This window comes from Mycobacterium sp., assembly GCF_032159775.1.
In the GTDB taxonomy this organism is placed as follows: domain Bacteria; phylum Actinomycetota; class Actinomycetes; order Mycobacteriales; family Mycobacteriaceae; genus Mycobacterium.
In genome coordinates, this window is the sequence record NZ_JAVHWK010000113.1 from 1 (window position 1) to 47,120 (window position 47,120).

The window sequence follows — 47,120 nt, forward strand, 5'->3', positions numbered from 1 at the left end:
CCTACCAGGTGCTGGCACGCAACGGCCTTTACGGCGACTACTTCGGCTTCTACCTCTGCGATGCGATTCTCAAGGTCAACGGTAAGGGCGGTCAGCCTGTGTTCGTCAAGCTCGCCGGTCAAGACTCTGGACGGTGCACACCGAAATGACCGGACTCACAACCACTCTCAGGGACAAGCTGAAGAGGCCCAGACTCAAGCCGCTGGCGGAGCGCAACAGAGTCGTGGTCGGTCTGGTCGGCATTCTTATTGTGACTGTCTCGGTGATCGCCGTCTTCTCCTACGACAAGATTCCGTTCGTCAACGGCAAATCCAATTACTCCGCATACTTCGCAGAGGCCGGGGGCATCAAACCCGAAAGCGACGTGCGGGTGTCGGGCATGTCTGTCGGCAGGGTCTCCAGCATCCACCTTGAAGGCACGAAGGTGCTGGTGAAGTTTACAGTCGACCGTGACGTCGAACTGGGTGACCGGACCGAGGCCGCCATCAAGACCGAAACAGTGCTTGGCACCAAGTTTCTCGAAATCACGCCGCGCGGCGACGGCATCCTCAGCGGCACGATTCCGATCGATAGGACCAAGTCTCCCTACGACCTTCCGGACGCGTTGGGCGACCTGACCACCACCATCAGCACCCTGGACACCACGCAGCTGTCCTCGGCGCTGACGACTTTGGCGAACACCTTCAAAGACACCCCGCCCGACCTGAAGATCGCGCTGGAGGGCGTGGCACGGTTCTCCGACACTCTCAACAACCGCGACGCGAAGCTGCGCAACCTGCTGGCCAACGCGAACAAGGTCACCGCGGTGCTGGCGAAGCGTAGTGATCAGATCGCAAGCCTTGTCGTCAACACCAACGCGCTGTTGTCCGAGCTTCTGTCGCAACGCAATTCCGTCGATGCTCTGTTCAACAACCTCACCGCGGTGTCACACCAGATATCGGGACTCGTCAACGACAATCGCACACAGCTCAAACCTGCCGTCGACAAACTCAACGGCGTGCTCGCCATCCTGGACAACCGCAAGAAGGAATTGCAGCGCACTCTGTATCTGCTTCGGCGGTACGCGATGTCGTTCGGCGAGGTGCTGGGCGCGGGGCCCTTCTTCAAGGCCTCACTGGTCAACCTCGCACCTGGTCAGTTCGCCCAACCGTTCATCGACTCCGCATTCTCCGATCTCGGTCTTGACCCCAATGTGCTGTTGCCCTCGCAACTGGTCGACCCAGGGGTCGGCCAGCCCGGCACCCCGGCACTGCCGGTGCCGTATCCGCGCACCGGGCAGGGTGGAGAGGCGAATTTGACTCTGCCCGATGCCATTACAGGTAACCCTGGCGATCAGGGGTGCGGCCCCCCTGGTGTGCCGCTTCCCGGCCCCACTGGCTGCTATCCGTATCGCGAGCCCCTTCCTGCGCCCCCACCGGGTGGGCCTCCGCCCGGTCCGCCCGCCTTGGCGCCTGCGCCCGGCGAGCTGCCGCCACCGACCGTCGGGCCACCCGTGCCTGAGCCTGCGGGCGGGGGACAATGATGTCCGTCCGCACAGCGCGAATCGCCATCGCGACAACGCTGGTCGCCATTCTTGCGGTCGCGATCACCGTGGTCGCCACGCCGGTGGGAGCCCTCAGAAGGAATACTTTCGTCGCGTACTTCGCCAACACCAACGGTCTCTATACCGGCGACGAGGTTCGTATCCTGGGTGTCGCCGTCGGAACCGTTGACGAGATCGACCCGCAGCCTAACGCGGCGAAGGTCACCTTCTCGGTCGACAGGGAATACCCAGTGCCCGCCGATGTACAGGCGGCGATCCTGTCGCCGTCGCTCGTCAGCGCGCGGGCGATCCAGCTGGTGCCTGCGTACTCCAGCGGCCCCAAACTGGCCGACGGCGCCACGATTCCGAAGGAACGCACCGCGGTTCCTGTCGAGTGGGACGATCTGCGCCAGCAGCTGGAGAAGCTCACCGACTCGCTGCAGCCCACCACGCCCGGCGGACCAAGCCCGGTAGGCGAGTTCATCAACAGTGCCGCGGACAACCTGCGCGGCGAGGGGGACACCGCGCGGGACACGGTCATCAAGCTATCCAAGGCGGTTTCGGCACTCGGTGACCACAGCACCGACATCTTCAGCACGGTGCGCAACCTGCAGTTGCTGGTATCGGCGCTGTCCTCCAGCAGCGATCTCCTCGCCGCCTTCAACACAAATCTGGCCGACATCACCACCGTGCTGTCCAATACACCCAACGAGGTGGCCAATGCGACACAGGGCCTCGACGGCGCGGTGAATGACCTGCGCGGCTTCGTCGCCGAGAACCGAGAAGGCCTCGGCGTCACCTTCGATCACCTGAACGCGATCACCACTGCTCTCAACGACAGCCGCGGTGACGTCAAGCAGGTGCTACATATCGCACCGACGGTGTTCCAGAACTTCATGAACATCTACCAACCCGCGCAGAGCGCGGTCACCGGCATTCTGGCCCCTGTCAACTTCGCCAACACCGTCCAATTCATCTGTAGCGCAATCCAAGCCGCGTCGCGTGAGAACTGGGAGCAATCGTCGAAGTTGTGTGTCCAGTATCTTGCGCCGATCATCAAGAACCGGCAATACAACTTCCCGCCGCTGGGTATCAACCCATTCGCGGGAGCGTCGGCGCGGCCCAACGAGATCACCTACAGCGAAGACCGGCTCAATCCGCACCTGCCGCCGCAGACACCGCCCGATGTCCCTGCGGCCCTGAATAATCCGGGGGAGCCACGGGCGGCAGAAGCGGCGATCGGGGATCTGCCGCCGGAGGCGACGTCCACCGACGCCAGCCAGGGACTCCAAGGCCTGATGGTGCCAGGAGGCACGCGGTGAGGCGTGTGCTGGCCGTTGCGCTCATCGCCGTGTGTGTGCCTGCGATCCCGGGATGTGAGTGGCGCGGCCTCAACTCGCTGAGCTTGCCGGGAACCCAGGGCGACGGCGACGGTTCGTACACGATCCAGGCGCAGTTGCCCGACGTGGTTGTCATTCAACAGAACACCCGGGTGCGTGTCGCCGACGTCAACGTCGGCAACGTCACCAAGATCGAAGTGCAGGACTGGCACGCGCTGGTGACGATGCGCATCGACGGCGGTGTCCGGCTACCGGCCAACAGCACCGCCAAGGTCGGGACGACGAGCCTGCTGGGCGGTATGCACATCGAATTGGCACCCCCGGCCAACGAGGCGCCACAGGGAGAGCTCAAGAACGGTTCGGTGATCCCGCTCTCCTCGGCCAGCACCTATCCGACCACCGAGCAGACGCTGGCATCGGTGTCGATCCTGCTGAACGGCGGCGGACTGGGCCAGCTGCAGGAGATCAACCAGGCCTTCGCCAAGGCGATGCAGGGCCGGGAAGCCGACCTCCGCAGCCTGCTGACCCAACTGGATGCCTTCATCGCGCAGCTGAACAGCCAGACCGACGACATCATCACGGCCACTGAGAATCTCAACTCATTGGTCGGTCAGGTCGCGGCGAACGACAAGACCGTCGACAGGGCGCTCACGACCGTCCCGCAGGCGCTGGCCGTGCTGGCGGACTCACGGCAGAAGATCGCGAACGCCGTCGACGCACTGGGCAAGTTCAGCGCGATCGCCATCGACACCGTCAACCAGACCAAGGAATCGTTCGTGGCGAACCTGCGCAACATGGCGCCGGTGTTGCGGGAATTGGCCAACGCCGGACCCGCGCTCACCAAGGGGCTGGACTTCCTGTCCACCTACCCATGGGTCAAGAGCACCGTCCCCAACTGGTTCCGCGGGGACTTCGCGAACATCACCCTCGTCATCGACCTCACCCTCAGTAGGTTGGACGCCGGGCTGTTCACCGGAACGCGATGGGAAGGCAACCTCACCGAACTCGAGATGCAGTGGGGGCGCACCATCGGCCAGATGCCCAGCCCGTACACCGGAGGCAACCCGCTGATCGCCCCCTACCGGTGGGGAGCCTACTGAGATGTTGCGGCTGCCCCGTTCGGTGTGGATCCAACTGGCGATCCTTGCAGTGGTCACGGTGATCGCCTGCAGTGTCATGGCTTTCGGGTTCGTCAACGTGCCGGCGCTGCTTGGTTTCGGGCGCTACCACGTCATGCTCGAGCTTCCGTCGTCCGGAGGTCTCTATCCGACGTCCGTGGTCACCTATCGCGGCTCGGAGATCGGCAGGGTCTCCTCCATCGACGTCACCCGCGACGGCGTCCGTGCGGTCCTTAAGTTGCAGTCGTCGACGAAGGTGCCCTCCGATGTATCGGCCGCGGTGCACAGCCGGTCGGCTGTGGGAGAGCAGTTCGTGGAACTGACTCCGCAAGGGGGACAGGGCGACACGTCGCGGACGCTGGCCGACGGCGACGTCATCCCCGTCGGCAGGACCCAGGTTCCGCCCGACATCGGTGGCCTGCTGGACGCCACCAATCGGGCGCTGCAGGCGATTCCGCAGGACAATCTCCGCACCGTCGTCGACGAAGCGGACAAGGCCGTCGCCGGCCTGGGTCCGGAACTGTCCCGCATCGTCGACGGATCGACATCGCTGGCGCGGGAGGCGGCCAAGAACCAGGACTCGATCACCGCGTTGATCGACCAGTCCCCGCCGGTGCTGAATTCTCAAGTGCAGACGGCAGATTCGATTGCGACCTGGGCCGACCGGATGGCGTCGATCACCGGACAGCTGAAGGCGCAGGACGCGGCGTTCGCCGACCTGCTCAACATCGGCGGGCCTGCGCTCGAGGAAGGCAGAGCGTTGTTCGACCGCGTGGCCCCGGCCCTTCCCGTGCTGCTGGCCAACCTGGTGAGCCTGGGCGAGATAGCGGTGACCTACCGCTCCGACATCGAACAACTGCTGGTTCTGTTCCCACAGGGGACGGCCGTCATGTCGGCGATCGTTGCCGCGAACGCGAACACGAAACAGGACTACAAGGGCGTCTACCTCGACTTCAACCTTAACCTCAACCTGCCGCCACCCTGCAACACCGGATTCCTGCCGGTGCGACAACAACGTTCGCCTTCCGACGTCGACTACCCTGAGCGGCCCGCGGGCGAACTGTACTGCCGGGTGCCGCAGGAGTCATCGCTGAACGTTCGTGGCGTGCGCAACATTCCGTGTGAGGGCAACCCAGCCAAACGGGCGCCGACGGCGGAGATGTGCGAGAGCAATGAGGAGTACGTGCCGTTGAACGACGGCTTCAACTGGAAGGGCGACCCGAACGCGACGCTGTCCGGTCAGGGTGTGCCGCAATACGCCCCGGGTTCGGATCCGCGGCTGCCGCCCCCATCGGGCACCGGGGCTGCGCCGCCACCGCCGGTCGCGTTCGCGCCCTACGATCCGGCAACCGGTGACTACGTCGGGCCCGACGGCAACCGCTACACGCAGGCCGACCTCGCTCACCCGCAGAACAAGACCTGGCAGTCGATGCTGATCCCGCCGGCGTCCTAGCCGCCAACCGTTGACCGGAACCGGTCACGGTAAGCCCTCGGTGAGATGCCGAACTCGCTGACGAACACCCTGCGCAACGTCTCTGGGCTGCCGAAGCCCGCGGTGCGGGCGGCATCGCCGACGGAGCTGCCTGCATCGAGAGCCGCGCGTGCTGCGTCGATCCGGATGGCTTCGACGTAACGTGCCGGCGTAGTGCCGAGCTCGGAGGAAAACAGCCGAGTCAGTTGTCGTGTGCTCAAAGAAGCTTGTAAGGCAAGGGCTTTGACGTTGTGATTTGCGGCCGGGTCGGCTGCGATGGCATCGGTCACCCCTCGAAGGACCGATCGCTTGGGTGGCTCCGCCTCCACCGCTGCGGAGAACTGCGACTGGCCGCCCGAACGCTTGAGGAACACCACCAGCGACCGTGCCACCTCACGAACCAGATCCGCACCGTAGTCGTCTTCGACGAGGTTCAGGGCGAGATCGATACCGGCTGAGACTCCCGCCGAGGTGTACAGGTCGCCGTCTCGGACGAAGATGGCGTCCGCTTCGACCGTCACGTCTGGGTATGCCCGCGCCAGGAGTCTGGTGTGACGCCAGTGCGTGGTCGCCCGGCGGCCGGCCAGCAGACCCGCACGCGCGAGAATGAACGACCCCGTACAGATCGACGCCATCCGGCGGCTGCGTGATCGGAGCCTCTGCACGGCGGCGACCAGGTCCGGGTCGATGGGCTTGCCGACCAACTCGTCGCCGCCGGACACTATTGCGGTGTCGGCGAACTCGACGGCATCGATGCGCGTCGTCGCCGCGAAGCGCGTTCCGATCGAGGTCGTCACCTCGGCGCCGTCGACGGACGCCACCACCAACCGGTATGACGCGCCGAACCGGTTGGCCTCCGCGAAGACCTCTGCGGGTCCGGCGACGTCGAGCAGCTTCATGCCGTCGAACACCACAACGACGACGACATGCTCGGTGGGCATCACACCAGCGTATGTCGCTTTCTGTGGGAAGGATGGCGGATCGGACATGGATCGCCGCATGTCCGCGCGCCAAGACTGTTCCCATGAGTACACAAACCATTGCTGGAATCACGATTCCCGACAGCCCGCTGGTGCGGGACGTCACCGAATATGTCCGAGACGTGGAGAACGACCTCCTGTTCGACCACTCCCGTCGCGTCTTCCTTTTCGGCGCGCTCGCGGGTCGGCGCCGCGGCCTGGAGCCCGACCTGGAACTGCTGTACGTCGGTGCCATGTTCCACGACGTCGGCCTGACCGAGGGCTACCGCGAATCGATGGCGCGCTTCGAGGTCGACGGCGCCAACGCCGCACGCGACTTCCTGCTGGCCCGCGGAGCCGGCGAAGACACCGCTCGCAAGGTATGGCTGAGCATCGCTCTGCACACGACGCCGGGTGTCCCCGAGTTCCTCGATCCGGAGATCGCCCTTGTCACCGCGGGCGTGGAGACCGATGTACTCGGTATCGGCCGCGACGACCTGTCCGCCGACGCGCTCGCCGCCGTGACGGCCGCCCATCCAAGGCCCGACTTCAAACGCCGCATCCTCGCGGCATTCACCGAGGGCAACGTCCACCGCCCGCAGAGCACCTTCGGCACCGTCAACGCCGACGTCCTGGCTCACTACGACCCGACATTCGTCCGAGAGGATTTCGTCGAGATCATCCTGGGCAACAAATGGCCGGAGTGACCGCCCGATTCCCGCGATAGACCCGCGGCGGCCGGTGGGGGTAACTATGGTCGCGCCATGGCAGTCAGCGATTCACGCGAAGTGGTCATCGAAGCAACACCCCAGGAGATTCTCGACGTCATCGCCGACGTCGAGACGGCACCGGACTGGTCGTCGCAGCATCAGGGCGCCGAGATCCTCGACACGGTCGAGGGCGGCAGGCCGGGCCGGGTGAAGCTGAAGCTGAAGACCATGGGCATCGCCGACGAACAGGTCGTGCAGTACGAATGGACCGACAGCAGCGCGGGCTGGACGCTCATCAGCTCGAGCCAGCTCAAGACCCAAGATGCGAAATACACCCTGACCCCCGATGGCGACAAGACGCGGGTCAAGTTCGAGATCACGGTGGACCCGGCGGTTCCGATCCCGGGGTTCGTGTTGAAGCGCGCGATGAAAGGTGGGCTCGAGTCGGCCACCGACGGTCTGCGCAAGCAGGTGATGAAGGTCAAAAAGGGCGGCAGATAGCCCCGGCGCTCTTAGGCTCTTCGAGTGCGAATGTCGTGGCCGTTCAGCGGCCGCACCCAGGAGATGCGCACAGTCGAGGCAGCCATCTCGGGATCCGACGTGTCGGGCGCGGTCATCAGCGGATCAGAAGGTGTCGGCAAGAGCCGACTCGTCCGTGAGGCGTTGTCGGCCGCCGCGGCGCAGGGTTGCCAAACACGCCTGACGGCGGGCGCATCGTCGGCCCGTCAGGCACGCGCGAAAAGCGTGATCTTCCAGCGTGACCGGGGCACCGAAGATGGCTATCCCGCCGTCGCCGTTGTACTCGACCGTGCCGCCGTATCGACGCGCCAGCGCCGCCGAGCGTTCAAGCAGTTCGGTCATCACCTCGCGCAGGCGCTCGACGTCCATGGCTGCCGCCAGTCCATCGAATGCACCACGTCGGCGAACAGCACCGTCACCTGTTTGTAGTTCGCCGTCTCCGCCGAAACGGCTGTCGAGGCGCCGCACTCGCAGCAGAATTTGGCATTCTCTGACAGGGCAGTGCCGCATGACCCGCACGCCACGACCGTCGCCATGCGACCACCGTAGGGCTTTCACCTGCAAAAGACGCCGCAATTGACATCGGCGTCAGGCCATATCGAACTGGGAGCCGCTAGAGCTGCCGGTCCAGCTCATCAGGCTCAGCGATCGTCAAAACGGCATCGACGATGTACGGCTCGTCCTGCAGCTGATTCTCCAATTGCCGCAAGGTTTTCGCTATCTCCGTCTCGACCGCGTCGCCCACCAGATCCACACTGGCGACGAGGAACAGCTGCTTGGGTCCGACGAACACCAGCCGGATGAAACGCACCGACGCCACCTCTGGCAGCTTCTCCAGGTGGGCGATCGCGGCGCCCTGCAGTTCCGTGCTGGCCGGCTCACCCACCAAGAAGCGGCGATTGCGGTCGATGAGCACGACGGCGACGACACCCAACAGGATGCCGACCAGAATGGATCCGATGGCGTCCCACACAACCTCACCGGTGAGCTGGTGCAGCCCGATTCCCAGTGCGGCCAGCGCGATGCCGATCAGTGCCGCGGTGTCCTCGGCGAACACCGCGCGGGTGGTCGGGTCGGACGTCTCCAGCACATGCGCGAAAAGATCTCTGTCGTATTCCCTTGCCTCTCCGCGTAATTGGCGTAGAGCCTGAAACAGCGACGAGGACTCGAGGGCGAAAGCAACGCCCAGCACGATGTAGGCGACCAGGTAGTCTTCGGCGCCCGACTCGCCGTGCAGCAATTCGGTGACGCCGCCCCAGACCGACAGCGTCCCGCCGACAACGAACAAGCCGACCGCCGCCAGCAGAGACCACACGTAGGCCTCGGCCCCGTATCCCAACGGCCGTTCGGCGTCGGGCGGTCGGCTGCTTCGCCGGTTGGCCACGATCAACAAGCCTTGATTGCCGGTGTCGGCCCACGAGTGCGCCGACTCGGCGGCCATGGACGCCGACCCCGACAGCACTGCCGCTACCGTCTTGGCGACCGCAATCGCGAGGTTGGCCCCGAACGCGACCAACACCGTGAGCGTGCTTTCTTTTTCAGCCACCCCGCTAGTCTGCGGGCATGGCCAAAACCGGTCCCCTGGCGGGGGTGAAGGTGATCGAGCTCGGCGGCATCGGCCCAGGCCCGCATGCGGCGATGATGCTCGCTGACCTGGGCGCCGACGTGGTGCGAGTGCGTCGGCCCGGCGGACTGACGATGCCCGCCGAGGACGTCGACCTGCTGCACCGCGGCAAGCGCATCGTCGACCTGGACGTCAAGAATCAGCCGCAACTGCTGCTGGATCTGGCCGCCAAGGCCGACGTGCTGCTGGACTGCTTCCGGCCCGGCACCTGCGAGCGGCTCGGCATCGGTCCGCAGGACTGCGCCGCGGTCAACCCTCGGCTGATCTTCGCCCGCATCACGGGTTGGGGCCAGGACGGCCCGCTGGCGATGACCGCAGGCCACGACATCAATTACCTGTCGCAAACCGGTGCACTGTCCGCGATCGGATATCGGGACCGGCCGCCGGTCGCGCCTCTCAACTTGGTCGCTGACTTCGGTGGCGGCTCGATGTTCGTGCTCGTCGGCATTGTCGCCGCGCTGTACGAACGGGAGCGGTCCGGCGTGGGCCAGGTGATCGATGCGGCGATGGTCGACGGTGTCAGCATCCTGTCGCAGATGATGTGGACGATGAAGGCGACCGGCAGCCTTCGCGACGAGCGGGAGTCGTTCCTGCTTGACGGCGGCGCGCCGTTCTACCGCACCTACGAATGCTCTGACGGCAGATACGTGGCCGTCGGCGCGATCGAACCGCAGTTCTTCGCTCAATTGCTGACCGGGTTGGAGTTGTCGCCGCAGGACGTGCCGAGTCAGTTCGAGATCGCAGCCTATCCGCAGATGCACAAGATCTTCACAGAGCGATTCGCGGCCAAGACGCGCGACGAATGGTCCGAGATATTCGCCGGCATCGACGCCTGCGTGACTCCGGTGCTGACGTGGACGGAGGCCGCGGTAAACGAGCACCTCAGGGCACGTTCGACGGTTGTCGACAACAACGGCGTCGAGCAGGCCGCACCGGCGCCGCGGTTCTCCAGGACACCGGGCGGTCCGGTCGGTGCGCCACCGCAGGGCACCACCGCGCTCGACGAAATCGGGTGGTGACTTGCCGCGTTGGCCGTCGCTGCGGCGGTAAGAGGATTAGATTTGCCAACGTGGCTGTTCGAGCATCGCGCGAAGTCGTCGTCGACGCCCCTCCGGAGGCGATCCTCGACGTGCTCGCCGACATCGAAGCCGTGCCGACGTGGTCGGCGCTGCACAAGAGCGCCCAGATCCTCGACCGTCATCCCGACGGGCGCCCACACCATGTGAAGGCAACGCTGAAGATCATGGGGATCACTGACAAGGAGATCCTGGAGTACCACTGGGGCGACCGGTGGATGGTGTGGGACTCATCGGAAACGTTTCAACAGCGCGGGCTGCACGGCGAGTACAACCTCACCCCGGAGGGCGAGGACAGGACGCGGGTGCGCTTCGACATCATCCTTGAACTGGGCGCTCCGGTTCCCGAGTTCCTCGTCAAACGGGCCAAGAAGATGGTCCTCGACGTCGCCACCGAGAAACTGCGGGAGCGCGTCATGGCGAGTGGGTCGCCCTAGGTCGCGTCCGATCGGCGTGCGCACCTACTTGATGGTGTAGCCGCCGTCGATGATCAGGTCGGCGCCGTTGACCATGCCTGCGGCGTCGGAGGCCAGATACACTGCGGCCGCTGCGATCTCGTCGGGATAGGCAAAGCGGCCCGAGGGGATGAGCTTCTTGAGTGCGTCACCCTTGGGCCCGTCCCATGCCTGGTGTCCGAGTTCGGTGAGCACCACCGTCGGAGAGATGGTGTTGACCCGCACGCCCCGTCCGGCCCATTCGGCAGCAAGGACCTTCGAGACGCCGACCACGCCGAACTTCGAGGCGCAATAGGCCACATGCGCGTCGAGAGCGACGGTGGCTGCCTGGGACGCCATGTTGATGATGACGCCACGACCGGCGGCGAGCATGTGCGCGCCAACTGCCTGGCACATCAGAAAGGTGCCCGTGAGGTTCACCGCGATGGTGGCCTGCCAATCCTTCACCGCCAGATCCTCTGCGGGGCCGAGCCGCACGATGCCTGCGCTGTTGACCAAGATATCGATCCGACCGTGTGCTTCCACAACAGCACCGACCGTCCTGGCTACCGAATCGGGATCGCTTACGTTGCAATGAAACTCGCTACCCTCGGCGAGGTCTGCCACCGCGATCCGGGCACCCTTGGCGGCCAACGCATCTGCGATGGCGGCGCCGATCCCCGACGCGCCGCCGGTGACCAGGGCGACCCTGTCGTCCAGCCGGAAGTCGAGATCGACTGCGTGATCGGACATGGGCGTGCCTCTCGGATTCAGGCCGGGCGATCTCGGCGCGGTTCGATTACCCCGTGTGACAATGGTTACACCGCGTCGCGAGCGGGAACCATAGGTCTGTCCGCGGGGGCATCGACCAAGGGAGATCTCGATGGCGCAGGCGCTACTCGAGTGCGCGGACATCAAAAAGAGCTTTGGCGGCGTCCCCGTTCTCAAGGGCGTCACGCTGCGCCTCGAACCCGGCACCGTCACCGCCTTGGCAGGGGAGAACGGCGCGGGCAAGTCGACGTTGATGAAGATCGTCAGCGGTCAGTACGTTGCCGACGAGGGCAGCGTGTCGGTGCAGGGCAACCGCCTTGCCCCCGGCAACACTCGCAATGCGGTGCGGCACGGCGTGGCCATCGTGCCGCAGGAACTGGCGTCGATCGAGGACATGACGGTCTACGAGAACCTGTTCGTCGGACGGGAACTGCGACGGGGCCCGTTCCTGAATCGCCGGGCGATGATCGACCAGGCACGGCAAACGCTTTCGGCGTTCGACGTGGCGATCTCGCCCACCGCTCGGATGGGCAGTCTTCCGGTCGGTTTGCGGCAGATCGTGGAGATCGTCAAGGCCGCCCGCACGGGTGCGCACGTCGTCATGCTCGACGAGCCCACGTCGGCCATCTCCGAGCGCGAGGTCGAAGGCCTTTACGCGATCGTGCGCCGTCTCCGTGAGCACGGCGTCGCGATGGTCTACACCACCCACAAGATGGCCGAGATCCAGGCCATCGCGGATCGGGTCGTCGTACTGCGGGACGGCGCCCTTGTCATGGACGAGTCGGTGGCCAACGTGTCCGAGGACGACATCGTCACCGCGATGATCGGCCGCGAACTGGACGCGCTGTTCCCGGATCGTGGCGAACCGACCGCCGAACCGGTCCTCGAGATCCGCGATCTGCACGTCGACGGCGCCTCCGAGCCGGTGTCGCTCACGGTGAACGCAGGAGAGATCGTCGGGCTTGCCGGTCTGGTCGGCGCCGGGCGAACCGAACTGCTGGAGGCGATCTTCGGAGCCAGGCACAGCACCGAGGGCGAGATCGTGGTGCGGGGACGCCAAGTCAAGCGCAACGTGCCGGCTGCCGCGATCGCGCACGGCATGGCGATGGTGCCCGAGGACCGCAAGATCTCCGGCGTGGTGCTGTCGATGAGCGTGCTGGACAACGGATCGCTGCCCCGACTGTCGTCCTTCAGCATCGCGGGCTGGCTGCGCGGCAAGGCACGATCCACGGCTGTCACCGACGCGATGAACTCGGTGCGGTTGCGCAGCAGCGGGATGAGTCAACTCGTTGGCACGCTGTCGGGCGGCAACCAGCAGAAGGTGGTGCTGGCCAGGTGGCTGACCGGAGAGGTCAACGTCCTGCTGCTAGACGAACCCACGCGCGGAGTGGACGTCGGCGCACGCAGCGAGATCTACCGCGTTATCGCCCAGTTCGCCTCTGCGGGCATGGCAGTGGTGATGGCGTCATCGGACATGCCCGAGATCATCGGCCTCTCGCATCGCGCGTTCGTCATGCGCAACGGCGCATTCGTTGGCCAACTCGATCGCGACGCGCTCGACCATCCCGAGGTCCAGGAATCCGTGTTCCGGATGGCGACTTCACTCAGAGGCGCCACGCGCGCGTCGGACAAACCCCCATCCATCGCCGAAGACCGGCCCGAGTCATCGGAGGCAGCATCGTGACAGTGCAAACCGAAACCGACGACGCCGCGGAGTCGTCAGGACCACGGGTCGTCGCGTCGCCGACCACCGGCGAAGCCGTCCCGCTGTTCTCCCGCGCGTGGTTCGCCGGTATCGCCCTGCGTTACTCGATGGTCATCATCATCTTGTTGGTCATTGCATACTTCAGTTACCGCAGTGCGCGATTCAGCACGGTCGACAACCTGGTGACCATCCTGGTAGCGGCGGCACCGTTCGCGCTCATCGCGCTGGGACAGACACTGGTCGTGCTGACCGGCGGTATCGATCTGTCGGTCGGCAGCGCGATCGCGGTGTCGGCGATGGCCGCCGCCGCAACAGCCAAGGCCAACCCTGGACAAGTCTGGATGACGGTGCTGGTGGCGATGGTCGTCGGCCTGGCGGTCGGCGCTGTCAACGGAATCCTGGTGTCGCGCATCAACGTTCCACCGTTCATCGCGACGTTGGGCACGCTGACGGCCGGCTCGGGGCTTGCTTACGTCATCGGTGGCGGCGCGCCGATCAACGGTCTTCCCGCGGAGTTCGGTTCCATCGCCAACACCAAGATCTTCGGGCTGCAGATTCCGGTGCTCGTGATGATTGTCGGCATCATCGTGCTCGGCGCGGTGATGCGCAACACCACATACGGCATGCGCATCTACGCCGTCGGCGGCAACCGCAACGCCGCCGAGATAGCCGGAATCAACGCGAAGAACGTGCTGTTCAGCGTGTACGCGTTGTCTGGCCTGCTGGCCGGTATCTCCGGCGTCATGCTGGCCTCGCGGGTGATCTCGGGACCGCCCAACCTCGGCCAGGGCTACGAACTCGACGCCATCGCCGCCGTGGTCATCGGAGGCGCCAGCCTGATGGGCGGACGGGGCACGATCTGGGGAACAGTATTGGGGCTGTTCATCATTCAGACACTCAACAACGGGTTGGACATCCTGGTGGTGCCCGCCTACTGGCAGGACGTCATCAAGGGCGTCCTCATCGTCGCGGCGGTGGCGGTCGACGTTTGGTCAACCCGAAGACGCACGTGATCGCTCGGCCCTATCCGAATCCCGTCATCCCACAATGAAAGTGAGAACAAGATGAGACTGGCATCCAAGATCACCGCGGTCGGCTCGGCCGCAGCGATCGCGATCGGCCTGACCGCCTGCGGCGCGGGCGATACGGCATCCAAGAGCGGCGCCACCAGGGTCGGCGTCTCGGTGTACGACATGAGCTCGTTCATCACCGCGGGCAAGGAGGGCATGGACACCTATGCCAAGGCCAACAACATCGAGCTGGTGTGGAATTCGGCCAACCTCGACGTGTCCACCCAGGCCAGCCAGGTCGACTCGATGATCAACCAGGGCGTCGACGCCATCATCGTCGTTCCGGTACAAGCGGATTCGCTCGGCCCGCAGGTGGCGGCGGCCAAGGCCAAGGGAATCCCGCTGGTGCCGGTGAACGCCGCACTCGAGAGCAAGGACATCGCGGGCAACGTTCAACCGGACGACGTCGCGGCCGGAGCGCAGGAAATGCAGATGATGGCCGACCGACTCGGTGGCCGCGGCAACATCGTGGTCTTGCAGGGGCCGTTGGGCCAGTCCGGTGAACTCGACCGCAGCAAGGGAATCGAGCAGGTGCTCGCCAAGTACCCCGGCATCAAGGTGCTCGCGAAGGACACCGCCAACTGGAAGCGGGACGAGGCGGTCAACAAGACGAAGAACTGGATCTCCGGCTTCGGTCCCCAGATCAACGGCGTGGTCGCACAGAACGACGACATGGGCCTCGGCGCGCTGCAGGCGCTCAAAGAGGTCGGTCGCAGCGATGTGCCGATCGTCGGCATCGACGGCATCGAGGACGGCCTCAATGCGGTCAAGAGCGGGGAGTTCATCGGCACTTCGCTGCAGAACGGCACGGTCGAACTCGCCTCGGGTCTGGCCGTCGCCAGCAAGCTGGCCAAAGGTGAGCAGGTCAACGCCAACCCGGTGTACGTGATGCCCGCGATCACGAAGGACAACGTCGACGTCGCGATCCAGCACGTGGTGACCGATCGCCAGAAGTTCCTCGACGGCCTCGTGGAACTCACCGACAAGAACCTGCAGACCGGTGACATCGCCTACGAGGGCATCCCTGGGCAGAAACAGTCCTGACCGGTCGGTCAACCCCGGCGAAGGACCTCGAGCCGTCGGATGGCCTCGTCCATGGTGTCGTCACGCTTGCAGAACGCGAAGCGCACCAGGTGATTCCACCGATTGTCGGTTGATTCACAGAACGCCGACATCGGAATAGCGGCCACACCCGCCTTTTCCGGCAGCTCGGCGCAGAACGTCGTGCTGTCGTCATAGCCCAGCGGTCGAGGGTCGGCGCACAGGAAGTACGTGCCGAAGCTGTCGTGCACGTCGAAGCCCAGGCCGTCCAGGGCACTGCCGAGCCGGTCGCGCTTGGCCTGCAACGACTCCCGCAGCGCGGCCACCCACGCTTCCTCGGTGTTCAGCGCTTGGGCAACCGCGGGCTGGAACGGCGCACCGCCAACATAGCTCAGGTACTGCTTGGCGGCCCGCACGCCATTGATGAGATCGGCTGCGCCGCAAGCCCACCCGATCTTCCAGCCGGTGACGTTGAACATCTTCGCGGCACTCGAGATGGTGATCGTCCGGTTCGCCATGCCCGGGTAGTTGGCCAGCGGCAGGTGGCGACGGCCGTCGAACACCAGATGCTCGTAGACCTCGTCGGTAATCACCAGCAGGTCGGCGCTCACGGCGAGCTCGGCGATCGCTGTGAGCTCGGCGTCCGACGCCACCATTCCGGTCGGGTTGTGCGGCGAGTTGAGAATCAACACCTTGGTGCGGGCGGTGACCGCACGTCGCAATCCGTCGACGTCGATGGCGAAGCCTCGTCCGTCGGGCACCATCGGCACGGCGCGTCGCTGACAACCGGCCATCGCGATGACGGGGGAGTAGGAGTCGTAGAACGGCTCGATCAGCAGCACCTCGCTGCCCGGCTCCACGAGTCCGAGGACCGACGCGGCGATGGCCTCGGTTGCGCCGACGGTCACCAGCACCTCGGATTCCGGGTCGTACTCGGTGCCGAAGTGGCGCTTGCGCTGCGCGGCGATCGCCTCGCGCAGCGGCGCGATGCCCAACCCCGGCGGGTACTGGTTGACGCCCTCGGCGATCGCGTTCTTGGCGGTCTTGAGCATCGCGGGCGGACCGTCCTCGTCGGGAAAGCCCTGGCCAAGGTTCACTGCGCCGACGCGGGCCGCGAGCGCCGACGTCTCGGCGAAGATCGTCACCGCGTAGGGCTCCAGTCGCTTCACCGTCATGGGTGCCGAGCGTAGGCCAGGAATGAATCCGGGTGTCGCGGTGCTGACTGCGGCATGGCGTTCACCCTCAGCGAGAATTCAGCACTGCTGCGTCCCGTCACCGTCGGCGACGTCTCCGCCGCGAACCGGCTGTTCATGGCTCCGTTGACCCGGACCCGCGCCGAAGCCGACGCGACGCCGTCGAAACTGGCGGCGCTCTATTACGCCCAGCGCGCGTCGGCGGGGCTGGTGATCAGCGAGGCGACCGCGGTGTCAGCGGCGGCCAATGGCGCATACCTCAACACACCTGGCATGTTCACAGACCGGCATCAGCTGCGGTGGGCCGAGATCGCCGAGGCGGTGCACGAGTCCGGCGGCCGGATGTTCGTTCAGCTGTGGCACGTCGGGCGGATGGGGCATCCCGAGATCAGCGGCGTCGAGACGGTCGCGCCGTCCGCCATCGCCGCCGACCTGTCGGCGCACACGCCGATGGGCAAGAACGCGCTTCCGGTGCCGCGGGCCCTGCGCACCGACGAAATCGCGGGCATCGTCGCCGATTTCCGGTCCGCGGCCCGTCGCGCCGTCGACGCCGGGATGGACGGCGTCGAGATCCACTCCGCGAACGGATATCTGTTGCACGAGTTCCTCTCTGATGTGACGAACCGGCGCGACGACGCCTACGGCGGATCGGCGGCCAACCGCGCCCGGTTGACGGCTGAAGTCGTCGAAGCCGTCGTCGACGAGGTAGGAGCCGGTCGGGTCGGGCTGCGCATCTCGCCGGGAAACTCCGCGGGCGACATGCGTGAGGTCGACGAGGTGGTGGCATACGAGGCGCTTCTGAACCGGATCGGTCCGCTGGGGTTGGCATACCTGCACCTGTTGATCGAGCCGACCCAACCCGCATTCGCCGTCGTGCGCTCGCTGTGGGACGGCACGCTGGTGCTCAACACCCCGCGGCAGATCGAGTCGAACTTCTGCGAGCTGGAGAACCTCGTGGAGTGGGGCGTCATCGGTGCCGCCGCCGTCGGTCGGGCCTACCTGGCCAACCCCGACCTCATCGACCGCCTGCTGCTGGGCGCCGAACTGAACGAACCCGACCCAGCGACGTTCTATTCATCGGGGCCGGTGGGCTACACCGACTACCCGACGCTGATGCAGCTCGAGGCGCCGCGGTCGGCCTGAGGGCCCTGTTCATCGGGGTGACGAACCTCCCAACCAACAGGTTGGGAGACGCTGTTAGGCTGGCGCGCAGAGGACAACCGCCCATGAGGGCAGGTCTCCCAAACAACCCCACCTGAACAGGAACATCTTCATGTCTGAAGAAGCCTTCATCTACGAGGCCATTCGCACGCCTCGCGGCAAGAACAAGAACGGCGCCCTCAACGAGGTCAAGCCGGTCAACCTGGTCGTCGGGCTGGTCGACGAGCTGCGCAGCCGTTTCCCCGACCTCGACGAGAACTTGATCAGCGACCTCATCCTCGGCGTCGTGTCGCCCGTCGGCGACCAGGGCGGCGACATCGCCCGCACCGCGGCGCTGGTGGCGAAGCTGCCCGAGACCACCGGTGGGTTCCAGCTCAACCGGTTCTGCGCATCCGGCCTCGAGGCGGTCAACACCGCCGCGCAGAAGGTGCGCTCCGGCTGGGACGACCTGGTGCTGGCAGGCGGCGTCGAGTCGATGAGCCGCGTGCCGATGGGCTCCGACGGCGGCGCATGGGCGACCGACCCCGAGACCAACTACACGATCGGCTTCGTCCCGCAGGGCATCGGCGCCGACCTGATCGCGACCATCGAGGGCTTCTCCCGCGAGGACGTCGACCGCTACGCGCTGCGGTCCCAGGAGAAGGCCGCCGCCGCATGGTCGGGCGGCTACTTCGCCAAGTCCGTGGTGCCGGTCCGCGACCAGAACGGGCTGGTCATCCTCGACCACGACGAGCACATGCGGCCCGACACCAAGATGGAGGGCCTGGCCAAGCTGAAGACCGCGTTCGACGGCATCGGCGAGATGGGCGGCTTCGACGAGGTGGCACTGCAGAAGTACCACTGGGTCGAGAAGATCAACCACGTGCACACTGGCGGCAACAGCTCCGGCATCGTCGACGGCGCCGCGCTGGTGCTCGTCGGCAGTGAGAAGGCGGGCAAGTCGCAGAACCTGACGCCCCGGGCGCGCATCGTGGCGACCGCCACCAGCGGCGCCGACCCGGTCATCATGCTCACCGGCCCGACGCCCGCGACCCGCAAGGTGCTCGACCGCGCAGGCTTGACGGTGGACGACATCGACCTGTTCGAGCTGAACGAGGCGTTCGCGTCGGTGGTGCTGAAGTTCCAGAAAGATCTGAACATCCCCGACGAGAAGCTCAACGTCAACGGTGGCGCGATCGCGATGGGTCACCCGCTCGGCGCTACCGGCGCCATGATCATGGGCACGATGGTCGACGAGCTCGAGCGCCGCAATGCGCGCCGGGCGCTCGTCACCCTGTGCATCGGCGGCGGCATGGGTGTCGCGACCATCATCGAGAGGGTGTAAGACCATGGCAGAGAACACGATCAAGTGGGACAAGGATGCCGACGGCATCGTCACCCTGACGCTGGACGATCCGACCGGCTCGGCCAACGTGATGAACGAGCATTACTCCGAATCCATGCACAACGCCGTAGAAGAGCTAGTACGGCTTGCCGCAGAAGACTCCGTCACCGGAGTCGTCATCACCAGCGCGAAGAAGACCTTCTTCGCAGGTGGTGACCTGACGGCGATGGTCAAGGCCCAGCCCGAAGACGCAGGCGAGTTCTTTTCCACTGTGGAGAGCATCAAGGCCGACCTGCGCGCGCTGGAGACGCTTGGCAAGCCCGTCGTCGCCGCCATCAACGGCGCTGCGCTCGGCGGTGGCCTGGAGATCACGCTCGCGTGCCATCACCGGATCATCGCCGACGTGCCTGGCGCCGTCGTCGGCTTCCCCGAGGTCACGCTGGGCCTGCTGCCCGGCGGCGGCGGTGTGACCCGCTCGGTGCGGATGTTCGGCATCCAGAAGGCCTTCATGGAGGTGCTGAGCCAGGGCACCCGCTTCAAGCCCGGCAAGGCCAAGGAGGTCGGCCTGGTCGACGAGGTGCTGGCAAGCGTCGACGAGTTGGTGCCCGCCGCCAAGGCGTGGATCAAGGCCAACCCCGAAAGCCATACGCAGCCATGGGACGCCAAGGGGTACAAGATGCCCGGCGGCACGCCGTCCAGCCCTGCGCTGGCCGGCATCCTGCCGTCGTTCCCGGCCCTGCTGAAGAAGCAACTCAAGGGTGCGCCGATGCCCGCGCCGCGGGCCATTCTGGACGCCGCGGTCGAGGGCGCACAGGTCGACTTCGACACCGCGAGCCGCATCGAGAGCCGCTACTTCACCCATCTGGTCACCGGCCAGGTCGCCAAGAACATGATCCAGGCGTTCTTCTTCGACCTGCAACACATCACCGGCGGTGGCTCACGGCCCGAGGGCATCGGAAAGACGCCGATCACCAAGATCGGTGTACTCGGCGCGGGCATGATGGGCGCAGGTATCGCCTACGTCTCGGCCAAGGCCGGCTTCGACGTCGTCCTCAAGGACGTGTCGATCGAGGCCGCGGAGAAGGGCAAGAACTACTCGGAGAAACTCGAGGCCAAGGCACTCGAGCGGGGTAAGACCACCGAGGAGAAGTCCAAGGCGCTGCTTGGCCGGATCACCCCGACTGCCGATGCCGCCGACTTCAAGGGCGTCGACTTCGTCATCGAGGCGGTGTTCGAGTCGGTTGACCTCAAGCACAAGGTGTTTCAGGAGATCGAGGAGATCGTCGAGCCCAACGCACTGCTCGGCTCGAACACCTCCACGCTGCCGATCACCGGTCTGGCGACCGGTGTGAAGCGGCAGGAGGACTTCATCGGCATCCACTTCTTCTCGCCTGTCGACAAGATGCCGCTGGTGGAGATCATCAAGGGCGAGAAGACCTCTGATGAGGCGCTGGCCCGGGTGTTCGACTACACGCTGGCGATCGGCAAGACCCCGATCGTGGTCAACGACAGCCGCGGCTTCTTCACGTCGCGGGTGATCGGCACGTTCGTCAACGAGGCGCTGGCGATGCTGGGTGAGGGTGTGGAGCCCGCGTCCATCGAGCATGCCGGTAGCCAGGCCGGCTATCCGGCACCGCCGCTGCAGCTGTCCGATGAGCTCAACCTCGAGCTGATGCACAAGATCGCCGCCGCCACCCGCAAGGGAGTCGAGGACACCGGCGCGACCTACGAGCCGCATCCTGCCGAGGCGGTCGTCGAGAAGATGATCGAACTCGGTCGGCCCAGCCGGTTGAAGGGCGCCGGCTTCTACGAATATGTCGACGGCAAGCGCTCCGGCCTGTGGCCCGGCCTGCGGGAGACGTTCAAGTCCGGATCCTCGGAGCCTCCCCTGCAGGACATGATCGACCGGATGCTGTTCGCCGAGGCGCTCGAGACCCAGAAGTGCCTCGACGAGGGAGTGCTGACGTCGACCGCCGACGCCAACATCGGCTCGATCATGGGCATCGGGTTCCCGCCGTACACCGGTGGAAGCGCGCAGTTCATCGTCGGCTACGAGGGCGCGGGCGGCAGGGGCAAGCAAGCCTTCGTCGCGCGGGCCAAGGAACTGGCGGCTCGCTACGGTGACCGATTCAACCCGCCGGCGTCGCTGACGTCATAGCCCGACGGCGAACGTGAAGACCCCCGGGGCACTGACAGTGCCTTCGGGGGTCTTTCGTATCGTCGTGTAAGTGAGTGCCGAAGCCGTCGACGGAGTCGGGTTTCGGTCGCAGCGAGGCCCGGTGCTCGCATCGATCATGCTCACGATGAGCCTGGTTGCCCTTGACGCCACCGTGCTGGCCACGGCGGTCCCGACGATCGTCGGTGAGCTGGGCGACTTCGCGCTGTTCCCGTGGCTGTTCTCCGGGTATCTGCTCGCGCAGGCGGTGACGACACCGCTCTATGCGAAGTTGTCCGACGTCTACGGCCGCAAGCCGGTGATCCTCGTCGGTATCGGGCTCTTCATGGTCGGGTCGATCCTCTGCGCTGTCGCCTGGTCGATGCCCGCGCTGATTTTTGCGCGCGTCGTGCAGGGCGTGGGTGCCGGTGCGGTGCAACCGATGTCGGTGACGATCGTCGGCGACATCTATTCGGTCGCCGAACGGGCGCGGGTACAGGGCTACCTCGCCAGCGTGTGGGCGATCGCGTCGGTGGTCGGCCCGACCATGGGCGGACTGTTCGCCGAGCTCGGGATCTGGCGGTGGTTGTTCGCGCTGAACGTGCCGCTGTGTCTGCTGGCCGCATGGATGATGACGAGGCGCTTTCACGAGAACGCGGAGCGAGGCCACAAATCTGTGGACTATCGCGGGGCGGCGCTGCTCACCGCGGGCCTGACGCTGCTGGTGCTCGCCGTCCTGGGAGGCGGGCAGGCGTGGGAGTGGGACTCCGCGGCGAGCATCGGCGCGTTCGGTGGTGGTGTGGTGCTGCTTGCGGCGTTCTGTCTCGCCGCGCGTCGGACGGCCGAGCCGATACTGCCTGCCTTCGTACTGACTCGGCGGCTGCTGTCGACGACCACCGTGGTGGGGCTCGGCGTCGGGGCCATTCTGATCGGGCTCACCTCATATGTGCCCACGTATCTGGAGGGGTCGCTGCGGGTCTCACCGGTGCAAGCGGGCCTGGCACTCACCACGCTGACCATCGGCTGGCCCTTGACCGCCGGTCTGGCAGGCCGAATCTATCTGCGGATCGGCTTCAAGAAGACCGCACTCATCGGTGCCGCCCTTGTGCTGTCGGGCGCCTGCGGACTTCTTGCGATCGCGCATCAGCCGAACATCGTCGCGGTTGCCGCGCTGTGCTTTGTAACCGGTTGTGGCCTCGGTCTTTTGGCGTTGCCGACCCTGATCGCCGCGCAGTCGAGCGTGGACTGGGACGAGCGCGGGGTTGTCACCGGTGCGAACCTGTTCGCCCGCTCGATGGGCAGCGCGCTGGGAGTTGCGGTGTTCGGGGCCCTCGCCAACTCCTACTTCGGCGAGGGTGATGTGCACACGCTCGGCGCCGCTGCGATTCAATCCGGCACAGCTGCCGTGTTCGTCGGTGTTGTCGTGGTGGCGGTGCTCGCCACCGCCGCGGTGGTCGCCATGCCGCAGACTCCGCCGCACGACCTGGCGGCCTAGGATTTGAGCCCGACGCCGACAAGGAGGCCCGTGATGGCCGATGTGAAGCTCATCCCACTCGAGGTGCTGCTCGGCAACCCGGAACGCGCGTCGGTGCAGATCTCGCCGGACGGTAAGCGACTGTCCTATCTGGCGCCGCTCGACGGGGTGCTGAACGTGTTCGTCGGCGACGCGGGAGCCGGCAATGAGCGGCCGGTGACCCACGACACGGGCCGAGGGATCGAGGGGTACACGTGGGCGCACGACAACCAACACCTGCTGTATGTGCGCGACAAGGACGGCAGCGAGAATTACCGCCTGTACGACGTCGACGTGGAGACAGGCGTGGAGCGCGACCTCACGCCGCTCGAGGGTGTGCAGTGCCGGCTCATCGCGCACCGCAAGCGGTTTCCGAACGAGGTTCTGCTCGGTTTGAACAAGGACAACCCGCAGTTGCACGACGTCTACCACCTCGACCTGACGACGGGAGCGCTCGAGAAGATCGTCGAGAATCCGGGGTTTCTCGGTTGGGTGGTCGACGACGACTTGTTGGTGCGCGGTGCGGTAACGCCCACCGAGGACGGCGGCATGCTCATACTGGTGCGCGATGACGAGGAGGCCGACTGGCGCCCGCTGTTCGAGGTTCCGCCCGAGGATGCGGAAACGACTGGGCCGGTTGGCTTCACGAAAGACGGCTCAGGTATGTACCTGCAGACCTCGATCGACTCGAACACCAGTCGGCTTGTCAAGATGGACATTGCGACCGGCGCCGTCGAGGTGATCGCCGAAGACCCGAACTACGACATCACCGGTGTGCTCCTGAACCCCGACACTCGCGAGATCGACGGCGTGATCGTGTACGGCGACCGGGTGGAATACCGCATCTTCGACCCATCGATGCGCGCCGACGTCGAAGCGCTTCAGCAGCTCAACGACGGTGACCTCGGGATCAGCGACCGCGATCACGACGACTCGACCTGGCTGGTCGCGTTCGACAGCGATGCCGGCCCGGTCAAGTTCTACACGTGGGACCGCGCCGCCAAGAGCGCGACGTTCCTGTTCGACCACCGGCCCGAACTCAACGACTACCCTCTGGTGCCGATGGAGCCGTTCGCCTTCACGGCACGCGACGGCCTGACGGTCCACGGGTACCTCACCTTTCCCGCAGAGGTCGAGCGCACGGATCTGCCCGCGGTTCTGGTGGTGCACGGCGGTCCGTGGACCCGCGACGGATGGGGGCTGGATACCGAGGCCCAGTGGCTGGCCAACCGTGGATATCTTTGTGTGCACGTGAACTTCCGGGGCTCCAGCGGGTACGGCAAGGAGTTCCTCAACGCCGGTGACCGCGAGTGGGGCGCCAAGATGCACGACGACCTGCTCGACGCCGTCGATCACCTTGTGGCCCAAGGAATCGTGGGCCGCGGGCGGGTGGCGATCTATGGCGGTTCCTACGGCGGCTACGCCGCGCTCGTGGGTGCGACGTTCACCCCCGACGTGTTCACGTGCGCGATCTCGATGGTCGGGCCGTCCAACCTCAACACGCTGATGGAGTCGTTTCCCGAGTACTGGAAGCCGATGCTGGTGACGTGGCACAAGCGCGTCGGTGAAGATCCCGAGTTCCTGTGGTCACGGTCGCCGTTGTCCCGAGTCGACGACATCGCCATCCCGGTTCTCATCGCGCAGGGTGAAAACGACCCACGGGTGAAACGGGCGGAGTCAGAGCAGATCGTCCAGGCGATGAAAGAGCGTGGGATCGACCACGAGTACGCGATGTACGAGAACGAAGGGCACGGCCTGACCAAGCCCGAGAACCGCCTGGACTTCTACCACCGGGCCGACCGCTTCCTTGCCAAACACCTTGGCGGCCGGGCGGAATGACGTCATCCGCTCAGGTGCGAGCCGTCAGCGCCGGATAGTCCGGCAGTGGCATCGAGTCATACAACCTCACTCCCTTGCGATTGAGCCGTGCCAGGGCTTGGGTGACAGCGAGCGGGAGCACCGAGACGACGCGCGCCGTGCCGACAAGCGCCCTTACCCCCCAACGGCTACCGGGCACGATTGTCTTCGAGTTCACCCTGGCGAGCGCACGGCTGCCGAGCACCGACGGCACCATGGTCGCTTCGTATCGGGCGAACGCAACTGCGGGATCGCCGCCCGCCGCCGCGATCTCGCCGGCCAGTACGTACGCGCCGTAGACGGCGAGGCTGGTGCTGCCCCCGACCGCAGGCCCCGGGCAGTAGCCGGCATCGCCGACGAGCGTGACCCGACCCCGCGACCAGCTGGTCAGCTCGAGCTGGGTGATGGCGTCGAAGTAGAACGCCGGCGTGTGCTCCACTTCCCGGAGCCATCGGTCGACCGGCTCGGACATGCCGGTGAATGCCGCACACAGCTGGCCTCGCTGGCGCGCGGCGTCGCGGTGGTCGTAGTCCAGCGTGTGCCGTGGCCTGAAGATGAACACCGCACGCGCGTCCTCGAGGTGGTCGGCCGTGTAAACCATCGCGACCCGGCCGGGTTCGAAGTAGCCGTCCATCTCACCTTCGCGGGCAAGCGATTTGGGCACGGACACCACCGCGAGGTATCCGCCGAGGAAGCGTTCGGGCACGCCGTCGCCGAAGGCGATCCGACGCACGCCGGAGTGCAGCCCGTCGGCGCCGACGATGAGGTCGAACCGCCGTGGTGCACCGTGCTGGAACGTGACCTGACCGTCATCGGCGATGGCGGTGATCTCGTCGCCGAACACATAATCTGCGTCATGCCGGCCGGCGTCGTAGTAGATCTTGCTGAGATCGTCGCGCATGATCTCGACGTGCCGATCTGACACGGCGCCGATGAGCTTGAGGTAGTCGATACGCGCCGGCTTGGTCGCCCAGGGCCGGTACGCGTTCAGCACCGTGGTCCCGGTGGCGTGTTCCTCGATGCGGGGCAGTACGCCCATCCGGTCGGAGATCTCCATCGCCGGACGGAACAGGTCGACGGCGTGGCCTCCGGTTTTGCGCAGCGCGGGCGCGCGTTCGACCACGGTGACGTCGAAACCCCGTCGGGTCAGCCAGTAGGCGAGCACGGGTCCAGCGATGCTCGCACCGGATATCAGAACCCGCATGCCGACTCCTCCATGGTGATTTCGGCGCGCTGGCGTGCGCTCAGCGTCGATTAGCGCGCCGAAATCGCGTTGGTACGGGCTCAGCTTATGACGGTTGTCTGCACGTCTTGGTTATGGTCGAGGCGTGACCGAACCGTTTACCGAGAGGTTCGCGGCCGGGCTGGCCGGCTACGGCGACGGTCAGTGCATCGAGTACGAGGGCCGGTGGTTCTCGGGCAACGAAGTCACCGCATACGCCGATGCCATCGCGTCGGTGCTGCGCGAAGCGGGCGTCGCCGACGATGCGCCGGTCGGGCTGGTGGTGCGCAACCGGCTACCGCACGCCGCCGCCATCATGGGATTCATCGCGGCGGGCCGCGCCGTCTCGATGATCTATTCGTTCCAATCGGCGGAGTCGATCGGCCGCGACATCGAGACGCTGTCCCTGTCGGCGGTCGTGGCCGACGAGCAGGACTGGACTGACGAGGTCGTCGCGGCCGCGAAGCGCGCGGGCAGCGCAGGGGTCGCCATCTCGATGCGGTCGCCCACCGTCGCCGCTGTGCGGGGACTCGAGCGTCGCGACGCCAACCGCAGACACGCTGAGGCCGAACCCGGTGTGGCACTGCAGATTCTGACCAGCGGCACCACCGGTCCGCCCAAACGGCAGTCCATCAAGACGAAGGTGCTGGAGCGGACCGTCTTCAGCGTGACCAGTGGCGAGCCGGCGCCGCCGGGCGCCCCGCCCGAGTTCTCGTACTGGCAATTCGGCGGCATCGGGGTCTGCCAGCTGATCGCCGGCGCATACAACGGCAGGCGGATCGTCATCCTCGAGCGGTTCTCTGTCGACGGCTGGGTGAACGCGGTGAAGACGCACGGGATCAAACGGTCCGGCGTGCAGCCCGCCGTGATCCGCATGCTGCTCGATGCCGACATCCCGAAAGAGGACCTGGCGTCGCTGGAATTTCTGATCAGTGCGTCGGGTCCGCTCGATCCGGAGACCCGCGACGAGTTCGAGGCCCACTATGGCATCCCGGTCAAGTTAGCCTACGGCGCAACCGAATTCGCCGGATCACTGTGTGCCTGGACACCGGAGATGGACGCCGAGTTCGGCGCATCCAAACGGGACAGCGTCGGCAGGGCGCTACCCGATACCGCGCTGCGCATCGTCGATGCGGACACGGGGGTCGACGTGCCCACCGGCGAGCAAGGGCTGCTGGAGGCGAAGATCACCGCGATCAGTGACGACTGGATCCGCACCACCGACATCGCGTCGATCGACGAAGACGGGTTCGTCACCCTGCACGGCAGGGCCGATGGCGCCATCAACCGCGGCGGGTTCAAGGTGCTGCCGGAAACCGTTCGGCGGGTGCTGGTTTCGCACCCGGCAGTACGCGATGCCTGCGTTGTCGGGATACCCGACGCACGGCTCGGTCAGGTGCCGTTCGCCGCCGTCGAAGCCGTGCCCGGCGAGCCGCCGCCATCCGACCAAGAGCTCACGGACCTGGTTCGTCGATCGCTGCCGGTCTACAACGTGCCCGTCGCGTTCGCCGTCGTCGACGAACTTCCGCGCAATCCCGCGCTGAAGGTGAGCCTGCCCGCCGTCGCCGCACTCTACGAGGCGCGCGCAAACAGGTAGAACCGGCCAGGGTCCTTGCCGTTGTGGTTCATGGCCGGTTCGCTGTTCGACGACAGCAGCGTCCACGGGCCTTCGAACCGTTGCGCGACCTCGGAGGGCTCGATGCCCGGCACGCCGTACGAACTTCCCGGGATGAACTCGACGAGCAGCAGCCGCGCGTCGGGTGCGGCGGCCGCCGTCACCTCCCGGACGTAGTCATGCCGGTCTTCGTCGTTCATGCCGTGCAGACAGCCGTTGTCGATGATCAGGTTGAAGTCCGACCCGATGCCCTCCTCGCAGAGCCGGGTGACGTCGGCCTGTTCGAACCGGATGTCGATTCCGTTTGCCGACGCCTTCACCCGCGCCCGCTCGATCGCTCGCGCCACGTAGTCCACACCGGTGACCTGCCAGCCGTGCCCGGCCAGATAGATGGAGTTATCGCCGGTGCCGCAGCCGATATCCAGCGCCTTGCCCGGTGACAGAGCGCGGTCACCCTCGATCAGGTTGGTCAGGCTCGTCGGCAGGGGATGCCCGTCCCAGGGAGTGAGCCCCAGACGGTAAAGCGTTCGGAACAGCAGCTGCCGGGACCCCACGTCAGATCGAGCCGAGGTCCGAGGAGTTCCAGTGCTCGGGTGTCATGTAGATGGCTACGCCCTCGCCGTGCTCGCGGCGGGCGAACTCCAGGTACCCGTCCACGGCCTGCGGCGGCAGATAACGCTTGACCATCTCCACCAACTGATCGTCGGTTGCCGGCTCGATCCGGCTGACCGGGCCGTCGACGGAGACATAACGCACGGTGGGTTCGACGCGATCGACCATCAGCGTGAATTCACCCTGTGTCTCGATGAGCCGGTGCTTTCGCGAGCCGGCCCCGGTGTGAATCCACGGTTCGCCGCCGGGGCTGTACTGGTACCAGATCGGTACGGTCAGCGGTCCGCGCTTGTCACCCGCGCTAACCGACAGGGCGGCGACATGTGGTTCGGCCAGAAACTGTTCGCGTTCTTCCTTGGATAGGGCCATGATTGCCAGGCTAGTCGCGGTCGTAGAGTGCGACATATGCGCTTTGGATTGTTCATCCCACAGGGATGGCGACTCGATCTCGTCGGCATTCCCACCGAAAACCACTGGCCGGTAATGCGTGAGCTGGCGCAATACGCCGACAACGGGGCCTGGGACTCGCTGTGGGTTTACGACCACTTCCATACGGTGCCGATGCCCACCGACGAGGCGACCCACGAGGCGTGGTCGCTGATGTCGGCCTACGCGGCGTCCACGTCGCGCATCAAGCTCGGCCAGATGTGCACGGCGATGAGCTACCGCAATCCGGTGTACCTGGCGAAGGTGGCCGCCACCGCCGACATCATCTCGGGCGGCCGGGTTCAGATGGGTATCGGTGGCGGTTGGTACGAGCACGAGTGGAAGGCCTACGGGTACGGCTTCCCGTCAGCGGGTGTGCGGCTGGCACGGCTCGACGAAGGTGTCCAGATCATGCGTGACGCCTGGCGCGACGGACGAGTCACGTTCGCGGGCAAGCACTATGCCGTCGACGGTGCGATCGTTGCGCCTAAGCCGTTGCAGGACGGTGGACCTCCACTGTGGATCGCAGGCGGTGGCGAGAAGGTCACGCTGAAGATTGCTGCGCGCTACGCGCAGTACACGAACTTCAGCTCCGAACCCGACGTGTTCGCTCACAAGTCGCAGGTCCTCGCCGATCACTGCCGTGACGTCGGCACCGACTACGACGCGATCGTCCGCTCGTCGAACTTCAACGCCGTCATCGGCGAGTCCGAGGCAGACGTGGCGGACCACATCGCCCGGATTCGGGAGAAGCAGGTCGGCGTCGCGAACGAACAGGCGGTCGACAACATGCTCAACATGGTCAGGTCACCGGACTCCGCATCTGGTACCCCCGAGCAGGTCGTCGAGAAGCTGAAGCGCATGCGTGACCTCGGCTGCGAATACGCGATCCTCTACTTCCCCGAAGCCGCCTACGACCGCAGCGGCATCGAGTTGTTCGAGCAGAAGGTCATCCCCGAGCTGAGCTAGCGGCTAGCCGCCGAGACGCGACACCTGGTAGTGGCCGATACGCCAGCCGTCCTCACCGCGTTCGAGAAGCGCACCCAGGTAGACGTCGACTGTGGGCCGGTCGGGAAACGCGAAGTCGACCTTGGCGTAACCGAGCACCAAATCGTGTGCCGGTCGACGCGTTTCGAGCAGCCGGTAGGTGACCGTCATACCGGAGGGCTGGGCCGAGTAGTACTCGCCCACGCCGTGGCGCCCGACGCTGTAGGGGTGCAGCCCCTGGAAGATGACGTTCTCGCTGAAGACCTCGGCGATGCGCTGCGGCGCGGCGATCGAATCGGCTGCCACACTTCGTGTTCCGCCCATGGTCCAGGCGAAGATGCTGAGCACTGCGGCAGATACCGCAGCGATCCACCACGCCGACTGCCATCCCGCGCCAGGCTGGGCGAGCACGAGCACCGCCGACAAGGCGATGCCGACGCCGACGCCGCCGAAACCCCACCCGGGTAGATGAGGTGAGTGGTCGCCGAGCTGATCCAGCATCGAGTTGACGGCGATCACGAAGACCACTGCGCTGGTGAAGCCGGCGACGGCACGCAAGCCCAACCAGCCAAAAGCGTTGGATGCGAAGGGCATTGCCGCCAGCGTGGCAACCAGCACGACCAACGACACCCTCAACGCCATCGCCGACCGGGTCAACCGGTTCGACGCGGTGCCTGCCAACGCGCCTGCGAGGTATCCGACATAGTTCGCGGTCGCCAGATTTCCGGCCAACTGCGGGGTCAGGTTCGCCTGCGCGGTCATCAGCGGCAGGATCGGTGTGTAGGCGAACCGCCCGATGCCCATGGCCGCGGCCAACGCCGCTGCGCCTTTGACGATATGGGCCCAATTCGCATGCATGAGCCGATGATGCGTCGGCGTACGCGAAGCACGCCACGACCGAATTGCTCGCAGCTGCGAGGCCGAACCTCACACAGCTGGGCCGAGCTAGCGCCGCCTAGGGCGTCGGCGGTGGCCCAGCCGGAATCGGTGCCATTCCCGGCGGCGCGTTCGGCGGCGGAGGGCCGTCGAAGTAGCCGGGAGGAGGTGGGCCGCTGATCGGGTAGTAGCCCTCGGGCAGCGGCGGACCGCCCCCCGCGGCGCCCGGGGCGCCCTGCGGCGCCGACGGCGGGGCTTCGGAACCCGGGGCGTTCAACGATTTGAAGCCGGGCGGCAGCTGCGGCGCGGGACCGGCACCTGCCGGGGGCGGCGCGCCTCCCGGCATCTGGCCTTCCGGCGTTTCGGCGAAGTTGTACGGATCCTTGGCCTGATGCCAGGCATCCCGCAGGAAGCCCAACGGGCCGTCCGATTGCCCCGAGCCGTACTTGGGGTTCGAGATCTCGGGCACCATCGGCGGTCCGACCGGCGGCGGCGCCGCGACCACGTCGCCTCCAACGGGCTGGCCCGCGGGAGCGGCTTCGATCACCGGCTGACCCGGCGGAGCGGGCTCACCCGGCACCAGGGGCGGCACCGGATCGGCAGCAGCGCTGGCCGCCGCGCCCAGCGTGCCGAATCCGATGACCGTGCCGGCGACAGCTGCCGTCACGATTCTCCTGCGTCGTGTCATGGGTCACGAGGCTAGCGCACTAGGGGCGGCCACGCGCCGGTCGCAGAGTCTCGCAGGCGTAGATGCCGAAGTCGTGGCTTGCCGGTGCCGCCGATGACGAGAATGGTGTTGTTGGTTGTGTTCGGCTCAAACACGTATTTTTCATGTCCGATCGTCTGAGAGGAGACGCCGGCGATGGAGAAGATCTCGCTCACCGCGCTCGCGCGACAGCATCTGGAAACGGCGCGCGCCGCGAGCAGCGGTCGCAGCTCGCACACGATCTACGGCGGCCACGAGCACTCGTTGCGTCAGACCTTGATGGCGATGACGGCGGGTAGCACGCTCGACGACCATGAAAGCCCCGGCGAGTCCACACTGCAGGTGCTGCAGGGCAGGGTGCGGGTGACCAATTCGTCGGCAGGCTGGGACGGGTCGCCCGGAGATCACATCATCCTGCCGCGCGTTCGTCACGGATTGCACGCGGTGGAGGATTCGGTGGTGCTACTGACCGTCGCGAAACCCGTTGGGTCTCACGTCTAGACGGCAGGGCCGAGCAGGTCGTCGGCGTCCTTGATGACGTAGCCGTAGCCCTGCTCGGCCAGGAAGCGCTGGCGGTGCGCGGCATACTCGGCGTCCAGGCTGTCGCGGGACACCACCGAGTAGAAGATCGCGCCGCCGCCGTCGGCCTTGGGTCGCAGCAGCCTGCCCAACCGCTGCGCCTCTTCTTGGCGCGACCCGAACGTCCCCGAAACCTGTATCGCCACATTGGCTTCCGGCAGATCGATGGAGAAGTTCGCGACCTTGGACACCACCAACGTGGGGATCTCGCCGCGGCGGAACTCGTCGAACAGCGCCTCACGTTCGGCTGTCTTCGTCGACCCCTGGATCACCGGAGCGTTGAGTTCTGCGCCAAGCTCGTCGAGCTGATCGAGGTAGGCACCGATCACCAGCGTCTGATCGCCGGGGTGGCGTCCCAGGATCGATTTCACCACCGCGATCTTCGAATGCACCGTCGAGCAGAGCTTGTACCGCTCTTCCGGCTCGGCAACCGCGTAGAGCATCCGCTCGTTGTCGGTCATCGTCACCCGCACCTCGATGCACTCCGCAGGCGCGATCCAGCCCTGAGCCTCGATGTCCTTCCACGGCGCGTCATAGCGCTTGGGTCCGATCAGGCTGAACACGTCGCCCTCGCGACCGTCCTCACGGATCAGGGTGGCCGTCAACCCGAGGCGGCGCCGGGACTGCAGATCGGCGGTCATGCGGAAGACGGGCGCGGGCAGCAGATGAACCTCGTCGTAGATGATCAGGCCCCAGTCTCGGCTGTCGAACAGCTCGAGGTGCCGGTATTCGCCCTTGGTGCGGCGGGTGATCACCTGATAGGTGGCGATGGTGACCGGTCGGATCTCCTTCTTCTCCCCGGAGTACTCGCCGATCTCTTCCTCGGTCAGCGACGTGCGGCTGATCAGCTCGCGCTTCCACTGCCTGCCCGCCACGGTGTTGGTGACCAGGATCAGCGTCGTCGCGCCCGCCTTGGCCATCGCCGCAGCGCCGACGAGCGTCTTGCCGGCACCGCACGGCAGCACGACGACGCCCGAGCCGCCCTGCCAGAACGAGTCGGCGGCCATCTCCTGGTAGTCGCGCAGGTGCCAGTTCTCCTGGTCAAGGGATATCGGATGCTTCTCGCCGTCGACGTAGCCGGCCAGATCTTCTGCAGGCCAACCGATCTTGAGCAGCATCTGCTTGACCCGACCGCGCTCGCTGTTGTGCACGATGACGGTGTCGTCGTCGATGCGGGCGCCCAGCATCGGCGCGATCTTCTTGTGCCGAAGCACCTCCTCGAGGACCGCGCGGTCGAGGCTGACGAGGGTCAGCCCGTGCACGGGGCTCTTCACCAGTTGAAGCCGGCCGTACCGGGCCATCGTGTCGACGATGTCGACCAGGAGCGGCTGCGGAACCGCGTACCGAGAGAACGACACCAGCGCGTCGACGACCTGTTCGGCGTCGTGGCCTGCGGCCCGGGCGTTCCACAGCGCCAGCGGCGTTATCCGGTAGGTGTGGATGTGCTAGGGCGCGCGTTCCAGCTCGGCGAACGGGGCGATCGCGGCGCGCGCCGCGCCCGCTTGCTCGTGGTCGACTTCGAGCAGCACCGTTTTATCGGACTGCACGATCAAGGGCCCGTCTGTCATTTTGTCCATTATCCCGACTCTTGCGACATGCGCCCCGACAGCCCCGCGGAATCAGGCCTCGTCGGCCGACATCACCGACGTGACGCGGTGGATGGCGAAGTCGCGGACCCGGCCCGTCGCGGGGTCATACGCGGTCAGCTGGCCGCCGCGGACGGACACCGGCGCCACCACGCGCTGGGTGGCCACCCCGGCCGGGTCGACATATCCGATCACTACCGAGCTCTGCACCCGGGCCGCCTCCTGCAGCTGCGACATGGCCACCGCCGGGTCGATCCGCATGTTGGCGAACGGCGTCGCCGCGACCTTGCGCAGCACGGCGACGATCGCGCTCAACGTCTGGCCCGGCGCGGGCGTCGGCGCTCGAGGGGCGCGGCGATAGGCAGGCGCGGGGACGCGCGCACCGCAGGCGCGGATGTCGACGATCGCTCCGGTGGAATCCTCGGCGGCGGGAGCGAAGCCCGCGGTGCGCAATGCCGCGAGCACCTCCGAGATCGGCGCTTGTGACACCGCGACAGTCGGGGCGAGCAGCCGCATCTCGAGGGGTTCGGCGGCGGGCGCGCCGACCGCCTGGGCAAGTAGTGCGGGATCCTCACAACGGACGAACGACGCGGCCATCCCGACCCGCAGCTGTCCGTGCCTGCGCGCTACGTCGTCGATGAGATAAGTAAGACCTTGCGGTACAGGGGTTTTGGAGTGTCGCCCGAAAAGGGCGTGCAGTTCGCCTGCCGTGCGACCGGTGTCCAGTGCACGCCGGATCGACGACTCGCTGATCCGATACACCATGGCCGCACCCGCTGACTCCACGGTCGCCACGGAAGCCAACTGCTCGCCGAGATCGCGTTCGAGTGGCCCGGGGACGACGACGGTCAGGTCGGCCTGCAGCAGGAAGTGGTCGATGGGCTTGGGCAGTACCCGCGCCATCGCATCGACGGCACCGACATCGCCCGCGAGCAGCTTGCGTCCAGGCCCGGTGATCGCGCCGCGACCGACGATGCCGAGCGCGTGCGCCTCGGTCAGCAGGTCGGCGACCGGCTGCGGCTGAAGCCGCACCCCCCAGCGGGGGCGCCGCCACACCATCGCGCTCGACGCCTCTGCCGCGTCGACCCCCGCCCCCTCGGGCAGGTCGGCGAGTACGGCGAGCAACAACCGGCGGTCCAGCGGTGCGGCGGTGGAGTAGAGCGAATCCGACAGCGCCGCATAGGGTTTGCCGTCCGGTCCACGACTGCCGATCAACCCCGGTCTACCGGGAAGGTCCAGCCAGGTCGACGCAAGCAGCTGCCAGCGGGCAGCGACGGGGGATTCGATGAACCGGTCGGCGGCCACGGTCGGCGCCCAGTACGGCCCAGAGCCGTCGAGTGGTTCGGGGTCGGGCAGGCCGGCCGCGATCAACCCCGCGGCGGCCGAGACCTCGAGGACAAGGCCGAGTCTTTGCTCGTCGATCCCGGTCACCTTCGTCAACCGCTTGACGTCGCGTACACCGAGGCCGCCGCTGCGGAGTTCGGGAACCGGTGTGGCGCCCAGGGTTTCGATCACCAGCTCGACTTCGCGCAACAGATCTATGACGGCGCCCGCTGCGACTGCGTCGACGTCAGCTGCGGTCGTCGTCGACACCACGGGGTTTGGCGCCGTCAGCCCGAGGGGCCCTGGGACCTCGCCGCGCAACACCTGACCCACCAGTCGGGGAAGGATGACGGTTTCGGCGTCGATCTGGCGGAGCAGGCCCGCCGCCAACAGCCGCTGCACGGGCCGGTCCGGCGGCGTGCCGGGCGCGGCGTCGCGGGTCCTGCCCATCGGCGAGCCCTCCGTCAACCGCCGCAGCAGATCGCGCTGCGCATCGTCGACGACAGCGAGCCGATCGGCGATCTCGGCGCTGGTTAGCTCAGCGCCTTCGAGGACCGCCTGTCCCGGATACCAAGGCAGGCCCGCCGAGGCCTCGGCGGCCACCCGGACCTCGGTGTCGCCCCACACCAGAGCGCGTTCGCGCAGATCGTCGACGGCGGCGGCCAGGCCATCCTCGCCGATGCGGCCGTCGATCAGCGACGTCAGCTTGCTCAGCGGCACCGGCGTGGTGTCGGCGTGCAGGGTCAGCAGTGCGTCGAGCACCGCGAGGTGCAGGAAATCCAGCTCGTCGGTGGCGGCCTTGACGGACTGCCTGGCCTGCGCGCGGGCAGCAAGTGCTGCGATGCTGCCGGGCGGCGGCTGAGTCAGGTCGGGCCGCAGCTCCAGCAGCCGGATCAGCCGCTCGTCAGGCAAATCGGCTAGCCAGGCACCCAACGGGGCGCCCGGATTGTGTTCGGACATTACTGACCAGCGTAAAGCAGGCTCAAGCCCGTCTCGCTCCTCGCGTCCGCGCCGGTCTCGCCACTCGCCGCGGCGCCTGCCACAATATGGGGCGTGGCAGAGAAGAAGCAGAAGACCCGCTATATCGACAACGGGTGGCCGACCACCGACGTCGACGACGATCACGCGGTCAGCGAGCTGGCCGCCGACCGCACCGGCGCGCTGTCGCCCTTCGGCGACCTGACGTTCCCGATGCCGTCCGAGGATCTGCCGTATACGCACCCGGTCACCGTCGTCAACAAATAACGGTGGTCCAGCCTGGCGGGGATCGGCTGTCACACCTCGACGAGTCGGGCGCGGCCCACATGGTCGACGTGACCGGCAAGGACGCCACCAGGCGCAGCGCCGTCGCGGCAGGCACGCTGCGGACCCGCGCCGATGTGGTCGAACTCATCGCGAGCGGAGGGCTACCCAAGGGTGATGCGCTCGCCACCGCGAGGGTCGCAGGCATCCTGGCGGCCAAACACACCAGCGACCTGATCCCGCTGTGCCATCAGCTGGCGTTGACGGGGGTCGACGTCGACTTCGAGATCGGCGAGGCCGAGGTCGGCATCACGGCGACGGTGCGCAGCACCGACCGCACCGGGGTCGAGATGGAAGCGTTGACGGCAGTGAGCGTGGCCGCGCTGACGCTCTACGACATGCTCAAGGCCGTCGACCCGGCGGCGAGCATCGACGACATCAGAGTGCTCCGCAAAGAGGGCGGAAAAACGGGGACGTGGACACGGTGATGAGCGCTCGCCCGAAGGACAGATGGACATGACGCGTACGGCGAGGGTGATCATCGCATCGACCCGCGCGGCGACCGGCGTCTACACCGACCGCACCGGCCCGATCATCGTCGACTGGCTGAACCAGCGCGGCATCGTCACCCCCGCGCCCGTCGTGGCCGCGGACGGCAGCGCGGTGGTGCGCGCGCTGTTCGCGGCGGTCGGCGAAAACGTCAGCGCGATAATCACTTCCGGCGGTACCGGCATTTCGCCGACGGACCGCACTGCTGACGCCACCGCCGACATGGTCGACTACCAGATTCCGGGCCTGGCCGACGCGATCCGGCGCTCCGGGTTGCCGCACGTGCCGACGTCGGTGCTGTCACGCGGCGTCTGCGGCGTCAGGGACGGCACGCTGATCGTGAACCTGCCCGGATCGACGGGTGGCGTCAAGGACGGTCTCGGCGTGCTCGACGATGTTCTCGAGCACGCGCTCGACCAGCTCGCAGGCAAGGACCACGCGCAGTGACCGCCGTCGTGCTGCGCGCCGAGCTGACCGATCAGACCATCGAGCTTGCCGAGCACGAGGGTCTGGTTGCGCATCAGGCCGCAGGGGCCGTCGTCGGCTTCGCAGGCGTGGTCCGGGATCACGACAGCGGGCACTCGGTGACGAGGCTCGAGTACTCCGCGCACCCGACCGCCCAGCAGACACTCGCAGACGTCGCCGCCGAGATCGCGGCCGACTGCACGGGTGTCCGGGCGATCGCCGTCAGCCACCGCATCGGTGCACTCGAGATCGGAGACGCGGCATTGGTGGCCGCCGTCGCCGCCGACCATCGGCAGGCGGCGTTCGACACCTGCGCCCGGTTGGTGGACAGCGTCAAGGCACGGCTACCGGTGTGGAAGCACCAGTTCTTCGCCGACGGCTCCGACGAGTGGGTGGGTTCGGCCTAGCCGACGGGCGCAGGCGGCACTACCGGCTCGCCCGGCATCGGCGCGGGCGCAACCTCGGCTCCGAGAGGAGCAGGCGGAACATCCCCGACCGGCCCGGGAGCGATGCCCGGACCCGCGTTGAGGTTCTCCGAACCCGGTTCCGGGGTCGACATCGGCCGCTGGGTCAGCGCGAGCAGCGCGTCCTTGCCCGTGATGTCCTGGGTCTGGATCGCGTGCCACAAATCCTTGAGGTAGCCGACGTTGGGGCTCTGAGCCGGTAGGTCGCCCTCATTCAGCGTGGTGCCTGTCGGCAGGTTCTGCGGGCTGGCCAGGTGCGGGACCTCGGCGGCCGCAACAGGAAGCTCGCCGGTCACCGCCTGGTTGGCCGCGTCGAGAGCCGGCGCAGGAATATCGACCGAGTTCACCAATGCCAACGGATCGGCTGCGGGCGCCGGTGCGGCCAGCGGATCGACCGGGGCCGGACCGGGAAGCGTCGGCGCGGGCTCCAGCGGCGGTGGTGCCATGTGCAGCGCCCATTGCTGGGGGCCGTCGGCGGGGGCGTCGGCTGCGACATCCCAGTCCGCTGCGGGCTGCTCGAGCGAGGCGTTGACGACCGGATGCGCGACGGGCGCGGCGTCCGGTAGCGGGGTGTCCAGCAGCGGCGGGACGTCGGGCATCTGCGACGCGTCGGGCAGCGGCGCGTCGAGTGAGACGAACTCGGCGGCCGGGGAAGGCGGAAGCTCGGGTGCCGGTGGCGGCGGAAGCTCGGGTGCCGGCGGTGGGGCGTCGGGCAGCGGGGCGGCCAGCGCGTCGACGGGAGCGGCATCCGGTGGTGGCGGTGCGAACGGGTCGAGAGGCGGAGGTGACGGCAGCTCGCCATTCAACCCCGCGGCATCGATGGCGCCGTCGACGGCTTCTTGAGCGTTGTCGATCACGTTGCGCGGCGTCGAGCTGGACAGCCCGCGGCCGCAGACCGGCCACGCGCCGCGGCCCTGGCTGCCGAGGACGCGCTCGGCGACCGCGATCTGCTCTTCCTTCGTGGCCATGTGGGCCGACGGCGCGAACTCACTGCCGCCGTGCGAACGCCAGGTGCCCGCCGAGAACTGCAGACCGCCCTGGTAGCCGTTGCCGGTGTTGATGGCCCAGTTGCCGCCGGACTCGCAGCTTGCAACCTTGTCCCATTCGCCATCGGTGGCTGCTCCCGCATGCCCGGCGAGGGCGAGGCCTCCACCACCGATGACTGCGCCCGTGAAGGCGACTTTCGCTACTGATTTTGCCGATGACGTGGGCTTACGGTGCCGTCCACTGCTCATGGGTGTGTTAAGTCCTCTCTGATGCGCCCGCGAGGTCAGCTGTCGGGTTCGGGCTGGAGAGGTTGCCCGGCCTGGCCGTTTCGAGAAACGGTTTCGGCTTCACCCCAAGGAGCCGCAAGCGGCTCCTGGTCCTTTTTCGGTGGACCGGTTGGGTCCCCCGCCTCCATCCATGATTTTTCGGTGAGTTCCTGCCCGACGGATGGAGCTCGGCGCTACCAGGCAGGAAAGGCTAGCCGATTAGGGTCGACTGGCTTGCGGAAGAACTTAACGGGTCTGCGCGTTGTAGTCATCTTTTGCTCGTTGCGGCGTTTCGCCTGGCGGCAAATCCTAATGAGGTTCTAAAAGCGCAGGAGTCTCGGGCGTTTCTGCTGGTGCATGTCGTGCTCCACCAGTCTGTAGCCAGCTTGTGACCATTTTGTTATGTGACGTAAATCACGATTAGCCGCCGGCGAAGGGCGGCAGCACATCGATTATCTGCCCGTTTGTCAGCTCTGCGGTCTGGTCGCGAACGGCGACGCCGTCACATAAGAAGGAACACCGCCGCAGCACCCGGGCGAGCTCAGGACCGCGCTCGGCGAGGGTCTCGACGAGCGCGGAGACGGTTGTCCCGGACGCCGTCTGCACGGTTTCGGTCTGGGTGCCTGCGGCGGCGCGAGCCGCGGCGAAGTACCGCACGGTGAGCGTCAGCGTCTGCGCAGTGGCAGCTTCCACGGTCATCCGCCGATCGCGCTCATCGGCCGGTCCGGCTGCACGAAGTCGGGGTCGTTGATGCCGTGGCCCGCGGGCTTGGCCCACATCGCGGCGCGCCATGCCGCCTCGACGGTGGCATCGTCGGCGCCCGTACGCATCAGCGCGCGCAGGTCGGTCTCCTCGCGGGAGAACAGACAGCTGCGCACCTGGCCGTCGGCGGTCAGTCGGGTGCGGTCACAGGCCGAGCAGAATGCATCCGACACCGACGCGATGATGCCGACGGTCGCTGGGCCGCCGTTGACCAGCCAGAGTTGTGCGGGCGCGGAGCCGCGTGGAGCGGGGTCCGGGGTCAGCGTGAAGTGCCTCTGCAGGGTGGCCAGCACCTGGTCGGCGCCGATTGTCGTGCCGCGGGACCACTCGTGACCGGCGTCAAGCGGCATCTGCTCGATGATGCGCAGCCGGTAGTCGTGCTCGAGGCTGAAGCGCAGAAGCGACACCGCGTCCTCGAGCCCGGTCGTCGGGTCGAGGACGGCATTCACCTTGACCGGCCGCAGGCCCGCGCGGTGCGCCGCGGCAAGGCCGGCCAGCACGTCGGCGAGCCGGTCGCGACGGGTGATGTGCGCGAAATGTTCGGCGTCGACCGTGTCGAGCGACACGTTGATCCGGTCCAGGCCGGCGCGCTTGAGGCCGTCAGCCCGGCGATGCAGGCCAATCCCGTTGGTGGTCAACGTGATTTCAGGTCGAGGATGCAACGCGGCGGTCGCGGCGACGACCTCTTCCAGGCGCTTGGCCAACAGGGGCTCGCCGCCGGTGAAGCGAACGCGCGTGACGCCGAGCCGGGTCACCGCGATGCCGAGCAGGCGGGTGAGCTCGTCGACCGTCAGCAGCTGCTCGCCCGACATCCAGTCCAGCCCCTCGGCAGGCATGCAGTACGTGCACCGAAGGTTGCAGCGGTCGGTCAGTGACACCCGCAGATCGGTCGCCACCCGGCCGTAGGTGTCGAGCAGCGGTCCGTCGGTCGGTGCGGGCCCGACGGGACGAGACACCGAGGGAACGCCGAGCGCGACGACGGTCACGCGGCGGCTCGTGAAGAGTTTGAGGACAGGTCGCGCGTCTCATCGACGGGCACGATCTCCTTGCCCAACGGCACCAGCGAGACCGGGATGAGCTTGAGGTTGGCCAGGGCGAGCGGGATGCCGATGATCGTCACCGCCATCGCGACCGCGGTGACGACGTGTGCGATGGCCAGCCAGATCCCGAACAGCAGCACCCAGATGATGTTGCCGATCAGCGCACCCGGCCGGGTGCCCGGTTTGTCGATCACCGTGCGACCGAACGGCCACAGCGCATAGGACGCGATGCGCAGCGACGCGAAGCCGAAGGGGATCGTGACGATCAGGATGAAGCAGATCAGAGCTGCCAGCAGGTATCCCAGCGCCAGCCACAGGCCGCCGAAAACCAACCAGATGATGTTCAGGATCAGGCGCATCTCTTCCTCCAGCGTGGGTTTCAGCCTACCGAGTAATGGGGGTGCTGGTCTGCGCGGCCTCCGAGTAGGATCTTCCCAACGCGTCCCTGCGGAAAAGGCGGGACGCTTTCCTTATGTGATTGACAGAGACGAGCGGGTGAGACCAGTGCCGACCGGCCGGGTTAAGTGGTACGACGTCGAGAAGGGCTTCGGCTTTTTGTCGCAGGAGGAGGGCGAGGACGTCTACGTGCGTTCCTCCGCGCTGCCTGCAGGCGTCGACGGACTGAAAGCGGGACAGAAGGTCGAGTTCGGCATGGCAGCCGGTCGCCGTGGCCCGCAGGCGTTGAGCCTGAAGATCCTCGACTCGCCACCGAGCCTGACACGTACCCGTCGTGAGGCCGCCGCGGCCGAGCACAAGCACTCGCCTGACGAACTGCACGGCATGGTCGAGGACATGATCACGCTGCTGGAAGGCGCGGTGCAGCCAGAGCTACGCAAGGGCCGCTACCCCGACCGCAAGGTGGCGCGCCGGGTGTCCGAGGTGGTCAAGGCCGTCGCCCGAGAACTCGACGGCCAGTAGCCTCCCGCGCGAATGGGGGCATGCTGGTGGCATGGCTGAATATGTCTCCAGCGGCGGCGAGTTCAACCGCGAAACCGACTACATCACCACCCGCATCACCGCGGACGGCCGCGACGGCTATCCCGTCGAACCCGGCCGTTACCGGCTGATCGTCGCGCGGGCCTGCCCGTGGGCCAACCGCGCCATCATCGTGCGCAGGCTGCTCGGCCTGGAAGATGTGTTGTCGATCGGCTTCTGCGGGCCCACCCACGACGCCCGCAGTTGGACCTTCGACCTCGACCCCGGCGGCGTCGACCCGGTGCTCAAGATCCCGCGGCTGCAGGACGCCTACTTCGCCCGCGATCCGAACTACCCCAAGGGCATCACGGTGCCCGCAATCGTCGACGTGCCGACAGGGCAGGTCGTCGCCAACGACTTCGCGCAGATGACGCTCGACCTGTCCGGCGAGTGGACGGCGTATCACCGCGACGGGGCACCGGAGCTTTATCCCGAGCCGCTCCGCGAGGAGATCGACGAGGTCGCCAAGCGGATCTACACCGAGGTCAACAACGGCGTCTACCGGTGCGGCTTCGCCGGCTCGCAGGCGGCCTACGAGAAGGCCTATGACCGGTTGTTCACCGCGCTGGACTGGCTCAACGGGCGGCTGGAGAATCAGCGGTTCCTGGTCGGAGACACCATCACCGAAGCTGACGTCCGGTTGTTCACCACGCTGGCGCGCTTCGATCCCGTCTATCACGGTCACTTCAAGGCCAACCGCTCCAAGCTCGACGAGATGCCCGCACTGTGGGGCTATGCGCGCGACCTGTTCCAGACTCCCGGCTTCGGTGACACCACCGACTTCGTCCAGATCAAGCAGCACTACTACATGGTGCACACCGACATCAACCCGACCCGCATCGTGCCGAAGGGCCCGGGCTTGTCGAACTGGCTGACACCGCACGGCCGGGAAGCATTGGGCGGCAGGCCGTTCGGCGACGGCTCACCGCCCGGGCCGACGCGGGACGGCGAGCGCGTACCCGCCGGACACGGGGCAGGCTAGGGCCAGGTGGTGCGCACCGACCACTCGGCGTGCGTCCACGGAAACTCGTTGCCCGCCTCGTCGCGCACGAGCGTCGGCAGCTGCACCGCGAAGCCGAAAAGCCTGCCGCGGTGCGGATCCATCGTGGGGATCGTGACCGCCAGTGTGCTACTCGACCGGAATTCGTTGACGACGTCGGCGCCTTCGTAGGACCGCACAAGGACCCACGGCGCACGGGCAATCGCCTGCGGCACGGACAGCTGCACCGCGTTGCGCGCATCGACGGCCAATTGGCCGTCACTGCGCGGTGTTTCGCATTCGGTGGGGTTGAGCACATTGCAGAACTGATACGGTCCGACGCGCACCAGTTGGCCGCGGGTGTAGGCGCTGATCTCCGGGTGCTCGGGTGCCGGAGACCGGGTCAACCGCCAGATCAGCACACCGGTCGCGACAGACGCCAGCACGGCGACGGCGACAAGGACCGCCAAACCTCTCTTCACTCCCGCGGCACCGTCCAGCCCTTGCCTTTTCCGCTCCTCGCGTGCGCACCCTCCTGCGCCGCGACGACCGGGCGGTTGCCGCCGAGTCCGGGGATCAGAGAGTCGCCGCGATAGCTGACGAGCGTCTGCGCCAGCCCGAGTATCAGCATGGTCGAGATCACCGTAAAGCCAATGTGCAGTTGGGTATACACGAGCACCCCCGTCGCGCCGCCCGCAACCCAGGCCAGCTGCAGGAGCGATTCCGACCGTCCGAACGCCGACGCGCGCGACTCCTCGGGCAGATCGTCTTGTAGCGACGCGTCCAGTGAGGCCTTCGCGATCGCACTCGCGGCCGATGTCACCAACGCGGCAAGCGCCGCCACCAACAGCTTTCCGGTCAGTGCGGTGGCCAGCGCGGCCACGGTGACCGCGGCGGTGCTGCGCACGACCAACTGCGCCGGATGCCCCAGCTGCAGCCGGGCGCTGGCGTAGTTGCCGCCGAAATTGCCGATGGCCGCCGCCGCACCGATCAGGCCGAGAATCAACAGCTGCTCCCAGCCGCTCTTTTCGTGCGACTTCGCAACGAACGCGGGGTAGAGGAACAGGAAACCCACCATCACCTTGATGGTGCAATTGCCCCACAACGCAGTGATGATGTTGCGGCCCAACGGTTGTCGTGCGCCGCCGGCCTCGGAGAACCGCTGCGGATGGCGGCGCAGTTCGTCGCTGCGGCCGTGGTAGCTCAAGGTGGTGGGCACCTCGCCCTCGGTGACCTCCACCCACTTCGGGATGCGCATCGCGAGCACTGCGCCTGCCACGGTCACGGCGATGCAGACGTAGAGGGCGCCTGGCATGTGCAACAGGTTCAACAAGTATTCCGCGGCCGCCGCCACCGCGCCGCCCGCGATGGTTCCGCCGAGCAGGCCGAATACCGTCAGCCGCGAATTGACACGCACCAGGTCGATGGTCGGCGGCAGCACACGCGGGGTCACCGCACTGCGCAGTACGCTGAATGACTTGGACAACACCATCATTCCCAGTGCGCATGGATAGAGCACCCAGGAGGGGAAGCTGCCAGTCTCGCCGTCGTAGTTGGCTATCAGCACCACCACGAGTGCACTGCGGAGCGCGAACGACATGGCGAGGGCGAGCCTGCGGCCGTGCTGTAGGCGATCGAGTGCCGGACCGATCAGCGGGGCGATGATCGCGAACGGCGCGATGGTGATGATCAGGTAGAGCGCGACCTTGCTCTTGCTCTCTCCTGACGCCGCCGCGAAGAACAGCGTGTTGGCCAGCGCGACGGCCATTGCGGAGTCGACGGCGAAGTTGGCCATCACCGGATACGTCAGCGCGGTCAGGCCCGACTTGTCGGCTCCGTCGGCGGTGGCGGCACGCTGAAACAGGCCGTACATCTTCGTGCCCATCTCCCGGCTGCGTTGAGCCGCCGACCGGGGCCCGCTGTGGACGCCGCGACCCGCGCCCGCACCGACACCGGGAGGTGCATCGCTGCGGCTGGACGACCGCGCCTCCAGGTCCGGCAGATACCGGTTGGCGCTCGGCGTGGACGAGCGGCGCTGGCGTCGATGGTTCACGCCGTCGCTGGGGTAGTTCGCCATTCCCGGGTGCTCGTCGCCGTCGCCTGCAGGCGGTCGGGGCGGGTAATAGCGCGGATCATTTCCGTCTCCCCGATCACGGGGGTCCCGCTGTGATCCGCTCACAACAAGATTCTCCCCCATCGCGATGGCGGCGTCGCGCAGCCGACCGGGTGTGGCTGCGCGCGGGCCGGTCAGGCACTATTGACCACGTGGACAGCGTGACGGAATCCACCGAGGACGGCTCGGTCGCATCGGCGATCGAGTCGTCGGCGGACCTGGAGGCGGTGCTGACGGGCGCCGTCGATGTGGCGCGCGCGGCGATCGTCGAGCACAGCGGTGACACCGTCGGCGAGTATCTGGGCGCGACGTTCGACGATCCCACCGCCGCCACCCATCGTTTCCTGGCCAAGCTGCCCGGCTATCAGGGCTGGCAGTGGGCCGTGGTGGTGGCAGCGCATCCCGGCGCAGACCACGCCACGATCAGCGAAGTGGTGTTGGTGCCGGGGCCGACGGCGCTGCTGGCGCCGCAGTGGGTGCCCTGGAACGAGCGGTTGAAGCCCGGCGACCTCGGTCCCGGTGACCTGCTCGCCACACCGGCCGAGGACGAACGCCTTGTACCCGGCTTCGCCGCCACCGGCGACCCGGCGATCGACGATGTCGCCTACGACCTGGGCCTTGGCCGACGGCGCCTGCTGAGCCAACTGGGTCGGGCCGACGCCGCCCAGCGCTGGCACGACGGCGACTTCGGACCAGGGTCCGCGATGGCCCGATCGACCCGCCGCGTGTGCCGGGACTGCGGTTTCTATCTGCCGCTGTCCGGGGCCCTCGGATTGATGTTCGGCGCATGCGTCAACGAGTTCTCCGCGGACGGCCATGTCGTCGATGCCGAATACGGATGCGGCGCGCACTCGGACACGCCGGCACCCGCAGGTGCCGGTTCACCGCTCTATGACCCCTTCGACGACGGCGTCCTTGAAGTCGTGGAGCCGCAGGCACCCCCCGCCGACGACCCGCCACCGTCGACCGGCGAGCCGGAAGCATCCGACGCCGACGAGCCGGCATCATCTGACGCCGACGAGCAACCCGCCGACGAGGAACCCGCCGAGGCCGAGCAGCCGGGCGACGACGTCGAGGGCGATCAGCCTCAGGCGTGACCGGCCCGGTGCGGCCTCGAGTTCAGTTCGACAGCGGCCCGGACAAGGGCGGTGAACGCCTTCTCGTCCAGCTGATCGTTCTCTTCGATGTCGATGGCGCGACGGGTGTTTCCGTCCAGGCTGGAGTTGAACAGGCCTGACGGGTCGTCCAGCGATGCGCCCTTCGCGAATGTCACCTTGACATGGTTCTTGTACGTCTCACCGGTACAGAGCATTCCGTCGCGGTACCAGACCGGAACGCCTCGCCATTTCCACTCCTCGACCACATCAGGCTCGGCCTGCTTGATCAGTTCGCGTATGCGCGCCAGCATTTCGCCCCGCCAGTCACCGAGTTCGTCGATCCGGGCGTCGATCTTCTTCGCCGCGTCAGTCACGCCTCACCTCCTGGATGCGAACGGTGTTGCCCGCGGGATCGCGCAAGGCGCAGTCCCGCGAGCCCCACGGCTGGTCGGTCGGCTCCTGCATGACGTCGGCACCGCTGGCCTGCGCCCGCTCGAACACGGCGTCGAGATCGGTGGTGGCAAGCATGATGCTGGCGTAGGTGCCTTTGGCCATCATCTCGGCGATGACGCGCCGTTCGTCGTCGGTGATGCCGGGGTCGGCGCCGGGAGGCGTCAAGACGATGTTCATATCCGGCCTACCCGCAGGGCCGATGGTGATCCAGCGCATCGCGTTTCGACCGATGTCCTTGCGCACTTCGAACCCGAGCGCGTCGCGATAGAACGCCAGCGACTGCTCCGGATCTTCGTGCGGAAGAAAGCTCGCGTTAATTGTGATGTCCATGCCGTTCACGCTAGGTGCAGTCGCGCGGCAGGCGCTTCTCGATTCCTGATCGGTCGCGTCACCTGTTTCTCCACGCACGACGGCATCGCATGCGTGGCGCCTGAGGTTTGTTCGCGGTAGAGGCTCGGCGACATGCCCACCAGTTCGGTGAATCGTGTGCTGAAGGTGCCAAGCGATGAGCAGCCCACGGCGAAGCACACCTCGGTGACGCTGAGATCTCCCCCGCGCAGCATCGCCATCGCACGCTCGATGCGCCGCGTCATGAGATAGGAGTAGGGCGATTCGCCGTATGCGAGCTTGAACTGTCGGGACAGGTGGCCCGCCGACATGTTCACGCCTCGGGCGAGCGCCTCCACGTCGAGCGGCTGCGCGTATTCGCGGTCCATCCGGTCGCGAACGCTGCGCAACAGCTTGAGGTCGCGCAGGCGCTGCGTCTCACCGAGCGTGCGGGTCACGTTTGCGATCGTGCCATATGCGAATGCGTCGAGTTCCGAGAGCGCCTTGCACAACACCATCGTGTCGAGCAGCACCTGGTTGGTCCCCTGGGCGAGCGTTGGCGGCATCGTGTGCGCAGCATCTCCGAGCAGCGTGAGCGCCCCCTGACCCGGTGTGCGGGTAATCGGATGCCGAAAGTGCGGGAACGGCGAACGGGCGAGGTCGTCGTCGGTCAGGGTCTCGAGCAATCGATCGATCGAGTCCATCCATCCGGTGAAAGTGGACCGGATCATCTCGATCGGCCGCTCTGGCCTGACGAAGTCCGCCGACCACGGCACGTCGAACCACCACTGCAGACTCGATCCGCCTGCGGGCCACAGGCCAACGCTTCCGTGCTCACCGACGACGATTCGTGCGATGTGCTTGTCGGGCAGGTCGGGAAGCGTGACCAAGCCCTGCCAGCTGCAC

Annotated in this window: 45 protein-coding genes, 4 pseudogenes and 1 riboswitch; of the genes and pseudogenes, 27 read left to right on the forward strand and 22 right to left on the reverse strand. The window is 66.7% G+C overall.

Annotation, left to right across the window (positions count from 1 at the left end; translation table 11 throughout):
- From QOJ24_RS13380 to QOJ24_RS13400, 5 genes and pseudogenes are all read left to right on the forward strand, one after another.
- A pseudogene (locus tag QOJ24_RS13380) lies at positions 1-149 on the forward strand (mammalian cell entry protein); the annotation flags it as partial.
- The gene (locus QOJ24_RS13385) at positions 146-1,522 is read left to right on the forward strand and encodes an MCE family protein (protein ID WP_526261890.1); all 1,377 of its coding nucleotides are present in this window, start codon (positions 146-148) and stop codon (positions 1,520-1,522) included. The pseudogene QOJ24_RS13380 and the gene QOJ24_RS13385, both read left to right, overlap by 4 nt.
- Positions 1,519-2,844 carry an MCE family protein gene (locus QOJ24_RS13390; RefSeq protein WP_526261892.1) on the forward strand — a complete coding sequence of 442 codons (1,326 nt, stop codon included), beginning with the start codon at positions 1,519-1,521 and terminating at the stop codon, positions 2,842-2,844. Before QOJ24_RS13385 ends, QOJ24_RS13390 begins: the two co-directional genes overlap by 4 nt.
- Complete coding sequence (locus tag QOJ24_RS13395; RefSeq protein WP_526261894.1) at positions 2,841-3,962, forward strand: MCE family protein; 1,122 nt, start codon at positions 2,841-2,843, stop codon at positions 3,960-3,962. Before QOJ24_RS13390 ends, QOJ24_RS13395 begins: the two co-directional genes overlap by 4 nt.
- A gap of 1 nt (position 3,963) precedes the next feature.
- The gene (locus QOJ24_RS13400) at positions 3,964-5,433 is read left to right on the forward strand and encodes an MCE family protein (protein WP_526261896.1); all 1,470 of its coding nucleotides are present in this window, start codon (positions 3,964-3,966) and stop codon (positions 5,431-5,433) included.
- On the opposite strand, the gene QOJ24_RS13405 is transcribed toward QOJ24_RS13400, so the two are convergent.
- Positions 5,430-6,392: a GlxA family transcriptional regulator gene (locus QOJ24_RS13405; RefSeq protein WP_526261898.1), complete on the reverse strand. Its 963-nt coding sequence runs from the start codon at positions 6,390-6,392 to the stop codon at positions 5,430-5,432. The two genes, QOJ24_RS13400 and QOJ24_RS13405, sit on opposite strands and share 4 nt — an antisense overlap.
- A gap of 83 nt (positions 6,393-6,475) precedes the next feature.
- Here QOJ24_RS13405 and QOJ24_RS13410 point away from each other — a divergent pair, with 83 nt between their 5' ends.
- Positions 6,476-7,117: an HD domain-containing protein gene (locus tag QOJ24_RS13410; RefSeq protein WP_526261900.1), complete on the forward strand. Its 642-nt coding sequence runs from the start codon at positions 6,476-6,478 to the stop codon at positions 7,115-7,117.
- 57 nt (positions 7,118-7,174) lie between these two features.
- Positions 7,175-7,621, forward strand: coding sequence for an SRPBCC family protein (locus QOJ24_RS13415; protein ID WP_526261902.1), 447 nt, complete (start codon positions 7,175-7,177; stop codon positions 7,619-7,621).
- 225 nt (positions 7,622-7,846) lie between these two features.
- On the opposite strand, the pseudogene QOJ24_RS13420 reads toward QOJ24_RS13415, so the two are convergent.
- Together QOJ24_RS13420 and QOJ24_RS13425 are read right to left on the reverse strand one after the other, a co-directional pair.
- A pseudogene (locus tag QOJ24_RS13420) lies at positions 7,847-8,175 on the reverse strand (adenylate/guanylate cyclase domain-containing protein); the annotation flags it as partial.
- Positions 8,176-8,252: 77 nt separating this feature from the next.
- Positions 8,253-9,185, reverse strand: a complete 933-nt coding sequence (locus QOJ24_RS13425; protein ID WP_526261904.1) for a cation diffusion facilitator family transporter — start codon at positions 9,183-9,185, stop codon at positions 8,253-8,255.
- A 17-nt stretch (positions 9,186-9,202) separates the two neighbouring features.
- Between QOJ24_RS13425 and QOJ24_RS13430 the strand changes: the two genes are divergently transcribed.
- Complete coding sequence (locus tag QOJ24_RS13430) at positions 9,203-10,282, forward strand: CaiB/BaiF CoA transferase family protein (RefSeq protein ID WP_526261905.1); 1,080 nt, start codon at positions 9,203-9,205, stop codon at positions 10,280-10,282.
- Positions 10,283-10,332: 50 nt separating this feature from the next.
- The gene (locus QOJ24_RS13435) at positions 10,333-10,776 is read left to right on the forward strand and encodes an SRPBCC family protein (RefSeq protein ID WP_526261907.1); all 444 of its coding nucleotides are present in this window, start codon (positions 10,333-10,335) and stop codon (positions 10,774-10,776) included.
- A 24-nt stretch (positions 10,777-10,800) separates the two neighbouring features.
- Here QOJ24_RS13435 and QOJ24_RS13440 read toward each other — a convergent pair whose 3' ends face one another.
- Positions 10,801-11,526: an SDR family NAD(P)-dependent oxidoreductase gene (locus QOJ24_RS13440; protein ID WP_526261909.1), complete on the reverse strand. Its 726-nt coding sequence runs from the start codon at positions 11,524-11,526 to the stop codon at positions 10,801-10,803.
- 130 nt (positions 11,527-11,656) lie between these two features.
- On the opposite strand from QOJ24_RS13440, the gene QOJ24_RS13445 reads away from it, so the two are divergent.
- From QOJ24_RS13445 to QOJ24_RS13455, 3 genes are read left to right on the forward strand one after another with little or no spacing between them, the layout of a single operon-like run.
- On the forward strand, positions 11,657-13,228 hold the full coding sequence (locus QOJ24_RS13445) for a sugar ABC transporter ATP-binding protein (protein WP_526261911.1): 1,572 nt from the start codon (positions 11,657-11,659) through the stop codon (positions 13,226-13,228).
- A gap of 2 nt (positions 13,229-13,230) precedes the next feature.
- Positions 13,231-14,262, forward strand: coding sequence for an ABC transporter permease (locus tag QOJ24_RS13450; RefSeq protein ID WP_526261968.1), 1,032 nt, complete (start codon positions 13,231-13,233; stop codon positions 14,260-14,262).
- Positions 14,263-14,313: 51 nt separating this feature from the next.
- Positions 14,314-15,363: a substrate-binding domain-containing protein gene (locus QOJ24_RS13455; RefSeq protein ID WP_526261913.1), complete on the forward strand. Its 1,050-nt coding sequence runs from the start codon at positions 14,314-14,316 to the stop codon at positions 15,361-15,363.
- An 8-nt stretch (positions 15,364-15,371) separates the two neighbouring features.
- On the opposite strand, the gene QOJ24_RS13460 is transcribed toward QOJ24_RS13455, so the two are convergent.
- The gene (locus tag QOJ24_RS13460) at positions 15,372-16,535 is read right to left on the reverse strand and encodes a pyridoxal phosphate-dependent aminotransferase (RefSeq protein ID WP_526261915.1); all 1,164 of its coding nucleotides are present in this window, start codon (positions 16,533-16,535) and stop codon (positions 15,372-15,374) included.
- 54 nt (positions 16,536-16,589) lie between these two features.
- Here QOJ24_RS13460 and QOJ24_RS13465 point away from each other — a divergent pair, with 54 nt between their 5' ends.
- From QOJ24_RS13465 to QOJ24_RS13485, 5 genes are all read left to right on the forward strand, one after another.
- On the forward strand, positions 16,590-17,696 hold the full coding sequence (locus QOJ24_RS13465; RefSeq protein WP_526261917.1) for an alkene reductase: 1,107 nt from the start codon (positions 16,590-16,592) through the stop codon (positions 17,694-17,696).
- A gap of 130 nt (positions 17,697-17,826) precedes the next feature.
- Positions 17,827-19,038: an acetyl-CoA C-acetyltransferase gene (locus tag QOJ24_RS13470; RefSeq protein WP_526261919.1), complete on the forward strand. Its 1,212-nt coding sequence runs from the start codon at positions 17,827-17,829 to the stop codon at positions 19,036-19,038.
- A gap of 4 nt (positions 19,039-19,042) precedes the next feature.
- A complete protein-coding gene (locus tag QOJ24_RS13475) occupies positions 19,043-21,196 on the forward strand; it encodes a 3-hydroxyacyl-CoA dehydrogenase NAD-binding domain-containing protein (RefSeq protein WP_526261921.1) in 2,154 nt (717 codons plus the stop codon).
- A 70-nt stretch (positions 21,197-21,266) separates the two neighbouring features.
- Positions 21,267-22,688, forward strand: coding sequence for an MDR family MFS transporter (locus QOJ24_RS13480; protein WP_526261923.1), 1,422 nt, complete (start codon positions 21,267-21,269; stop codon positions 22,686-22,688).
- A 33-nt stretch (positions 22,689-22,721) separates the two neighbouring features.
- The gene (locus QOJ24_RS13485) at positions 22,722-24,545 is read left to right on the forward strand and encodes a S9 family peptidase (protein WP_526261925.1); all 1,824 of its coding nucleotides are present in this window, start codon (positions 22,722-22,724) and stop codon (positions 24,543-24,545) included.
- Positions 24,546-24,555: 10 nt separating this feature from the next.
- On the opposite strand, the gene QOJ24_RS13490 is transcribed toward QOJ24_RS13485, so the two are convergent.
- Positions 24,556-25,767 carry an FAD-dependent oxidoreductase gene (locus QOJ24_RS13490; RefSeq protein WP_526261927.1) on the reverse strand — a complete coding sequence of 404 codons (1,212 nt, stop codon included), beginning with the start codon at positions 25,765-25,767 and terminating at the stop codon, positions 24,556-24,558.
- Between the two features lie 124 nt (positions 25,768-25,891).
- Here QOJ24_RS13490 and QOJ24_RS13495 point away from each other — a divergent pair, with 124 nt between their 5' ends.
- Positions 25,892-27,382 (forward strand): class I adenylate-forming enzyme family protein, encoded by a 1,491-nt coding sequence (locus QOJ24_RS13495; protein ID WP_526261929.1) that lies wholly within the window; start codon positions 25,892-25,894, stop codon positions 27,380-27,382.
- Here the strand turns inward: QOJ24_RS13495 and QOJ24_RS13500 are convergent.
- Positions 27,358-27,954 carry a class I SAM-dependent methyltransferase gene (locus tag QOJ24_RS13500; protein ID WP_526261931.1) on the reverse strand — a complete coding sequence of 199 codons (597 nt, stop codon included), beginning with the start codon at positions 27,952-27,954 and terminating at the stop codon, positions 27,358-27,360. The genes QOJ24_RS13495 and QOJ24_RS13500 overlap by 25 nt on opposite strands.
- A gap of 1 nt (position 27,955) precedes the next feature.
- Positions 27,956-28,381, reverse strand: coding sequence for a pyridoxamine 5'-phosphate oxidase family protein (locus QOJ24_RS13505; protein ID WP_526261933.1), 426 nt, complete (start codon positions 28,379-28,381; stop codon positions 27,956-27,958).
- Between the two features lie 36 nt (positions 28,382-28,417).
- Between QOJ24_RS13505 and QOJ24_RS13510 the strand changes: the two genes are divergently transcribed.
- The gene (locus tag QOJ24_RS13510; protein WP_526261935.1) at positions 28,418-29,407 is read left to right on the forward strand and encodes an LLM class F420-dependent oxidoreductase; all 990 of its coding nucleotides are present in this window, start codon (positions 28,418-28,420) and stop codon (positions 29,405-29,407) included.
- A 3-nt stretch (positions 29,408-29,410) separates the two neighbouring features.
- On the opposite strand, the gene QOJ24_RS13515 is transcribed toward QOJ24_RS13510, so the two are convergent.
- Together QOJ24_RS13515 and QOJ24_RS13520 are read right to left on the reverse strand one after the other, a co-directional pair.
- Entirely contained in the window at positions 29,411-30,283 is an 873-nt protein-coding gene (locus QOJ24_RS13515; protein WP_526261937.1) for a YbfB/YjiJ family MFS transporter, read from the reverse strand.
- 97 nt (positions 30,284-30,380) lie between these two features.
- Entirely contained in the window at positions 30,381-30,989 is a 609-nt protein-coding gene (locus QOJ24_RS13520) for a hypothetical protein (protein ID WP_526261939.1), read from the reverse strand.
- Positions 30,990-31,163: 174 nt separating this feature from the next.
- On the opposite strand from QOJ24_RS13520, the gene QOJ24_RS13525 reads away from it, so the two are divergent.
- Positions 31,164-31,508 carry a cupin domain-containing protein gene (locus QOJ24_RS13525; protein ID WP_526261941.1) on the forward strand — a complete coding sequence of 115 codons (345 nt, stop codon included), beginning with the start codon at positions 31,164-31,166 and terminating at the stop codon, positions 31,506-31,508.
- On the opposite strand, the pseudogene QOJ24_RS13530 reads toward QOJ24_RS13525, so the two are convergent.
- Positions 31,505-33,154: pseudogene (locus QOJ24_RS13530) on the reverse strand (DNA repair helicase XPB). The gene QOJ24_RS13525 and the pseudogene QOJ24_RS13530 overlap by 4 nt on opposite strands.
- Positions 33,155-33,205: 51 nt before the next feature.
- A complete protein-coding gene (locus QOJ24_RS13535; RefSeq protein ID WP_526261943.1) occupies positions 33,206-35,455 on the reverse strand; it encodes a helicase-associated domain-containing protein in 2,250 nt (749 codons plus the stop codon).
- Positions 35,456-35,539: 84 nt separating this feature from the next.
- Between QOJ24_RS13535 and QOJ24_RS13540 the strand changes: the two genes are divergently transcribed.
- Genes QOJ24_RS13540 through QOJ24_RS13555 form a run of 4 tightly spaced genes read left to right on the forward strand, consistent with a single transcriptional unit; the run spans position 35,540 to position 37,158 of the window.
- Positions 35,540-35,740, forward strand: a complete 201-nt coding sequence (locus QOJ24_RS13540) for a hypothetical protein (protein WP_526261970.1) — start codon at positions 35,540-35,542, stop codon at positions 35,738-35,740.
- 59 nt (positions 35,741-35,799) lie between these two features.
- Positions 35,800-36,225, forward strand: a complete 426-nt coding sequence (gene moaC, locus QOJ24_RS13545) for a cyclic pyranopterin monophosphate synthase MoaC (protein WP_526261972.1) — start codon at positions 35,800-35,802, stop codon at positions 36,223-36,225.
- Positions 36,226-36,253: 28 nt separating this feature from the next.
- Positions 36,254-36,733, forward strand: coding sequence for a MogA/MoaB family molybdenum cofactor biosynthesis protein (locus QOJ24_RS13550; RefSeq protein WP_526261944.1), 480 nt, complete (start codon positions 36,254-36,256; stop codon positions 36,731-36,733).
- A complete protein-coding gene (locus QOJ24_RS13555) occupies positions 36,730-37,158 on the forward strand; it encodes a molybdenum cofactor biosynthesis protein MoaE (RefSeq protein ID WP_526261946.1) in 429 nt (142 codons plus the stop codon). Before QOJ24_RS13550 ends, QOJ24_RS13555 begins: the two co-directional genes overlap by 4 nt.
- On the opposite strand, the gene QOJ24_RS13560 is transcribed toward QOJ24_RS13555, so the two are convergent.
- From QOJ24_RS13560 to QOJ24_RS13575, 4 genes are all read right to left on the reverse strand, one after another.
- Entirely contained in the window at positions 37,155-38,450 is a 1,296-nt protein-coding gene (locus QOJ24_RS13560) for a transglycosylase family protein (protein WP_526261948.1), read from the reverse strand. The genes QOJ24_RS13555 and QOJ24_RS13560 overlap by 4 nt on opposite strands.
- 9 nt (positions 38,451-38,459) lie before the next feature.
- Positions 38,460-38,643, reverse strand: a riboswitch (cyclic di-AMP (ydaO/yuaA leader).
- 245 nt (positions 38,644-38,888) lie between these two features.
- Positions 38,889-39,167 carry a MoaD/ThiS family protein gene (locus QOJ24_RS13565; protein WP_526261950.1) on the reverse strand — a complete coding sequence of 93 codons (279 nt, stop codon included), beginning with the start codon at positions 39,165-39,167 and terminating at the stop codon, positions 38,889-38,891.
- The gene (gene moaA / locus QOJ24_RS13570; RefSeq protein WP_526261952.1) at positions 39,164-40,216 is read right to left on the reverse strand and encodes a GTP 3',8-cyclase MoaA; all 1,053 of its coding nucleotides are present in this window, start codon (positions 40,214-40,216) and stop codon (positions 39,164-39,166) included. Before moaA ends, QOJ24_RS13565 begins: the two co-directional genes overlap by 4 nt.
- Positions 40,213-40,629 (reverse strand): YccF domain-containing protein, encoded by a 417-nt coding sequence (locus tag QOJ24_RS13575; protein ID WP_526261954.1) that lies wholly within the window; start codon positions 40,627-40,629, stop codon positions 40,213-40,215. The genes moaA and QOJ24_RS13575 overlap by 4 nt, the downstream gene beginning before the upstream one ends.
- Positions 40,630-40,774: 145 nt before the next feature.
- Here QOJ24_RS13575 and QOJ24_RS13580 point away from each other — a divergent pair, with 145 nt between their 5' ends.
- Both QOJ24_RS13580 and QOJ24_RS13585 read left to right on the forward strand, forming a co-directional pair.
- A complete protein-coding gene (locus tag QOJ24_RS13580) occupies positions 40,775-41,188 on the forward strand; it encodes a cold-shock protein (RefSeq protein WP_526261974.1) in 414 nt (137 codons plus the stop codon).
- Between the two features lie 31 nt (positions 41,189-41,219).
- Positions 41,220-42,227 (forward strand): glutathione S-transferase family protein, encoded by a 1,008-nt coding sequence (locus tag QOJ24_RS13585; protein ID WP_526261956.1) that lies wholly within the window; start codon positions 41,220-41,222, stop codon positions 42,225-42,227.
- Here QOJ24_RS13585 and QOJ24_RS13590 read toward each other — a convergent pair.
- Together QOJ24_RS13590 and QOJ24_RS13595 are read right to left on the reverse strand one after the other, a co-directional pair.
- Positions 42,224-42,706 (reverse strand): DUF2771 family protein, encoded by a 483-nt coding sequence (locus QOJ24_RS13590; protein WP_526261958.1) that lies wholly within the window; start codon positions 42,704-42,706, stop codon positions 42,224-42,226. The two genes, QOJ24_RS13585 and QOJ24_RS13590, sit on opposite strands and share 4 nt — an antisense overlap.
- Entirely contained in the window at positions 42,703-44,403 is a 1,701-nt protein-coding gene (locus QOJ24_RS13595; RefSeq protein WP_526261960.1) for an MFS transporter, read from the reverse strand. The genes QOJ24_RS13590 and QOJ24_RS13595 overlap by 4 nt, the downstream gene beginning before the upstream one ends.
- 86 nt (positions 44,404-44,489) lie before the next feature.
- Between QOJ24_RS13595 and QOJ24_RS13600 the strand changes: the two genes are divergently transcribed.
- The gene (locus QOJ24_RS13600) at positions 44,490-45,434 is read left to right on the forward strand and encodes a DUF3027 domain-containing protein (RefSeq protein WP_526261962.1); all 945 of its coding nucleotides are present in this window, start codon (positions 44,490-44,492) and stop codon (positions 45,432-45,434) included.
- On the opposite strand, the gene QOJ24_RS13605 is transcribed toward QOJ24_RS13600, so the two are convergent.
- From QOJ24_RS13605 to QOJ24_RS13620, 4 genes and pseudogenes are all read right to left on the reverse strand, one after another.
- The gene (locus QOJ24_RS13605; protein ID WP_526261964.1) at positions 45,425-45,808 is read right to left on the reverse strand and encodes a DUF1801 domain-containing protein; all 384 of its coding nucleotides are present in this window, start codon (positions 45,806-45,808) and stop codon (positions 45,425-45,427) included. The genes QOJ24_RS13600 and QOJ24_RS13605 overlap by 10 nt on opposite strands.
- A complete protein-coding gene (locus QOJ24_RS13610) occupies positions 45,801-46,217 on the reverse strand; it encodes a VOC family protein (protein WP_526261966.1) in 417 nt (138 codons plus the stop codon). Before QOJ24_RS13610 ends, QOJ24_RS13605 begins: the two co-directional genes overlap by 8 nt.
- A 5-nt stretch (positions 46,218-46,222) precedes the next feature.
- A complete protein-coding gene (locus QOJ24_RS13615) occupies positions 46,223-46,603 on the reverse strand; it encodes a helix-turn-helix transcriptional regulator (protein WP_526261976.1) in 381 nt (126 codons plus the stop codon).
- 162 nt (positions 46,604-46,765) lie between these two features.
- Positions 46,766-46,945 (reverse strand): annotated as a pseudogene (locus tag QOJ24_RS13620) (2-polyprenyl-6-methoxyphenol hydroxylase); the annotation flags it as partial.
- Positions 46,946-47,120: the final 175 nt, after the last annotated feature.

What these genes read in the sequence shown, in the direction of transcription:
- QOJ24_RS13535 (WP_526261943.1), bottom strand. Translation starts at nt 35,455, where the DNA reads ATGTCCGAACACAATCCGGGCGCCCCGTTGGGTGCCTGGCTAGCCGAT.
- QOJ24_RS13615 (WP_526261976.1), bottom strand. Translation starts at nt 46,603, where the DNA reads ATGGACCGCGAATACGCGCAGCCGCTCGACGTGGAGGCGCTCGCCCGA.
- QOJ24_RS13610 (WP_526261966.1), bottom strand. Translation starts at nt 46,217, where the DNA reads ATGGACATCACAATTAACGCGAGCTTTCTTCCGCACGAAGATCCGGAG.
- QOJ24_RS13445 (WP_526261911.1), top strand. Translation starts at nt 11,657, where the DNA reads ATGGCGCAGGCGCTACTCGAGTGCGCGGACATCAAAAAGAGCTTTGGC.
- QOJ24_RS13515 (WP_526261937.1), bottom strand. Translation starts at nt 30,283, where the DNA reads ATGCATGCGAATTGGGCCCATATCGTCAAAGGCGCAGCGGCGTTGGCC.
- QOJ24_RS13470 (WP_526261919.1), top strand. Translation starts at nt 17,827, where the DNA reads ATGTCTGAAGAAGCCTTCATCTACGAGGCCATTCGCACGCCTCGCGGC.
- QOJ24_RS13400 (WP_526261896.1), top strand. Translation starts at nt 3,964, where the DNA reads ATGTTGCGGCTGCCCCGTTCGGTGTGGATCCAACTGGCGATCCTTGCA.
- QOJ24_RS13475 (WP_526261921.1), top strand. Translation starts at nt 19,043, where the DNA reads ATGGCAGAGAACACGATCAAGTGGGACAAGGATGCCGACGGCATCGTC.
- QOJ24_RS13460 (WP_526261915.1), bottom strand. Translation starts at nt 16,535, where the DNA reads ATGACGGTGAAGCGACTGGAGCCCTACGCGGTGACGATCTTCGCCGAG.
- QOJ24_RS13415 (WP_526261902.1), top strand. Translation starts at nt 7,175, where the DNA reads ATGGCAGTCAGCGATTCACGCGAAGTGGTCATCGAAGCAACACCCCAG.
- QOJ24_RS13490 (WP_526261927.1), bottom strand. Translation starts at nt 25,767, where the DNA reads ATGCGGGTTCTGATATCCGGTGCGAGCATCGCTGGACCCGTGCTCGCC.
- QOJ24_RS13430 (WP_526261905.1), top strand. Translation starts at nt 9,203, where the DNA reads ATGGCCAAAACCGGTCCCCTGGCGGGGGTGAAGGTGATCGAGCTCGGC.
- moaC (WP_526261972.1), top strand. Translation starts at nt 35,800, where the DNA reads ATGGTCGACGTGACCGGCAAGGACGCCACCAGGCGCAGCGCCGTCGCG.
- QOJ24_RS13525 (WP_526261941.1), top strand. Translation starts at nt 31,164, where the DNA reads ATGGAGAAGATCTCGCTCACCGCGCTCGCGCGACAGCATCTGGAAACG.
- QOJ24_RS13465 (WP_526261917.1), top strand. Translation starts at nt 16,590, where the DNA reads ATGGCGTTCACCCTCAGCGAGAATTCAGCACTGCTGCGTCCCGTCACC.
- QOJ24_RS13510 (WP_526261935.1), top strand. Translation starts at nt 28,418, where the DNA reads ATGCGCTTTGGATTGTTCATCCCACAGGGATGGCGACTCGATCTCGTC.
- QOJ24_RS13575 (WP_526261954.1), bottom strand. Translation starts at nt 40,629, where the DNA reads ATGCGCCTGATCCTGAACATCATCTGGTTGGTTTTCGGCGGCCTGTGG.
- QOJ24_RS13455 (WP_526261913.1), top strand. Translation starts at nt 14,314, where the DNA reads ATGAGACTGGCATCCAAGATCACCGCGGTCGGCTCGGCCGCAGCGATC.
- QOJ24_RS13485 (WP_526261925.1), top strand. Translation starts at nt 22,722, where the DNA reads ATGGCCGATGTGAAGCTCATCCCACTCGAGGTGCTGCTCGGCAACCCG.
- QOJ24_RS13585 (WP_526261956.1), top strand. Translation starts at nt 41,220, where the DNA reads ATGGCTGAATATGTCTCCAGCGGCGGCGAGTTCAACCGCGAAACCGAC.
- QOJ24_RS13410 (WP_526261900.1), top strand. Translation starts at nt 6,476, where the DNA reads ATGAGTACACAAACCATTGCTGGAATCACGATTCCCGACAGCCCGCTG.
- QOJ24_RS13560 (WP_526261948.1), bottom strand. Translation starts at nt 38,450, where the DNA reads ATGAGCAGTGGACGGCACCGTAAGCCCACGTCATCGGCAAAATCAGTA.
- QOJ24_RS13550 (WP_526261944.1), top strand. Translation starts at nt 36,254, where the DNA reads ATGACGCGTACGGCGAGGGTGATCATCGCATCGACCCGCGCGGCGACC.
- QOJ24_RS13390 (WP_526261892.1), top strand. Translation starts at nt 1,519, where the DNA reads ATGATGTCCGTCCGCACAGCGCGAATCGCCATCGCGACAACGCTGGTC.
- QOJ24_RS13520 (WP_526261939.1), bottom strand. Translation starts at nt 30,989, where the DNA reads ATGACACGACGCAGGAGAATCGTGACGGCAGCTGTCGCCGGCACGGTC.
- QOJ24_RS13405 (WP_526261898.1), bottom strand. Translation starts at nt 6,392, where the DNA reads ATGCCCACCGAGCATGTCGTCGTCGTTGTGGTGTTCGACGGCATGAAG.
- QOJ24_RS13565 (WP_526261950.1), bottom strand. Translation starts at nt 39,167, where the DNA reads ATGACCGTGGAAGCTGCCACTGCGCAGACGCTGACGCTCACCGTGCGG.
- QOJ24_RS13440 (WP_526261909.1), bottom strand. Translation starts at nt 11,526, where the DNA reads ATGTCCGATCACGCAGTCGATCTCGACTTCCGGCTGGACGACAGGGTC.
- QOJ24_RS13385 (WP_526261890.1), top strand. Translation starts at nt 146, where the DNA reads ATGACCGGACTCACAACCACTCTCAGGGACAAGCTGAAGAGGCCCAGA.
- QOJ24_RS13505 (WP_526261933.1), bottom strand. Translation starts at nt 28,381, where the DNA reads ATGGCCCTATCCAAGGAAGAACGCGAACAGTTTCTGGCCGAACCACAT.